50 protein-coding genes, 1 tRNA gene and 2 pseudogenes (1 of these 53 running past the window's edge) are annotated in these 56136 nt (G+C 73.2%); 26 read left to right on the top strand and 27 right to left on the bottom strand.

Features of this window, described 5'->3' with window-relative positions:
- The first annotated feature begins 42 nt into the window (after positions 1-42).
- Both ACFC1T_RS16810 and ACFC1T_RS16805 read left to right on the top strand, forming a co-directional pair.
- Positions 43-360: a hypothetical protein gene (locus tag ACFC1T_RS16810; protein WP_375889086.1), complete on the top strand. Its 318-nt coding sequence runs from the start codon at positions 43-45 to the stop codon at positions 358-360.
- Positions 357-539 (top strand): hypothetical protein, encoded by a 183-nt coding sequence (locus ACFC1T_RS16805; RefSeq protein WP_375889085.1) that lies wholly within the window; start codon positions 357-359, stop codon positions 537-539. Before ACFC1T_RS16810 ends, ACFC1T_RS16805 begins: the two co-directional genes overlap by 4 nt.
- Before the next feature lie 374 nt (positions 540-913).
- Here ACFC1T_RS16805 and ACFC1T_RS16800 read toward each other — a convergent pair whose 3' ends face one another.
- Positions 914-1159 carry a helix-turn-helix domain-containing protein gene (locus tag ACFC1T_RS16800; RefSeq protein ID WP_375889082.1) on the bottom strand — a complete coding sequence of 82 codons (246 nt, stop codon included), beginning with the start codon at positions 1157-1159 and terminating at the stop codon, positions 914-916.
- A gap of 28 nt (positions 1160-1187) precedes the next feature.
- On the opposite strand from ACFC1T_RS16800, the gene ACFC1T_RS16795 reads away from it, so the two are divergent.
- On the top strand, positions 1188-1523 hold the full coding sequence (locus ACFC1T_RS16795) for a hypothetical protein (protein ID WP_375889080.1): 336 nt from the start codon (positions 1188-1190) through the stop codon (positions 1521-1523).
- On the opposite strand, the gene ACFC1T_RS16790 is transcribed toward ACFC1T_RS16795, so the two are convergent.
- The 3 genes from ACFC1T_RS16790 to ACFC1T_RS16780 all read right to left on the bottom strand — a co-directional run bounded on the left by ACFC1T_RS16790 (position 1504) and on the right by ACFC1T_RS16780 (position 5921).
- Entirely contained in the window at positions 1504-2508 is a 1005-nt protein-coding gene (locus ACFC1T_RS16790; protein ID WP_375889077.1) for a LuxR C-terminal-related transcriptional regulator, read from the bottom strand. The two genes, ACFC1T_RS16795 and ACFC1T_RS16790, sit on opposite strands and share 20 nt — an antisense overlap.
- Before the next feature lie 788 nt (positions 2509-3296).
- Positions 3297-3369: transfer RNA gene (locus tag ACFC1T_RS16785), tRNA-Arg, on the bottom strand.
- A 146-nt stretch (positions 3370-3515) separates the two neighbouring features.
- Complete coding sequence (locus ACFC1T_RS16780; protein ID WP_375889075.1) at positions 3516-5921, bottom strand: D-alanyl-D-alanine carboxypeptidase family protein; 2406 nt, start codon at positions 5919-5921, stop codon at positions 3516-3518.
- 297 nt (positions 5922-6218) lie between these two features.
- Between ACFC1T_RS16780 and ACFC1T_RS16775 the strand changes: the two genes are divergently transcribed.
- From ACFC1T_RS16775 to ACFC1T_RS16765, 3 genes are all read left to right on the top strand, one after another.
- Complete coding sequence (locus tag ACFC1T_RS16775) at positions 6219-6971, top strand: GPP34 family phosphoprotein (protein WP_375889073.1); 753 nt, start codon at positions 6219-6221, stop codon at positions 6969-6971.
- Between the two features lie 584 nt (positions 6972-7555).
- Positions 7556-8419 carry a helix-turn-helix domain-containing protein gene (locus ACFC1T_RS16770; protein WP_375889071.1) on the top strand — a complete coding sequence of 288 codons (864 nt, stop codon included), beginning with the start codon at positions 7556-7558 and terminating at the stop codon, positions 8417-8419.
- Positions 8416-8625, top strand: a complete 210-nt coding sequence (locus ACFC1T_RS16765; RefSeq protein ID WP_350505095.1) for a DUF397 domain-containing protein — start codon at positions 8416-8418, stop codon at positions 8623-8625. The genes ACFC1T_RS16770 and ACFC1T_RS16765 overlap by 4 nt, the downstream gene beginning before the upstream one ends.
- A 173-nt stretch (positions 8626-8798) precedes the next feature.
- Here ACFC1T_RS16765 and ACFC1T_RS16760 read toward each other — a convergent pair whose 3' ends face one another.
- Positions 8799-9914: an ADP-ribosylglycohydrolase family protein gene (locus tag ACFC1T_RS16760; RefSeq protein ID WP_375889069.1), complete on the bottom strand. Its 1116-nt coding sequence runs from the start codon at positions 9912-9914 to the stop codon at positions 8799-8801.
- A 271-nt stretch (positions 9915-10185) separates the two neighbouring features.
- The gene (locus ACFC1T_RS16755) at positions 10186-12792 is read right to left on the bottom strand and encodes a bifunctional FO biosynthesis protein CofGH (protein ID WP_375889066.1); all 2607 of its coding nucleotides are present in this window, start codon (positions 12790-12792) and stop codon (positions 10186-10188) included.
- 181 nt (positions 12793-12973) lie between these two features.
- Here ACFC1T_RS16755 and ACFC1T_RS16750 point away from each other — a divergent pair, with 181 nt between their 5' ends.
- From ACFC1T_RS16750 to ACFC1T_RS16740, 3 genes are read left to right on the top strand one after another with little or no spacing between them, the layout of a single operon-like run.
- A complete protein-coding gene (locus tag ACFC1T_RS16750; protein WP_375889064.1) occupies positions 12974-14299 on the top strand; it encodes an outer membrane lipoprotein carrier protein LolA in 1326 nt (441 codons plus the stop codon).
- Between the two features lie 3 nt (positions 14300-14302).
- The gene (locus tag ACFC1T_RS16745) at positions 14303-15346 is read left to right on the top strand and encodes an ABC transporter ATP-binding protein (protein ID WP_375889061.1); all 1044 of its coding nucleotides are present in this window, start codon (positions 14303-14305) and stop codon (positions 15344-15346) included.
- Entirely contained in the window at positions 15333-16283 is a 951-nt protein-coding gene (locus ACFC1T_RS16740) for an ABC transporter permease (RefSeq protein ID WP_375889058.1), read from the top strand. Before ACFC1T_RS16745 ends, ACFC1T_RS16740 begins: the two co-directional genes overlap by 14 nt.
- On the opposite strand, the pseudogene rarD reads toward ACFC1T_RS16740, so the two are convergent.
- Both rarD and ACFC1T_RS16730 read right to left on the bottom strand, forming a co-directional pair.
- Positions 16233-17219, bottom strand: a pseudogene (rarD, locus tag ACFC1T_RS16735) (EamA family transporter RarD); the annotation flags it as partial. The gene ACFC1T_RS16740 and the pseudogene rarD overlap by 51 nt on opposite strands.
- Positions 17220-17421: 202 nt before the next feature.
- The gene (locus ACFC1T_RS16730) at positions 17422-18309 is read right to left on the bottom strand and encodes an SDR family oxidoreductase (RefSeq protein WP_375889056.1); all 888 of its coding nucleotides are present in this window, start codon (positions 18307-18309) and stop codon (positions 17422-17424) included.
- A 110-nt stretch (positions 18310-18419) separates the two neighbouring features.
- Here ACFC1T_RS16730 and ACFC1T_RS16725 point away from each other — a divergent pair, with 110 nt between their 5' ends.
- Positions 18420-18839, top strand: coding sequence for a winged helix-turn-helix transcriptional regulator (locus ACFC1T_RS16725; RefSeq protein ID WP_375889053.1), 420 nt, complete (start codon positions 18420-18422; stop codon positions 18837-18839).
- Here the strand turns inward: ACFC1T_RS16725 and ACFC1T_RS16720 are convergent.
- A complete protein-coding gene (locus ACFC1T_RS16720; protein ID WP_375889051.1) occupies positions 18826-19623 on the bottom strand; it encodes a TetR/AcrR family transcriptional regulator C-terminal domain-containing protein in 798 nt (265 codons plus the stop codon). The two genes, ACFC1T_RS16725 and ACFC1T_RS16720, sit on opposite strands and share 14 nt — an antisense overlap.
- 42 nt (positions 19624-19665) lie before the next feature.
- On the opposite strand from ACFC1T_RS16720, the gene ACFC1T_RS16715 reads away from it, so the two are divergent.
- Positions 19666-19857: a DUF6011 domain-containing protein gene (locus ACFC1T_RS16715; RefSeq protein WP_375889049.1), complete on the top strand. Its 192-nt coding sequence runs from the start codon at positions 19666-19668 to the stop codon at positions 19855-19857.
- Between the two features lie 21 nt (positions 19858-19878).
- On the opposite strand, the gene ACFC1T_RS16710 is transcribed toward ACFC1T_RS16715, so the two are convergent.
- Positions 19879-21900, bottom strand: a complete 2022-nt coding sequence (locus tag ACFC1T_RS16710; protein WP_375889047.1) for a hypothetical protein — start codon at positions 21898-21900, stop codon at positions 19879-19881.
- A 276-nt stretch (positions 21901-22176) separates the two neighbouring features.
- Between ACFC1T_RS16710 and ACFC1T_RS16705 the strand changes: the two genes are divergently transcribed.
- Both ACFC1T_RS16705 and ACFC1T_RS16700 read left to right on the top strand, forming a co-directional pair.
- Positions 22177-22893: a chitinase gene (locus ACFC1T_RS16705; protein ID WP_375889044.1), complete on the top strand. Its 717-nt coding sequence runs from the start codon at positions 22177-22179 to the stop codon at positions 22891-22893.
- A 158-nt stretch (positions 22894-23051) separates the two neighbouring features.
- Entirely contained in the window at positions 23052-23540 is a 489-nt protein-coding gene (locus tag ACFC1T_RS16700) for a hypothetical protein (protein WP_375889041.1), read from the top strand.
- A gap of 125 nt (positions 23541-23665) precedes the next feature.
- On the opposite strand, the gene ACFC1T_RS16695 is transcribed toward ACFC1T_RS16700, so the two are convergent.
- Positions 23666-24646 carry an oxidoreductase gene (locus ACFC1T_RS16695; RefSeq protein ID WP_375889039.1) on the bottom strand — a complete coding sequence of 327 codons (981 nt, stop codon included), beginning with the start codon at positions 24644-24646 and terminating at the stop codon, positions 23666-23668.
- A gap of 155 nt (positions 24647-24801) precedes the next feature.
- Between ACFC1T_RS16695 and ACFC1T_RS16690 the strand changes: the two are divergent.
- From ACFC1T_RS16690 to ACFC1T_RS16680, 3 genes and pseudogenes are all read left to right on the top strand, one after another.
- A pseudogene (locus ACFC1T_RS16690) lies at positions 24802-25173 on the top strand (MerR family transcriptional regulator); the annotation flags it as partial.
- A gap of 99 nt (positions 25174-25272) precedes the next feature.
- Positions 25273-25902, top strand: a complete 630-nt coding sequence (locus ACFC1T_RS16685) for a GNAT family N-acetyltransferase (RefSeq protein ID WP_375889207.1) — start codon at positions 25273-25275, stop codon at positions 25900-25902.
- A gap of 92 nt (positions 25903-25994) precedes the next feature.
- Complete coding sequence (locus ACFC1T_RS16680; RefSeq protein ID WP_375889037.1) at positions 25995-26711, top strand: DsbA family oxidoreductase; 717 nt, start codon at positions 25995-25997, stop codon at positions 26709-26711.
- Positions 26712-26770: 59 nt separating this feature from the next.
- Here ACFC1T_RS16680 and ACFC1T_RS16675 read toward each other — a convergent pair whose 3' ends face one another.
- Both ACFC1T_RS16675 and ACFC1T_RS16670 read right to left on the bottom strand, forming a co-directional pair.
- Positions 26771-27886, bottom strand: coding sequence for an alpha/beta hydrolase (locus tag ACFC1T_RS16675; protein WP_375889034.1), 1116 nt, complete (start codon positions 27884-27886; stop codon positions 26771-26773).
- 113 nt (positions 27887-27999) lie between these two features.
- On the bottom strand, positions 28000-28449 hold the full coding sequence (locus ACFC1T_RS16670) for a hypothetical protein (protein WP_375889031.1): 450 nt from the start codon (positions 28447-28449) through the stop codon (positions 28000-28002).
- 224 nt (positions 28450-28673) lie between these two features.
- On the opposite strand from ACFC1T_RS16670, the gene ACFC1T_RS16665 reads away from it, so the two are divergent.
- Together ACFC1T_RS16665 and ACFC1T_RS16660 are read left to right on the top strand one after the other, a co-directional pair.
- The gene (locus tag ACFC1T_RS16665) at positions 28674-28814 is read left to right on the top strand and encodes a hypothetical protein (protein WP_375889028.1); all 141 of its coding nucleotides are present in this window, start codon (positions 28674-28676) and stop codon (positions 28812-28814) included.
- 150 nt (positions 28815-28964) lie between these two features.
- Positions 28965-29456 (top strand): hypothetical protein, encoded by a 492-nt coding sequence (locus tag ACFC1T_RS16660; RefSeq protein ID WP_375889026.1) that lies wholly within the window; start codon positions 28965-28967, stop codon positions 29454-29456.
- Positions 29457-29477: 21 nt separating this feature from the next.
- Here the strand turns inward: ACFC1T_RS16660 and ACFC1T_RS16655 are convergent, their stop codons facing one another.
- A complete protein-coding gene (locus ACFC1T_RS16655; RefSeq protein ID WP_375889024.1) occupies positions 29478-30902 on the bottom strand; it encodes a BTAD domain-containing putative transcriptional regulator in 1425 nt (474 codons plus the stop codon).
- Between the two features lie 135 nt (positions 30903-31037).
- Between ACFC1T_RS16655 and ACFC1T_RS16650 the strand changes: the two genes are divergently transcribed.
- The 5 genes from ACFC1T_RS16650 (at position 31038) to ACFC1T_RS16630 (ending at position 37020) form a co-directional block, all read left to right on the top strand.
- Entirely contained in the window at positions 31038-33953 is a 2916-nt protein-coding gene (locus tag ACFC1T_RS16650) for a BTAD domain-containing putative transcriptional regulator (protein ID WP_375889022.1), read from the top strand.
- A 117-nt stretch (positions 33954-34070) separates the two neighbouring features.
- Positions 34071-34520 carry a CAP domain-containing protein gene (locus tag ACFC1T_RS16645; RefSeq protein WP_375889021.1) on the top strand — a complete coding sequence of 150 codons (450 nt, stop codon included), beginning with the start codon at positions 34071-34073 and terminating at the stop codon, positions 34518-34520.
- Positions 34521-34584: 64 nt separating this feature from the next.
- Positions 34585-35145, top strand: a complete 561-nt coding sequence (locus tag ACFC1T_RS16640) for an RICIN domain-containing protein (RefSeq protein WP_375889020.1) — start codon at positions 34585-34587, stop codon at positions 35143-35145.
- 64 nt (positions 35146-35209) lie between these two features.
- Positions 35210-35992, top strand: a complete 783-nt coding sequence (locus ACFC1T_RS16635) for a GNAT family N-acetyltransferase (RefSeq protein WP_375889017.1) — start codon at positions 35210-35212, stop codon at positions 35990-35992.
- Positions 35993-36312: 320 nt separating this feature from the next.
- Positions 36313-37020, top strand: a complete 708-nt coding sequence (locus ACFC1T_RS16630; protein ID WP_375889014.1) for a hypothetical protein — start codon at positions 36313-36315, stop codon at positions 37018-37020.
- Positions 37021-37150: 130 nt separating this feature from the next.
- On the opposite strand, the gene ACFC1T_RS16625 is transcribed toward ACFC1T_RS16630, so the two are convergent.
- A complete protein-coding gene (locus ACFC1T_RS16625; protein WP_375889011.1) occupies positions 37151-37792 on the bottom strand; it encodes a TetR/AcrR family transcriptional regulator in 642 nt (213 codons plus the stop codon).
- 417 nt (positions 37793-38209) lie between these two features.
- Here ACFC1T_RS16625 and ACFC1T_RS16620 point away from each other — a divergent pair, with 417 nt between their 5' ends.
- From ACFC1T_RS16620 to ACFC1T_RS16610, 3 genes are all read left to right on the top strand, one after another.
- The gene (locus ACFC1T_RS16620) at positions 38210-38560 is read left to right on the top strand and encodes a DUF6542 domain-containing protein (RefSeq protein ID WP_375889009.1); all 351 of its coding nucleotides are present in this window, start codon (positions 38210-38212) and stop codon (positions 38558-38560) included.
- Positions 38553-40226: an LCP family protein gene (locus ACFC1T_RS16615; protein WP_375889007.1), complete on the top strand. Its 1674-nt coding sequence runs from the start codon at positions 38553-38555 to the stop codon at positions 40224-40226. Before ACFC1T_RS16620 ends, ACFC1T_RS16615 begins: the two co-directional genes overlap by 8 nt.
- 165 nt (positions 40227-40391) lie before the next feature.
- Positions 40392-40772, top strand: a complete 381-nt coding sequence (locus ACFC1T_RS16610; RefSeq protein WP_375889004.1) for a VOC family protein — start codon at positions 40392-40394, stop codon at positions 40770-40772.
- Positions 40773-40858: 86 nt separating this feature from the next.
- Here ACFC1T_RS16610 and ACFC1T_RS16605 read toward each other — a convergent pair whose 3' ends face one another.
- From ACFC1T_RS16605 to ACFC1T_RS16550, 12 genes are all read right to left on the bottom strand, one after another.
- Positions 40859-41914, bottom strand: coding sequence for a 2-oxoacid:ferredoxin oxidoreductase subunit beta (locus tag ACFC1T_RS16605; RefSeq protein ID WP_375889002.1), 1056 nt, complete (start codon positions 41912-41914; stop codon positions 40859-40861).
- Positions 41911-43908, bottom strand: coding sequence for a 2-oxoacid:acceptor oxidoreductase subunit alpha (locus ACFC1T_RS16600; protein WP_375889000.1), 1998 nt, complete (start codon positions 43906-43908; stop codon positions 41911-41913). Before ACFC1T_RS16600 ends, ACFC1T_RS16605 begins: the two co-directional genes overlap by 4 nt.
- A gap of 287 nt (positions 43909-44195) precedes the next feature.
- Entirely contained in the window at positions 44196-44858 is a 663-nt protein-coding gene (locus ACFC1T_RS16595; RefSeq protein ID WP_360244863.1) for a response regulator transcription factor, read from the bottom strand.
- 94 nt (positions 44859-44952) lie between these two features.
- On the bottom strand, positions 44953-45963 hold the full coding sequence (locus tag ACFC1T_RS16590; protein WP_375888997.1) for a polyprenyl synthetase family protein: 1011 nt from the start codon (positions 45961-45963) through the stop codon (positions 44953-44955).
- Positions 45964-46216: 253 nt separating this feature from the next.
- Entirely contained in the window at positions 46217-47854 is a 1638-nt protein-coding gene (gene nuoN / locus ACFC1T_RS16585) for an NADH-quinone oxidoreductase subunit NuoN (protein ID WP_375888995.1), read from the bottom strand.
- On the bottom strand, positions 47851-49470 hold the full coding sequence (locus ACFC1T_RS16580) for an NADH-quinone oxidoreductase subunit M (protein WP_375888992.1): 1620 nt from the start codon (positions 49468-49470) through the stop codon (positions 47851-47853). The genes nuoN and ACFC1T_RS16580 overlap by 4 nt, the downstream gene beginning before the upstream one ends.
- Positions 49471-49627: 157 nt before the next feature.
- Positions 49628-51565: an NADH-quinone oxidoreductase subunit L gene (nuoL, locus tag ACFC1T_RS16575; RefSeq protein ID WP_375888989.1), complete on the bottom strand. Its 1938-nt coding sequence runs from the start codon at positions 51563-51565 to the stop codon at positions 49628-49630.
- A gap of 14 nt (positions 51566-51579) precedes the next feature.
- Positions 51580-51879: an NADH-quinone oxidoreductase subunit NuoK gene (gene nuoK / locus ACFC1T_RS16570; RefSeq protein WP_360244848.1), complete on the bottom strand. Its 300-nt coding sequence runs from the start codon at positions 51877-51879 to the stop codon at positions 51580-51582.
- Positions 51876-52772 carry an NADH-quinone oxidoreductase subunit J gene (locus ACFC1T_RS16565; RefSeq protein ID WP_375889204.1) on the bottom strand — a complete coding sequence of 299 codons (897 nt, stop codon included), beginning with the start codon at positions 52770-52772 and terminating at the stop codon, positions 51876-51878. Before ACFC1T_RS16565 ends, nuoK begins: the two co-directional genes overlap by 4 nt.
- A complete protein-coding gene (nuoI, locus tag ACFC1T_RS16560; protein ID WP_375888986.1) occupies positions 52772-53374 on the bottom strand; it encodes an NADH-quinone oxidoreductase subunit NuoI in 603 nt (200 codons plus the stop codon). The genes ACFC1T_RS16565 and nuoI overlap by 1 nt, the downstream gene beginning before the upstream one ends.
- A gap of 6 nt (positions 53375-53380) precedes the next feature.
- A complete protein-coding gene (nuoH, locus tag ACFC1T_RS16555; RefSeq protein ID WP_375888984.1) occupies positions 53381-54721 on the bottom strand; it encodes an NADH-quinone oxidoreductase subunit NuoH in 1341 nt (446 codons plus the stop codon).
- A protein-coding gene (locus tag ACFC1T_RS16550) for an NADH-quinone oxidoreductase subunit G (RefSeq protein ID WP_375888982.1) crosses the window boundary here: on the bottom strand, positions 54718-56136 show its 3' portion. 1125 nt of this gene lie beyond the right edge of the window; only the last 1419 of its 2544 coding nucleotides appear in the window; the start codon falls outside the window, past its right edge; its stop codon occupies positions 54718-54720. The genes nuoH and ACFC1T_RS16550 overlap by 4 nt, the downstream gene beginning before the upstream one ends.

Raw genomic sequence — 56136 nt, 5'->3', positions numbered from 1 at the left:
CCGGCTGCTCGTGCAACCGACACCTGACCTAGGAGGTACCTGATGCTGCCCCGCGCCGAGACTTCGCGGCCGTTCCCGCCCGGACCGATCCAGGTCGAGTTCCGGCCGACCCACGGTCCCTTTCTCACGATCACGGTGAGCCCCGAGCAGTGGTGGGGCGAGGCCTGCATCCTCGGCACGGACTGCGCCAGCGGCGGCCCGCTGGTGCACGTCGGCTTCCTCTACAACATGGCCGCCATCCCGGGCACCATCGAATACAGCCACGGCGCGGACGCGCACGCGGACTGCCTGCGGCCCGAGAATCGCCGGATGCCCGCGCACAGCCACTGCAACCCGGCCGGAGCGAGGTCGAGCAAGTGAGCGCCGTCGGCGGTCAGCCAGTCCAGCCGATCATCACCGTGGGCAACTGCCCGTGCTGCTACGCGTACACCCGCGGGCGGCTGATCAAGACGGTCGACGAGCGTCGTGAGCTGGTCGAGCACGACGACTGCCCGGGGAGGCCTCCGCGCGGGATCCGGGCCCGTACCTACAACGGGTGAACACCAGCGTCAGTGGTCAGTTGCGCGCGACGATGGTGAACCAACTTCCGACCACGGAGAGGACGCCATGAGCGGCGTTGTCCCCTATGACCGGCAGGGCCGTTGGCCCGGTCGCCGCCGGGACGTCACAGCCCCGACGGAGAAGCGTCACCCCCAGTTCCCGCCGCCGGCCGAGATGCTGGCGGCTCTTGAGGAGGAGGACGAGATGCACGACGACGGACAGAACCCGGCTTCGGGAGGGTCTGGAGGCATCGGGGGCCCGAAGGCACCGCCGGCCGGACCGAACACCCCGCCGCCGCCGAACCCGCCGCCGACGGAGTAGCGCACCACCCCCCTGGCCGGCCGTACGGCGGTGCGGTCGGCCAGGCCCATGGTCATCCGTAGAGCAGGCGCCAGGTCTCAACGCCGAGGGCGCGGGCTGTGGCAACGAGGTCGTCCAGGCTGGGTGGCGTTTTGCCGATCTCCCAGTTCGATACCGATTGCCGGTCCCGGCCGATTAGTTCGCCGAGGCGTTCCTGGCTGATGCCGTGCTGGCGGCGTAGGTAACGGATCCGGTCGCCGACCTCGCGACGTTCCCGCAGTTGGCGGGTGTCTGGTTGTCGTTGGGGTGGGGTCGGCACCTCATGACCGTCACCCGATCAAGATCGAATGTCTGCATACCAAAGTCCCCATCTGCTCGACCTTGCGTTCGCCTATGATTGGTACATGCAACCGGGGGGACCGAACCGGGAGCACACCCTGCCTAGCTACATCCTCATCATCGACGGACAGCAGACACGACACGGCGACCTACAGAAAGCGATCGCCAACCTGCGTGACCGGCTCGGTTCCGCTGGCCTTGACCCCGCCCAACACGACGCGTACCTCTGGTTTCTCGATGACCCCGGCAGGGTTCACGACTTCATCACCGCAGATGGCGAGTACCGGCTGAACTACGTAGCTGGCCGGTCCGGGCACTCGGCAGTCATCCGACCAGAGGGCTGACGTCCTGATAGTGGGCCTCGTGCCGGCCGTACCAGTACGTCAGCTGTGGAAGCGACTCGACGCCCACTGCCTCTCGCAGGGGGGCAAGGTGCGTTGAGACCGTTCGCGGGGTGACGCCCAATGTACGTCCGATGACCTCCAGGCCGTCGCCGCGCACGAGCCCTTCCAGGATCGTCTTCTGCATCGGGGTGACCTCGACGAACGTTCCTCCTGTCCACGGCATCGCGCTGCCCCAGAGAAGATCCATCATCGTTGCCAGACACCGCACCACGGCCTCATCGTGGATGATCAGCGCTCGTTCGTCTGGGGGCGCCCCTTGCCCCTCCCAGGGCGTGAGGACCGCGGTCACTGCCGTCTTGCGATCGATGATGACCGTTCTGGGGAATCGCTGCGCGACGGTTCGCACCTTGGCCCCGTGCACAGTGACTGTCGCCGCCCAGCGGGCGGTCGGTTCATCGCGGCGCGCTGTGTAGTGGTTGATCGTGTGCATCTTCACGCCGCGCTGCAGGACTGCGATGTCACGTTGGTAGCTGAGGGCGAGCTGAGCGGCTGGCCTCGGGCCGTTCGGCTGGGCCGTGAAGAGCTCAGACTCACAGGCGGCCAGGAGCGGGGTCAGTCGGTCCTGGATGACGTCGAGGCCAGCCAGGTACTCAATGGCGCCACCCGTGGACGGTTGGGCCATCTGGTACGCGCCGATCAGGTCGTTCATCTCGCTGGCTACGGAGGCAGCTTGGGAGAGGTAGCGGCTGCCGAGGTTCTGCAGGTGGCTCTGCCAGTGCAGGGCTGCCGCCGATGCATTGAGGGCCGTGTAGTGCCCAGGACGAGCTGCGTCTGGGGCAGCAAGCCTCAGCCCGAGGAGTTCGTCAAGTGGGTTGCCGGGCTGCGGTGCGGTGTCCGATCCACTCAGCAGTTGTCGGTAGAGCTGCTTTGCTTCCGGACTCAGAAGGTTTTGATCAGCAGTCGCGCCCGAAGTGTCCACTTTCACCCCCGCGTTGGACTTCTACTGTCGGAAGTCTAGCCGCCACGACACTGGAAGCGCTTGAACTAGCAACTACCCGCGCGAACACTAGTGCGTGCGCACATTGACGCGTCCTTCCCCGAGTACTGAAAGGGGTGTCCCATGTCCTCTCGCACGTGGATCGCCCGCCGAGCGGCTGCCGTTCTGGCTGGCGCCGCCCTCACTGTCGGCGCCGCACTCGCCGTCGGTACTACCGCATCACCGGACCCGCGGCCGACCGTCGCGGACTCCAGCTGGGGCGGCATCGTTGCCCCGGACCCGACTCCCACCACCGTGTCGGCGGCCCCCATGACTGTCAACGACTCGTCGTGGGGTGGCTGAGGTAGCACACAGGCCCGGCCGGCGGCTGCTCTCCGACCGGCCGGGCCCCTGAACTCCCCTGCGGAGTGCCCGACGGAAACGGGCGCTACGGAGGGGGACCGTGAGGTCGTTGGAATCCTACTGACCTCACCATCGCGCGGGACCCGCCGCATGGCGGGACCGGGCGATCTGCCGGGGCAGGCCTGACCCCCCTCTACCCCGGCACGAAAGCGCCCCCATGTCACTACGGCGACTGGGGGCGCTTTCACGTTCACGTGGCCCTGGCCTGCGGGTTCACCATGATCGTTTGGGGGAAATTTAGGAGGAGACGTCGTGTGGCCGGACTGTAGCGAGACTGTCCGAGACTGTGGTGAAACTGCTGATCACCTCGACGGTGGGAGCGGCGAACACCTTCCCACCAGGGAAGATGCCGCCATTCCACCAGGTCAGTGCTGTGCCCCAGGCAGGATTCGAACCTGCGACACCGGCTTTAGGAGAGCCGTGCTCTATCCCCTGAGCTACTGAGGCGTGGCCGGTCGGTGACCAGGCCGTTCACAGCGTACCGGATCAGGGGTCGGCCGGGGGTGGCGGACCGGGAGGCGGGGGTGCCGGGGTCTGACGGGGGGACAGCGCGGGGGGAGCCGGGCGGGCCGGCTCCCCCCGCGCCGGGACGGTCAGAGCAGGCGCAGCAGGCGGGACTCGATGGACGGCGGGTTCAGGTCGCTCTGGAGGGCCACCCGGACCTCCGTCCGGCTGTCGCCCGCGCCCACGCGCAGCGTGCCGACCTCCTTGCCCGCCTTCTCGTTGTGGCCCAGGGCGGACGGGTCCAGGGTCACGGTGCCGGTGACGCCCGGGAAGCCGGGCACCACGAGGTCGTTGGTGGCGACGACCGAGACCTTGCCGCCGAGGCCGTCGTCCACGCTGGCGACCACGTCGCCCTTCTTCACCACGGTCTGGCCGGTCAGCCCGTTCTGGGCGGCCTGAATCTGCTTGCCGCTGACCTTGAGCACGGTCGGCAGGATGCCGTCACCGGGGTTCGGGCTGGTGGCCTGCTGGCCCAGGGTGACGCCGAGGATCAGCCGCTTCACGCCGCCGATCTCCTTGTAGGCGGCCCACATCAGGCAGCCGCCGGCCGGGGTGCTGGAACCGGTCTTGACGCCGATGACGCCGGTCTTCGGGTTGATCAGGTTGTTGGTGTTGGAGATCTTCACGTTGTTGAACGTGGTGTCCGGGGTGGAGACGATCTGCCGGAAGATGTCGTCCTGCATGACCTGCTCGGCCAGCTTGAGCTGGTCCTTCGCGGTGGACTTGGTGTCCGCGTTGTAGCCCGCCGGGTCGGCGTAGGTGGTGTTGGTCATGCCGAACTTGGCCGCGGTGTCGTTCATCTGCTTGACGAACGCGTCCTCGGAGCCGGAGTGGAAGCGGGCGAGCAGCCGGGCCACGTTGTTGGCGGACGGCAGCATCAGCAGTTCCAGCGCCTGGTACTCGGTGAGCTCCTGGTTCTCGACGAGCGTCACGCGGGACTCGTCGGCGTTGCCGGACTCCTGAGCGGCCTGCTTGTCCACCTTGATCTTGGGGCCGCTCTCCCCCTTCTTGAGCGGGAACTTCTGCAGGATCAGATAGGCGTTCATCACCTTGGTGACGCTGGCGATCGAGGCCGGCGCCTCCTGGCCCGAGGTGCCCAGGCTTCCGACGCCGACCACCTCGGCGGCGGACTGGCCCTTGGCCGGCCAGGCGAGGTCCAACTGGTCGCCGGCGAAGCTGAAACTGCCCGCGGTCGTCATCCGCAGCTTCGGGTCCGGCAGCGGGCGCAGCAGCTGGCCCACCACGAGCACGCCGAGCACCACGGCCAGGAAGGCCGTCCAGATGGTGACCCGCTTGAGCGCGCGGCGCAGCGGCGAGACCGGGCGGGCGTTGAGGGTGGCGAGCACCTCCATCGCCTCGGCGGTGTTCTCCGGCGAGGGCTGGGGCTGGGGCTGGGGCTCCGGAGTCGGCCGGGGCTCCGGCCGCGGCGGCACCTGCTGGGAGGGCAGCGGCTCGGGCCGGGGCAGCGGCGGGACGGGCGGCACCGGCCGCCGGTCCGGCTCGGGCAGCGGTGTCGGCGCGGGGGCGGGGGTGGGGGCCGGCTTCGGGGCCGGCCGGGGCAGCGGTTCGGGGGCCGGGTCCGGCTCCGGCAGCGGAGCGGGCTCCGGGGGCTCGGGGACGCTGCCGGCGGCGGGCGGCGCCGCCGGGGCCGCGGGGGTGCGGAGCGGGGCGGGCTTCTCCAGCTTCTCGGACCGGCCCGACTGCCCCGCCCCGCCCGAGCGCTGACCGGGCTGCCCGTTCCCGGTCAGTGCGACGGGCGCGGTGGCGTCGGGAGTCTCGGAGGTCTCGGAGGTCTCGGAAGCTCCGGGGGTCTCGGGTGCGTCGGCCTTCTCCGGCTTCTCGGCCTCTGCCGGCTTCTCGGCCTTCGCCGCCTCATCGGGCCCGTCGGCTTCGTCGGCCTCGTCGGCTTCGTTCACCGTGCCGGCCTCGTCGGCCTTGCCGGCCTTGCCGACCGGCTCCGCCGCCGCGGTGGTCCGGATGGCGAGACGCGGGTCGGCGACGGGCGTCCGCTCGGCGCTCCCCTTCTCACCGTCGGTCTCCGGCGCGTCCTTCTCCTTCTGCGCGCCGCCGCCGGAAACGCCCTCGTCCGCGCGCTTGCGCAGCTCTTCCGGCAGGCGCAGCGCGGTGGTCCGGTTGTCCACCGGCAGCCGCAGGGCGGTGGTGCGGTCGTCCGTCGGCAGCCGCAGCATGGTCGTCCGACTGTCCACATCCCGGACACGGAGCTCCACCGTCGGGCCACCCTTGGTGCCCGCCTTCGGCCCGTCCACGGAGGAGTCGGCCGAGGTGCCGGCGGCGGTGTCGGCAGCGGTGTCGGCGACGGGCGAGGCGTCAGCGGACGCGTCGGCGGCGGCCTCGGTCGAGGCGTCGGCCGAGGACCGGACGGCCCCGGCTGACGCCCCGGCAGCCGCCGCACCCTCCCGTTCGCCCTTCCGTTCGCGCTCGCGGTCCCGCTCCCGCTCGCCGTCCCTCAGCACCCTGTCGGGGGACTCGCCCACGTATCCCAGCCTCCTCAACGCCCGGCGGGGCACCGGCAGACCCGATTTCGGGAAGCCGACGCCCCGCCCCGTGTACCTGTACAGTCTCCGCCACCAACGGCCGTCCGGCCGCGCACACCCCGCCCGACCGGGGCTTATTGCCGCCGCACGGCCGCAACGCGGTCTGTTCAAGGGTCAGACGCCGGGCCCGAGGCCGCCGGTTCCGCGCCTTCACCGCAAGGTCACGATTCGGAGGCGTACTCGACAAGCCCGTGTGAGAGGCGTCACCCTGTCTCTCATCCACGCGGGGAGGCTTGGATGGGCAAGAGCCGCAGAACTGTTCCCGAGGAACTCTTGCTGCTCGCTTTGGACCCGACCACGGGTACCACGGCGCAGCCGCAGACCCTCGACCTCGGACTCGCCGGGGCCCAGCTCGTCGAGCTGTCCCTGGCCGGACGGATCGTACCGGAGGGTGACCGGATCGCCGTCGTGCTCGCACGACCGACCGGTGACCCGACCCTCGACCACGCACTGGAACTGCTGCGCCGACGCGGCAGTCCGGTCCGCGCGGCGCACTGGATCGGCGGGCCCCGGCTGGGGCTGCGGCAGACGTACCTGGCGCACCTGGAGCGCTGCGGCATGGTCACGGCCGTGCCGGGGCAGGTGTGCGGGGTGCTGCCGACGACCCGGTACCAGGCGTCCGACGACTGCACCAACGCCGCGATCAAGCAGCGGCTGGACACCGCGATCCGCACCGGCGTGCCGCCGGACCCGCGGACGGCCGCGCTGGCGGCCCTCGCCCACTCGGTGGGGCTGGGCAAGCACCTGTACCCGGGCAACGAGGGCCGGTCCTCACGGTCGCGGCTGCGCGACCTGATCCGGTACGACCCGTTGGGCGGGATGGTCGCGCATGCCGTGATGGACGTGCAGAACGGTCTGCCGGCGCAGCAGAACCGTTCATCCCAGGGCCCTGGGGCCGGTTCCGGGGCCGCTTCCGGTCGCTCCGGTGCCCGTGCCACGGGCCGGTCCCCGGGCGGGCGGGTCCCCGCGCCGCGGGTCGGGGTGCGCTGACCCGGGCCGCCGGACCCGTACCGGGCGACGACCCGGGCGGCACGTCCGACGACCCTGACGACGCCCCGGACGACGGCACATCCGGCGGCACATCCGACGGCACGTCCGACGGAAGGTCCGAGGGAACGCCCGGCAGCGCGCGGCGCACCGTTCGCGCCCCTCGGCGGCGCTGAACGACCTTTCGCACTTCTCCGCACCACCAGGACGACCGGTTCCACCGGCACCACCGGCACCACCGGAGGCATCGGGAACACCGGAAGCACGAGAAGCACCAGGAGCACAGAGGGGCGGTCGCCCCGCGACGCAAGTCGCCCGGCGACCGCCCCTCTGCCGTTCCCGCAGGCCCGTGGGGGCCCACCGCAACTACCGGTTCGAGTCGCCGAGCCGCATTACCACCTGGGGGCTTCCGCTGTCTCACAGACGCGCTTTTCCGATGATCTGTTCTACCGCGCTGCTGTGATTCCCCGGCGCCGACCTGGCCCAAGGTGACATGCTGCTCCAAGTCAGGGGGGTTGGTCCCAATGTCCGAAGTGTTCCGAGGGCTGCCGTTCCAACGATCACCAGAGGTTCGGCCGGAGGTCGACGTGTCCGCGAACATCAATCCCACCGTGCGCCGCCGACGCCTCGGCTCCGAGCTGCGCAAACTCCGCGAGGGCCTGGGGATGACGGCGGAGGAGGTGGCCGGCCGCCTGATGGTCTCCCAGTCGAAGATCAGCCGCCTGGAGAACGGCCGCCGCAGCATCAGCCAGCGCGACGTGCGCGACCTCTGCGACGTGTACAACGTGGCCGACGAGCAGATGCGCGGCAGCCTGATGGAGATGGCCAAGGAGTCCCGCCAGCGCGGCTGGTGGCACGACTTCAACGACATGCCGACCCCGTACAGCGTCTACATCGGGCTGGAGGCCGAGGCCTCCTCGATCCGCGCCTACGAGTCCTCCTTCATCCCCGGCCTGTTGCAGACCGAGCAGTACGCGCAGGCGGTGGTCGAGGGCACCCAGCCGGACACCGACGCGATCGCGGTGCAGCGCCGGGTCCAGGTGCGGATGAAGCGCCAGGAGCGCGTCCACGGCGAGAACCAGCTCGGCAGCCTGTGGACCGTCATAGACGAGGCGGCGCTGCGCCGCGAGGTCGGCAGTCGCGAGATCATGGCCCGCCAGCTGCGGCAGATGCTGGAGCTGAGCCTGCGCCCGAACATCACCATCCAGGTGATCCCGTTCTCGCACGGCGCCCACCCCGGTATGACCGGGACATTCTCCCTGCTGGAGTTCCCGGAGTCAGCCGATTCCACGGTTGTCTACTTCGAAGGTGTGACGAGCGATCTCTACCTGGAGAAGGAGACCGATGTGCGCCGCTATACCGGTCTGTACGACTACCTGAGAGCGGCCGCACTCGGTGTCGCGGAGAGCCGGTCGCTGATAGCCGACATCGAAAAGGGATACCACGAATGAGCACCCCCGCCGAGCACGGAACCCGTTGGCGCAAGAGCAGTCACAGCGGAGGCCAGGGCGCCTGCGTGGAGATCGCCGGACCGGCCGCGGGAGCGGTCGCGGTCCGGGACTCCAAGGACCCGGCCGGTCCGCAGCTGCGCTTCTCCACCCAGGCCTGGAACGCCTTCGCGTCCGCTGCGGCGGCGGGGGCCTTCGGCGAGGTCTGAACGGGATCCGTGCTCGGCCCAGTTGCCCGTAGCGCTGTGCGTCGCCCCGAGCGGCGGCGGTCGGCGCTACGGGCAACTGCCGTTCCGGGGGCCGTGCTTCACGAAGGCGCCCTTCACGAAGGCGCCCTGCACCAACGCGCCCTTCACGAAGGCGTCGGCCGGAGCGCCGCCGTTCAGTGCGCCACCGGGTAGCGGACCGCCCAGTCGGCCCCCTCCGGGCTCTGCCGGTCGTGCAGTTCGGTGCCGTGCATCAGCTCCAGGGCGAAGTCGTCGGCGAGTTCGAGGATCGCGCCGCGCCCCTCCAGCCCGGCCACCAGGCCCGGCGGCAGCGCGGTGTCGCCGTGCAGCACCCCGAGCAGGTTGCCGCATATCGAACCGGTGGAGTCGCTGTCCCCGGAGTGGTTGACGGCCAGCAGCAGGCCCGAGCGGACGTCGTGGGCGACCAGCGCGCAGTAGACCCCGATGGCCAGCGCCTCCTCGGCGACCCAGCCCTCCCCCAGGGCCTCGACCCGCTCGGCGGACGGCTCGCCGGCCCGGACCGCGTCCAGTGCGGCGCGCAGCGCGGCGGTGGTCTCCTCGTGCGCGTGCCGCTCGGAGAGCAGGGCCAGTGCCAGGTGCACGCCCTCCTCCAGGGTGCCGCCGCGGGCGACGGCCTGGACGATCACCGCGAAGGCGCCCGCCGCGAGGTAGCCGGTGGGGTGGCCGTGGGTGAGCACCGAGCACTCCACCGCGAGTTGGAACACCAGGCCCGGCTCCCAGGTGGTGAGCAGCCCGAAGGGCGCCGCCCGCACCACCGTGCCGCAGCCCTTGGAGTGCGGGTTCTTGGGCCGGTCCAGGGTGCCGAGGCGCTCGCCGTCCGGGCCGGTGAGGCCGGTCAGGCAGCCCTGGCCGGGGGCGCGCTGGGCGTACAGCCACTCCTCGCGGCCGAGCCAGCCGAGGTCGGGGCGGCGCTCGTCCGGGCCCCAGTCGCGCTGGGTGGCGGCCCAGCGCAGGTAGGCCAGGTGCAGGTCGGTGGGCGGGTGCCAGCTGCCGGTGTCGCGCCGGATGTGGGCGCGGATCAGGCCGTCCACGGTGAACAGGCTGAGCTGGGTGTCGTCGGTGACGGCGCCGGTGCGCCCGTAGGCGGGGAGGTAGCCGGTGACGCCCTGCGGGCCGTGCTGGGCCCGGATCTTCTCCAGGTGCTCGAACTCGACGCCGGCGCCGAGCGCGTCACCGATGGCACCGCCGAGCAGGCAGCCGCGCACCCGGCTGCGGAAGTCCTGCTGCTGGGCTCGTGACCACAGTGGCATCACGACGGGGCGCCTTTCGTCGGGGTCGGGGGCCGCGTGCGACACCACGGCCGCCGACGCGCCCTGGCACTGTACTTCGAAGGTTCGAACGGAAGGACGGCGTCCCACGGAGTCCGCCGCCCCTGCCCGGCCCCCGCCCCGCCACTGCCCGGCCGCCGCCGGTACGGTCCCTACCCGCACGGCCCCTGCCCCGCCCGGTCCCCCGACCGTACGGTCCCGCCCGGCCGCCGCCCGTACGGCGGCCGGGGTTCGGGGTTCCCGGCGCCCGGCCTCAGTCCAGGACCGGCAGCAGCTCCGGCAGGTGCCCGTCCGAGGCGAGCGCCGCCGCCCGCCGCTCGGCGGGCACCTCGCCGTAGAGGGTGGTGCGCTGGCGGTGCGGGCGGCCGGCGGCCTCGGCGATCGCCTGGAGGTCGCGCACCGACTTGTAGCTGCCGTACGCCGAGCCGGCCATCCGCGAGATGGTCTCCTCCATCAGCGTGCCGCCGAGGTCGTTGGCACCGGAGCGGAGCATCTCGGCCGCGCCCTCGGCGCCCAGCTTGACCCAGCTGGTCTGGATGTTGGGGATGTGCGGGTGCAGCAGCAGCCGGGCCATCGCGACCACGGCGCGGTTGTCCCGGGCGGTCGGGCCGGGGCGGGCGATGCCGGCCAGGTAGACCGGGGCGTTGGTGTGGATGAACGGGAGGGTGACGAACTCGGTGAAGCCGCCACCGCTGTTGGATTCGAGCGAGCGTTGCTGGATCTCGGCGAGCAGCCGCAGGTGCCCGAGCCAGTGCGCGGGGGTGTCCACGTGCCCGTACATCATGGTGGACGAGGAGCGGATGCCCAGCTCGTGCGCGGTGCTGACCACCTCGACCCAGGTCGCGGCCGGCAGCTTGCCCTTGGTGAGCACCCAGCGGACCTCGTCGTCGAGGATCTCGGCGGCGGTGCCGGGGATGGTGTCCAGGCCGGACTCCTTGGCCCGCTGCAGCCAGTCGCGGATCGACAGGCCCGTCCTGGTGGCCCCGTTGACCACCTCCATCGGGGAGAAGGCGTGCACGTGGATGCCGGGGACCCGCTCCTTCACCGCGCGGGCGATGTCGAAGTAGGCGGTGCCGGGCAGGTCCGGGTGGATGCCGCCCTGCATGCACACCTCGGTGGCGCCCACCTCCCAGGCCTGGGCGGCCCGTTCGGCGACCTGTTCCAGGGAGAGGGTGTAGGCGTCGGCGTCGGTGCGGCGCTGGGCGAAGGCGCAGAAGCGGCAGCCGGTGTAGCAGACGTTGGTGAAGTTGATGTTCCGGGTGACGCAGTAGGTGACCTCCTCGCCGACCGCCGCCTTGCGGACGTCGTCGGCGATCCGGCACAGGGCGTCCAGGGCCGGGCCGTCGGCGTGGAAGAGCGCCAGCGCGTGGTCGTCGGTGAGCTTCGTCGGGTCGTCGGCGGCCACCGCCAGCGCCTCGCGCAGGTCCCCGGCGAGGCGCTCGGGCGCGCCCTTGGCCAGCACCTGCTCGCGCAGCACCTCCCAGTCGCCGTACACGTCCTCGAAGTCGGCCCGGCGGTCGCCGGTGCGGCCCTCGGTGTCGACGGCGGTGTGCAGGTCGGTCCGGCCGTACGACTCCGGCAGGTCCTCGGGCTCCTGCCAGGGGCGACCCAGGACGGCCGCGTCCGGGTTGGCCAGGCCGGTGGCCGGGTCGGCCAGGGCACGGACGTGCGGCAGCACCCGCGGGTCCAGCCAGGGTTCGCCGCGCAGCACGTACTCGGGGTAGACGGCGAGGCGCTCGCGCAGTTCGAAGCCGGCCGCGGCGGAGCGCTCGGCGAGGCGGTCGATCTGCGGCCAGGGGCGCTCGGGGTTGACGTGGTCCGGGGTGAGCGGGGAGACGCCGCCCCAGTCGTCGATGCCCGCGGCGATCAGCCGCTCGTACTCGCCGTCGACCAGGTTCGGCGGCGCCTGGAGGCAGGCGGTCGGGCCGAGCAGGTGCCGGGCGACGGCCACCGTGGCGACCAGTTCGTCCAGTTCGGCGTCGGGCATGCCGCGCATCGCGGTGTCCGGCTTGGCCCGGAAGTTCTGCAGGATCAGTTCCTGGACGCCGTGGTAGGCCCGGGAGACCTTGCGCAGCGCGAACAGCCCCTCGGCGCGCTCCTGGTGGGTCTCGCCGATGCCGATCAGCAGGCCGCTGGTGAAGGGGACGGAGCTGCGGCCCGCGTCCTCCAGCACCCGCAGCCGGACGGCGGGTTCCTTGTCCGGGGAGCCGAAGTGCGGGCCGCCGGGCTCGCTCCACAGCCGGGTGGCGGTGGTCTCCAGCATCATGCCCATCGAGGCGGAGACGGGCTTGAGGCGCTGGAAGTCCGTCCAGCTCAGCACCCCGGGGTTGAGGTGCGGCAGCAGGCCGGTCTCCTCCAGGATCCGGATGGACATGGCCCGGACGTAGGCGATGGTGTCGTCGTAGCCGTGCGCGTCCAGCCACTCGCGGGCCTCGGGCCAGCGGTCCTCGGGCTTGTCGCCGAGGGTGATCAGGGCTTCCTTGCACCCGAGTTCGGCTCCGCGCCGGGCCACCTCCAGCACCTCGTCCGGGGACATGAACATCCCGTGCCCGGCCCGGCGCAGCTTGCCGGGGACGGTGGCGAAGGTGCAGTAGTGGCACTTGTCGCGGCAGAGCCGGGTGAGCGGGATGAACACGCTCTTGGAGTAGGTGATGACGCCGGGACGGCCGGCCGCCTCCAGGCCGGCGTCGCGCACCCGGGCGGCGCTCGCGCACAGGTCGCGCAGGTCCTCGCCTCTGGCCTGGAGCAGGACGGCGGCCTCGGTCGGGTCGAGGGCCACGCCGTCCCGGGCGCGGCGCAGGGCGCGCCGCATGGCGTTCGCGGTCGGAGGGTTGCTTGCGTCCGTTGCGGTTCCGTCCATGGCGCGACCCTACGCCAGGGTGGTACGACGGGATGACCCAACCCTGAGGCCGTCTCAGGGTCGGCGTACCCGCCAGGTTCACCTCGAAGTGCCCCTGCAGGGCGATGACGTGGCGGCGGTACCGGCCTCTAATGGAGGTGCAGGGCCAATCGCACGGGTTCGTAGAGGAGTTGAGGACGCCATGACCAATGGAACGGCGGGGGAAGACCGTTCGGACGGCGGGGTGCCGTACCGCTCACGGCGGCGCACCCTGGTGCGGGTCGGGGTGCCGGTGGCGGTGGTCGCGGCGATCGCCGCCGGGGTCGGGCTGGTGCCGGCGCTGGCCGCCGACTCGCCACCGGACCTGCCGCAGCTGTCCGCCGAGCAGGTGGTGGCCAAGGTGCTCGGCTCGGACGCCCAGACCCTGTCCGGGACGGTCTCCGTCTCCACCGACCTCGGGGTGCCCAGCCAGCTGCTGGGCGCGGCCGCGGGCGGCCTCGGCGCGGCGGCCGGACACGGCGGCGGGAGCGACGGGGGCGGCGCGGGCGCGGACCCGCAGGCCAAGCTGCTCGGCCTGCTCGGCGGTGACCGGACGCTGCGGGTCGCGGTGGACGGCCCGGACCGTCAGCGGGTCGACCTGATGGAGAACATGGCCGGCTACACCCTGGTCCGCAACGGCGACCAGAGCTGGGCCTGGGACAGCTCGACCAACACCGCCCTGCACCTGACCGGGCGTCCGGGCGGGCACGCCGGTCCCGCCGATCACGCCGATCCCGCCGGGAAGCCGAAGGGCCCGCTCACCGGGGTGCCGACCACCCCGCAGGAGGCCGCGAAGCAGTTCCTGACCGGGAGCGCCGGCACCACTTCCGTCACCGTCGACGGAACGGCCGACGTGGCCGGGCAGAAGGCCTACCGGCTGAGCGTCAAGCCGACCCAGGCCGGCTCGACGATCTCCGAGGTCCGGATCTCGGTGGCGGCCGACAACGGGGTGCCGCTCGCGGTGGTGGTGAAGTCCACCGACGGCTCCACCGTGCTGGACGTGCACTTCACCGACGTGTCCTTCGCCAAGCCCGCCGCCAAGACCTTCGACTTCACCGTGCCCAAGGGCGCCAAGGTGACGGAGCAGAAGGCGGACGCGGCGGCCGAGGGCGCGCACGGCTCCCGCGACCAGGGTGCCCAGGGCGCCGCCGGCGGGCAGGGCGCGGCGGGCGAGCGGGCCAAGGGCCACGACGGCGTGAACGTGATCGGCGAGGGCTGGACGGCCGTGGTCTCCACCCAGCTGCCCAGCAGCACCGGGGCGCCCTTCGGCGGCCCGCAGAGCGACGGCAAGCAGGGCGACGGCAAGCAGGGCAAGCACCAGAGCCGGTCGATGAACCCCCAGGCGCTGGTGAAGTCGCTCGGCAAGCCGGTCGGCGGCGGCACCCTGATCAGCACCAAGGTCGTCAACGTCCTGCTCGCCGACGACGGCCGGGTCTTCGCCGGTGCGGTGACCCTGCCGGTCCTCCAGCACGCTGCCGGGGTGAACTGACGGATGACCGAGGCTCCCGTAACGGGGGACGTTACGGAGTCGGCCGGGGGTCCGGGCGCCGCGTCGCGTCCGGCCCCCGTTCCTTCCGCTCCCGAGGCCCCCCGTACCGACGACGTGATCAGGACCCGCGGCCTGACCAAGCGCTTCCGCGGCGGCCAACTCGCCGTCGACGGCTTGGACCTGGCCGTGCCGCGCGGCTCCGTGTTCGGCTTCCTCGGCCCCAACGGCTCCGGCAAGACCACCACCATCCGGATGCTGATGGGCCTGATCGCCCCCACCTCCGGCACGGCCACCGTGCTCGGCGAGTCGATGCCGCAGTCCGTCGCCACCGTGCTGCCCCGGGTGGGCGCGCTGATCGAGGGCCCGGCGCTGTACGGCTTCCTCTCCGGCCGGGACAACCTGGTCCGCTTCGACGCCGCCGACCCGACCGCCGACCCGCGCACCCGCCGGCAGCGGGTCGGGACGGCGCTGGAGCGGGTCGGCCTGAGCGCCGCCGCCGGGAAGAAGGCCCGCGCCTACTCGCTCGGCATGAAGCAGCGGCTGGGCCTGGCCGCTGCGCTGCTGCAGCCGCGCGAGCTGCTGGTGCTGGACGAGCCGACCAACGGGCTGGACCCGCAGGGCATGCGGGAGATCCGGGCGCTGGTGCGGGAGGTCGCGGCGGAGGGCACCACGGTGTTCCTCTCCTCGCACCTGCTGGACGAGATCGAGCAGGTCTGCACCCACGCGGCCGTGATGTCCCGGGGCCGGCTGGTCGTCCAGGGCACCGTGGCCGAGCTGGCCGCCCGGGCCCAGGGCCGGCTGGTGGTCCGCACCCCCGACGTGGCGCAGGCCGCCGAGGTGCTGGCCGCCCACCAGGTGGGCGCGCTGGTGCCCGGCGAGGGTCGGGTCGACGGCGAGCTGGGCGCGAGCGGCGACGAGGCGCTGCCCAAGCTGTGCGCGGCGCTGGTGGAGGCCGGGGTCCGGGTGCACGGGTTCGGGCTGGAGCGGGGCACGTTGGAGGACGCCTTCGTGGCGCTGACCGGGGAGGGCTTCGATGTCGCGGGCTGAGGCTTCGGCGGGCGGGACGGCGACGGCCGGAGCCGCCACGGGCGGAGCGGCCGCGGGCGGGACGACGGCGGACGGGACGGTGCTGGTGGCCGGGCGGCGGCCGCAGACCGCGTCCGGGTTCCTGGCGCTGTTCCGCAACGAACTGCACCTGACCTTCCGCCGGATGCGCACCAAGGTGCTGCTGGGCATCCTGGCGGCGCTGCCGGTCCTGATCGGGGTGATCGTCAAGCTCAACACCGACAGTCCGCACGGCGGTGGCGGCGGCGCGCCGAGCTTCATCGCGCAGACCACCCAGAACGGCCTGTTCCTGGTGTTCACCGCGCTGGCGGTGGCCCTGCCGGTCTTCCTGCCGATGACGGTCGGCGTGGTCGCCGGGGACTCGGTGGCGGGCGAGGCGGCCACCGGGACGCTGCGCTACCTGCTGGTCGCCCCCGCCGGGCGGACCAGGCTGCTGGCCGCCAAGTTCACCGCCGGGCTGGTGTTCTGCCTGGCCGCCACCGCGGCGGTCGCGGTGACGGCGCTGGCCGCCGGCGCCGCCCTGTTCCCGCTCGGCGAGGTCACCCTGATCTCCGGGGACACCATCGGCTTCGGCGACGCCCTGCTGCGGGCGGTGCTGGTGGCCGGGGTGGTCGCCGCCTCGCTGGCCGGGCTGGTGGCGATCGGGCTGTTCGTCTCCACCCTCACCGGCAGCGGCATCGCGGCGATGGCCGCGACCGTCGGGCTGGTGATCACGGTGCAGATCCTGGACGCCTTCCCGCAGCTGGACGCGGTCCGGCCGTTCCTGTTCACCCACTACTGGACGAGCTTCTCGGACCTGCTGCGCGAGCCGATGTACTGGGACGGCGTGTGGAAGGACCTCGGCCTCCAGGCCGCCTACGTCGCCGTGTTCGGCTCGGCGGCCTGGGCCCGGTTCACCAGCCGCGACATCAGCGCCTGACGGGTTCCTTCGCCGCCCCCGCCCCGCGCGGTCCGCCCGCACCTGGCGCAGCGCGTCCCAGGTGAGCAGCGCGAGGGCGGCCCACACCAGGGCGAAGCCGGCCCAGCGCGCGGGCGGCATCGACTCGTGGAAGACCGCGACGCCGATCAGGAACTGGAACACCGGCGCCAGGTACTGCAGCAGGCCGAGCACCGTCAGCGGCACCCGGACGGCGGCCGCGCCGAAGAACAGCAGCGGGATCGCGGTGATCACCCCGCTGACCACCAGCAGCGCGGAGTGCCCCCAGCCGTACGAGCCGGCCACCGTGTGCCCGAAGGTGCCGCGCCCGCTGACCTCCAGGTAGACGAGGTAGCCGAGGGCGAAGGGGAACATGAAGGCGCTCTCCGCGGCCAGGCTCTCCAGCCCGCTCAGCCCGACCTGCTTCTTCACCAGGCCGTAGGTGGCGAAGGAGAGCGCCAGGGTGAGCGCGACCCAGGGCAGCTGCCCGTAGGCGGCGGTGAGCACCGCGACGGCGGCGGCGCCGATGCCGACGGCCGTCCACTGCACCGTGCGCAGCCGTTCCTTGAGCACCAGGACGCCGAAGCCGATGGTGACCAGGGGGTTGATGAAGTAGCCGAGGCTGGTCTCCACCACGTGGCCGTTGTTGACGGCCCAGATGTAGACGCCCCAGTTGACGGAGATCACGGTGGCCGCGCCGGCCAGCATGGCGAGCCGGCGGGGCTGGCGCAGCAGCGGGCGTATCCAGCTCCAGTGCCGCTGGGCGACCAGCATCAGCACCACCGCGACCAGCGACCAGACCATCCGGTTGGCGAGGATGTCGTCGGCGGCGCCGGGCTCCAGCAGCGGCCAGAACAGGGGGAAGATCCCCCAGATCCCGTAGGCCGCCGTGCCGTACCAGAGGCCTCGGCCGCTGTCCTGCTGGGTCGTCTGTGGCATGGCCGAGTGCCCTCCCGCGCGCGCGAATATCGATGCGACGGTAGCGGGCGGGAGGGCGGACTGTCATCTCCGTTTCCGGATTTTGGTCATGACATTGCTTGCATGCTGGACGGCTCCGGCGTCCGCGCCGGTCGGACTCCGGCGTCCGCGCCGTGTCCTCGCCGGTCAGGGGCCCTTCGGGCGCCCGTGTCAGGCGCCCGTGTCAGGCGCCGGTCGACCGGGCGGCCAGCGCCTCGCGGACGGACTGCGCCAGCGGGGCGGTCGGGCGGCCGATCAGCCGGGCCAGGTCGCCCGGGGTGCCGGCCAGCTCGCCGCGCGCGATGCCCGCGTCCACGTCGACCAGCGCCTCGGCGAAGCCCTGCGGCAGGCCCGCGCCGACCAGGACCTCCAGGTGCTCGGCCGGGGTGACGTCGCGGTGCGCGACCGGCTTGCCGGAGGCCTGCGCCAGCTCGGCGGCCAGCTCGGGCAGGCTCCAGGCGGTGTCGCCGCTCAGCTCGTACACCCGGCCCCGGTCGCCCTCGCCGTCGCCGCCACCCGCGCCGTCGCCCAGCAGCACCGCGACCGCCGCGTCGGCGTAGTCCCGGCGCGGGGCGGTGGCCACCCGGCCGTCCCCGGCACTGCCGAGCACCACGCCGCGCTCGACCGTGCCGGCCGCGTCGCCCAGGTAGTTCTCGGTGTACCAGCCGTTGCGCAGGAAGGCGTACGGCAGGCCGGAGGCGAGGACCAGCTCCTCGGTGGCCCGGTGCTCGTCGGCCAGCCGGAAGGTGGCCGCGGCCGGGATGCTGGTGTAGGCGAGCAGGGCGACCCCGGCCGCCCGCGCGGCCTCGACCACGGCCCGGTGCTGCGGGATCCGGCGGCCGACCTCGCTGCCCGAGATCAGCAGCACCCGGTCCCCGGCGGCGAAGGCGCCGGCCAGGCTCTCCGGCCGGTCGTAGTCGACCACCCGGACGTCGACGCCGCGCGCGGCCAGGTCGGCCGCCTTCCCGGCGGAGCGGACGGCGACCGCCACCTCGCCCGCGGGGACCCGGGCCAGCAGGCCCTCGACGACGAGGCGGCCGAGCTGGCCGGTGGCTCCGGTGACGACGTACATGGGGTGCTCCTCTGGATGGTGTCCGACCTCGAATGGCCGCTGGCCTCGACACTCACCCTAGAGCTGGCACTAACCTTTCGAAAGTACGCACTTCGAAGTAGGGTACTGACATGAAGGTAAGCACCCTGCGCATGGTGGGCGGAGCACCGGTCGACGCGGTGCCGCCCCCGGCGAACGTCTTCGACCGGATGTGCCCGTCCCGGGGCGTGCTGGAGCACGTCACCAGCCGCTGGGGCGTGCTCGTCCTCGGCGCGCTGCGCGAGCGCGGCTACCGGTTCAGCGAACTGCGGCGGCAGGTCTCGGGGGTCAGCGAGAAGATGCTCGCCCAGACCCTCCAGACGCTGGAGCGGGACGGCTTCGTGCTGCGCGAGGCGCACGCGGTGATCCCGCCCAGGGTCGACTACAGCCTCACCCCGCTCGGCCGGGAGGCGGCGGAGCTGGTCGCGGCGCTCGCCCACTGGTCGGAGCAGCGGGTGGGCGCCGTGGTCGCGGCGCGCGAGGAGTACGACGGGCGGGCTACCGCTCCCTGATCAGGGCCTCCAGCCCGTCCAGCACCCGGGCCAGGCCGAAGGCGTACGCGTGGTCCGGGTCGTACGCGCCGCCGTGCGCCTCGCCCGCCGCGGCGCCGACCCGGGCGGCCACCGGGTGGCGCTCGGGGTCGAAGACCCGGGCCAGCAGCTCGGCGTTGGCCTGCCACCACTGGGCGTCGGTCATCGCGCTGTCCTGCTGGGCGGCCCGCTCGTCGGCGGCCATCCGGGCGCAGGTCTGGACGAAGCCGAGCAGGTGGGTCAGCGCGGCGTCCAGCTCGACGTCGGGCAGGCCGGTGCCCTCCAGGGCGCGCAGCTCGTACTCGTACTTGGCCATCAGGCCGGGGCCCAGCGGCGGGCGGCTGGTGGAGACGGCGGCGACCCACGGGTGGGCGCGGAACAGCGCCCGGTTGTCGTCCGCGACGGCGGTGGCCCGGGCCCGCCAGCCCGCGTCCGCCGGGGCGCTGCGGGGCACGGCGGCGTAGACGGTGTCGAGCATCAGGTCGAGCAGCTCGGCCTTGCCCGGCACGTAGGTGTAGAGGGCCATCGGGGACAGCCCCAGCTCCTGGGCGACCCGGCGCATGGTGACGGCCTCCACGCCCTCGGCGTCGGCCAGGGCGACGGCGGCGGCGGCGATCTCGCCGGTCGACCGGGCCTGCCGGGGGCCGCGGCGGCCCGGCTTCTCCTCGGCGGTGAGCCCCCAGAGCAGGGCGAGGGTGCGCGCCGGGTCTCCGGCGCCGCTGCGGTCGGCACCGCTGCGGTCGGCGCTGCTGCGGTCGGTGGCCATGCGGAGGATCCTCCCACGGGAGGCGGCGGCTACCGTCTCCCCATGACCAGCACTGAGCCGCTTCCCGGCACGGACACCGCCCAGGTCCTCCGCCCCCGGGTCACCTGTCGGCGCTGCCACCGGCCGCTGCACGACCCGGAGTCGCGGATGCTCCGGCTGGGGCCGGAGTGCCGGGACCCGGCGGAGCGGGTCGCCCGGTTCGAGGTGGACCAGGAGACCCTGCCGGGCGTGTAGGGCGGGGTTCGAGGACGGGCCCTACGGTCGGCCGAAGAGGCGGCGGAGCAGGCCGGGGCGGGACCGGCCCGGCTCGGCCGGCCGCTGTCGCCGCCGCTGCGGGGGTTCGGGCACCGCCGGGCCGGGCGCGTCGGCGCCCCCGGGTTCCTCGGCCCCCTTCGCGTCCTCGGCGGCCGCGCTGTCGCCGCCGTCCCGGCCGTCGTCGCCGTTCCGGGCGTCCTCGCCGTCCCGGGCGTCCTGGGCCTCGGCCGCCGCCAGCAGTCGCCGGGCGAGCTCGCGGTCGGACCGCTCCACCCACGGCGCGGCCAGCACCAGGGCGCAGTACGAGCGCAGGATCGTCACCACCCGGCTGCGGCTCGCCCGGGCGCTGTAGTGCAGCCGCTGCCGCAGCAGTGCGGCGACGTCGGCGCGGGCGGCGGGGTGGGTCCAGCCGATCGCGACCAGGGCGAACCCGGCCGCCTCGACCACCCAGTCCTCCGGGCCGAGCAGCAGGTCGCGCAGCACCCGGCGGCGTTCGGAGCCCTCCCAGGGCTGGTCGGTGCGGTGGTGGGCGATGCCGAGGCAGGCGAAGGCCTGGACGGCGCGCACCCACAGCTCGGGCTGGTGGGCGAGCAGCGCGCGGCCGAGGTCGTCCTCGCGCGGCAGCGGCGGGTGGACCAGGACGCCGAGCAGCTCGTCCAGCGGGAGCCCGGCCAGCCGGACGGCGTGGTCGTAGGCGGCGGGGACGGTCGGCCAGACGATCTCGGCGGTGGCGCGCACGAGGTCGGCGCTCGCCGGGGCGGGCGCGGCGACGGCCGGGCGCGGGTCGGTGCCGTCCCAGGCCCAGATCCGGGTGGTGGGCTCGGTCAGCGGCAGCCGGGGGTCGGGCTCGCCGACGGAGCGGTAGGACACCGTGGAGCGCGGCAGGGCGAGGTGCACGGCCAGCACCGAGCTGGGCGGCTCGACGGCGGAGGCGGTGCAGTCGACCTCGGTGTCGCGTCCGGCGCCGGACGAACCGAGCACCTGGTGCAGTACGTTGACGGTCGCCTCGGTGGTGCCGGTGACCATCCCGAGCCAGGACTCCCGGTGGCTGAGCCGCTCCAGCAGGTCCTGGGCGTACGCGTGGTCGGGGTGGTCCCGGTGGTGGTCGGCGAGGGCGAGCAGGTGGACCGCCTCGCCGTCGACGGCGTGCCGCAGGCCGTACAGGGCGGGGCCGGCCTTGGGGTGCCCGGGTTCGGCGGCGAGGACGCGCTCCAGCCAGGGCATGCCCTCGGCGGGCCGGCCGAGGGCGCCGTACAGCTCGGCGACGTCCACGGCGAGGTAGCCGCTGGAGTTGCCCTCGGCCGGTGCGACCCGGGCCAGTTCGGCCTCCCAGACGGCGAGCGCGTGCTCGGGGCGGCCGTCGGCGCGCAGGGCGTTGCCGAGCATCACGGCGGGCAGGTAGTCGGGGGCCAGCCGGTGGGCCCGCTCGGCGAGTTCGACGGCGCGGGTGGTGGCGCCGAAGCGGCGGGTCAGGCCGGAGGCCATCGCGAGCAGCAGCGGGTGGTCGGGGTGGCGGTCCACCACGGCCCGCAGGAAGCGCTCGAAGGGCCTGACCGCGTCGGCGAGTTCGGTGGGCAGCGGGTCCGGCAGCGCTCCGGCGGCGCGGGCCACTGCCTGGGCGACGGCGTCCGGGTCGACCAGGGTGGGCAGGTCCTCGCGGGCGAGCCACGCGGTGTGGGCCCAGGGGCGGGCCGGCTCGTACTGGATCGCCGAGGCGAGCAGGCCGACGGCGGTGTCCCAGTCCCCGGCGGCGGCCTCCACGTGGGCGCGGCAGACGACCGTGCCCAGGTAGACCTCGCCGTCCAGCGGGAACAGCTCGCGGGCCGCGGCCGGGCCGCCGGTGGCAGCGCACAACTCGGCCAGGGCCTCGTGCAGTTCGGGCAGCTGGGGGTCGGCGAGGATGGCGTCGGCGAGGTGGTCGGCGGCGTGGTCGAGGTCGCCGGAGTCGATCGCCAGCCGGGCGACGGCCACCTCGCCCTCGGCCGCCAGCCGTTCGTCGCCGTCGTCGTCGGTGTGCGCCATGCCCTGTCCCCCGGTCGCGGTCGCGCGGTGTTCGCTGGTTCCTCGGTCCTCGTGCGCGGACGAGGTTATCCGGTGCGTATGACTGGCCGATGATCACCCCGCGACGGGCACGGCGGACAACTGCCCCGCCCGTGACGACCCTTCTGATACGACCCTTACGAGTGGTTTAGACCTGAGAAGGGCTCAGGTAGGGGTTGGCGGCCAGCACGATGGCTCCGGTGCTTCGAGAGCGAAGCACCTTGCGCACCCCATCCCTGACGAGCCTGACGAGGAACGATGAAGCTCTCCCGCACCCTCTCCGCACTCGCCGCAGCCGCCGTGCTGAGCACCCTCGCCCTGACCGGACCGGTCGCCACACCGGCCTCCGCGGCGTCCTTCGTGGTCAGCGAGGCCCAGTTCAACAAGATGTTCCCGAACCGGAACTCCTTCTACACGTACAAGGGCCTCACCGACGCCCTGGGCGCCTACCCGAAGTTCGCCACCAGCGGCGACGACGCCACCCGCAAGCGCGAGGCCGCCGCCTTCCTGGCCAACGTCAGCCACGAGACCGGCGGGCTGCGCTACGTCGTCGAGCAGAACACCGCCAACTACAGCCACTACTGCGACACCAGCCAGCCCTACGGCTGTCCGGCCGGGAAGTCCGCCTACTACGGGCGCGGGCCGCTGCAGATCAGCTGGAACTTCAACTACAAGGCCGCGGGCGACGCCCTGGGCATCGACCTGCTGCACGACCCGTACAAGGTCGAGAAGGACCCGGCCGTCGCCTGGAAGACCGGCCTCTGGTTCTGGGACACCCAGAAGGGCGCCGGGACCGTGACCCCGCACAACGCGATCGTCAACAACCGCGGCTTCGGCGAGACCATCCGCAGCATCAACGGCGACCTGGAGTGCAACGGCAAGAACCCGGACGAGCGCAACGACCGGATCAACCTGTTCAAGCAGTTCGTCGGCGTGCTCGGCACCAGCGTCGGCGGCGGCAACATCTCCTGCTGACCCGCGCCGCCCGACGGCCCGACGGCCCGACGGGCCCGTCCGTGGAACGGGAAGTCGACCTGGCCGACTTCCCGTTCCGGGCGTCAGCCGATCGAGTGAACGGTGTCAGTGGCGTCTGCTGGACTGCCCCCAGACAACGAGACGAGGGGGCGGCCTGGATGGGCGTGCTGACGGACTACTTCCGCGCACCTGACGCGGAGACGGTGGTGCGGGCGTTGGCGGCGGCCGACGGCTCGTTGGCCGCCGTCCGACCGGACTTCGACGTGGTCGAGGCCAAGCGGATCGACCCGGGCGTCGTGCTGGGGCAGCTCGTCGCGGCGATCCTGGCGCAGCCGTGGCGGGTCGACCTGGTGGAGGACACGCCGATCTGGCCGACCGCTCCGCAACCCGGCCCGGACGGGCCCTGGGACGAGGACGACCCGTGGGCGACCGGCCCGTGGGCGTTCGAGCTCGGTGACGCCGCCCGGGACGCGCTCGCCGAGGTCCGCGACGACCGGATACCGGAGGCCGTCCGGCAGTGGGCCGAGGCGGAGGAGTGGGGCGGGGCGGATCCGACGGATCTGCTCCCGCCGGCCGGGGAGCTGATCGCCCTCGCCCGCCGGGCGCGGGCGGCGGGCGAACGGCTGTACTGCTGGGTCTGCCTGTAGCAGGCGCCTCGGCGTGTCCGGCCGGGCTCGGCGGGCTCAACAGCTCAGCAGGCTCGACGGGCTCAGCGAGCTCAGCAGGCTCGACGGGCTCAGCGAGCTCAGCGGGCTCGACGGGCTCAGCGAGCTCAGCGGGCTCGACCACGGGTGATCGGGGCGGCTCCGGTCGCGGCGAGGGAGACGTCCCAGAGGCGGGCCGCCGAACCGGGGTCGAGGGCGTACGCGCGGACGCCGCCGTCGTCCATCGCATCACCGGGGGCGGCGACGCGGGCGACCTCGCAGTCCTCCAGGTAGAGCCCGCCCCGGCCGTCGAGGAGGGGGGAGGTCGCCGCCCACAGGCCGGTGGCGGCGCCCTGGGAGGGGGACTTGAAGTCCGCCCCGACGACCGCGCCCCGCTCGTCCACCCAGCCGCGCTCGACCTGCTCCCGGAGCGTCAGCTCCCGCTGGAGGCCGGTGATGATCTTGCCGGGGTGCAGCGCGAAGGCCCGGACGCCGTCCGCCCGCCCGAGCACGTCGAGGTGCGCGGCGAACAGCACGTTGGCGGTCTTGGACTGGCCGTACGCGAGCCACTTGTCGTACCCGTCGTGGAAGTGCGGGTCGTGCCAGCGGATGTCGGTCAGGGCGTGCCCGGCCGAGCTGTTGACGACCACCCGGGCCCCGCGCGCCGCGAGCAACGGGTGGAGCGCGCGGGCGAGCGCGAAGTGCCCGAGGTGGTTGGCGGCCAACTGCCCCTCCCAGCCCGGCCCGACGCGCCGCTCCGGGGTGGCCATCACCCCGGCGACGGCGAACAGCAGGTCGACGTGCCGGGCGGCCCCGGCGATCAGCTCGGCGGCGGCGCGCACGCTGTCGAGGTCGGTGAGGTCCGCCGGCAGGACCTCGCAGCCGTCGAGGTGGCGCAGCGCGTCACGGGCGGGCTCCGGCCGGCGGGCCGGGACGATCACCCGGGCGCCGGCCGCGCTCAGGGCCCGTACGGTCTCCAGGCCGAGGCCGGAGGCGCCGCCGGTCACGACGGCGGTCCGGCCGGAGAGGTCGAGGCCGGCCGTGACGGCCTCGGCGGTGCTGGTGGCGGAGAAGGGCGAGCCGAGCGGCTGCTGGTCATCGGTGGTCATGGCGAGGACGGTAGGAGCTGGAGTGCGGTCCAGTTCAAGTCCGTCGCCTCCGAACTAGGCTGGGCGGCATGGCGGATGACGGGGGCAGGAGCGGCGACGGCGGCGGCGACGGGGACGGGGACGGGGACGGCGGGGCGGTGCTGGGCATCGGCGAGGTGGCGGAGCGGACCGGGCTCAGCGTGGACGCCCTGCGCTTCTACGAGCGCGAGCGCCTGCTGGTCGAGCCGGTCCGGCGCAGCGCGGGCGGCCGCCGGCGCTACAGCGCCTTCGACGTGGAGTGGCTGCGGATCTGCGTCAAGCTGCGCGAGTCCGGCATGCCGCTCGCCGAGCTGCGGCACTTCGCCGAGCTGGTGCGCCGGGGCCCGGGCAACGAGGCCGAGCGGCTGCGCCTGCTCGACGCCCACCAGCGGCGCGTCGACGAGCGGATCCGGGTGTTGGAGGAGTGCCGCTCGGTGATCGCCTGGAAGACCGCCGTCTACGCCGAGCACCTGGCGCGCGGCGAGGCCACCGGCCTCTGGGACCCGACCGTCCGCCCGGGCCGCCCGCCCGCACCCGGAGCCCCGGGGCCGCTGGGAGCCCCAGAGGCACCGGGGACCCCGGGGCCGCCGGAGGCGCCGGAAGAACCGGTGGAGCCGGAACGCTGGACGGCGGGGGATCCCGCATCGGCCTCCGCACCCGAACGGCAGGACGGTAGGACTGTGGCAACGACGAACGCTCCGATCGAGTGGGCCGGCGACCGGGTGTCGTTCCGGCCCGCCACCCCGGCCGACACCGGCGAGGTGCTGGAGGTGCTGGACGAGGCGGCCGGCTGGCTGGGCGGTCGCGGCATCCGCCAGTGGCCGGACCGCTTCCCGCCCACCTGGGTGGCCGCGGCGATCGAACGCGGCGAGACCTGGCTGGTGGACGTCGGCGACAAGACCGCCGGAACGGTCACCCTGGACTGGGCCGACGACCTGTGGGCGGACGTCGGCGGCACGGCCGGCTACGTGCACCGGCTCGCCGTCCGCCGGTCGGCCCGCGGCCTGGGCGGGGTGATCCTCGCCTGGGCCGAGGACCGCGCCCGCGAACGCGGCGCGGCCGCGCTGCGCCTGGACTGCGTCTCCCACAACCGCTCACTGCGCGACTACTACGAGCGCCGCGGTTTCACCCACCGCGGCGACGCCCGGTGGCTCGGCCTGCCGGGGCAGCGGCGGGAGGACGTCCCGGTCCTGTGGATGAGCCGCTACGAGCGGGCGGTCGCCGACCCCCGGACCTGAATATTTCAGAACGAGAAATATTCAGGTCCAGGAGCACGTTCCCCCGGGTATCGACGCGGGACAGGCCTGCGCGACGAAAGGAGTGCGGCGCCGTGCGCGTGGAGATCTGGAGCGACATCAACTGCCCGTGGTGCTACATCGGCAAGGCCCGGTTCGAACGGGCCCTGGCGGCGTTCCCGCACCGCGAGGAGGTGGAGGTCGTCCACCGCTCCTTCGAGCTGGACCCCGACGCGCCGAGCGCGGCCCGCCCGCTCATCCCGCTGCTCGCCGCCAAGTACGGGCTGAGCCTGGAGCAGGCCGAGGCCGCCGAGGCCCGGATCGCCGAGAACGCGCGCGGCGAGGGCCTGCCGTACCTGGACGAGGGCCGGGACGCCGCGAACTCCTTCGACATGCACCGGCTGCTGCACTTCGCCGCCGAGCACGGCCGGCAGGCCGAACTGCTGGACGCGCTGTACCGGGCCAACTTCGCCGAGGAGCGCTCCGCCTTCGACCCCGGGCGGCTGGTCGAGCTGGCCGTCGGGGCCGGGCTGGACGGCGAGGCCGCGGCCGCCGTGCTGGCCGACCCGGAGGCCTACGCCGACGCCGTGCGCGAGGACGAGGCGACGGCGAGCGCGATGGGGGCGACGGGCGTGCCGTTCTTCGTCCTCGACCGGCGGCTCGGGGTGTCCGGCGCCCAGCCCGCCGAGACCTTCACCATGGCGCTGGAGCAGGCCTGGGAGAGCCGGGTGCCGGCTCCGCTGGTCCAGGTCGGCGCGTCCGGCGACGCCGAGGCCTGCGGGCCGGACGGCTGCGAGCTGCCCCCGCGTTGATCCTCGGCCCTTGGTCCTCAGCTGCTGCTCCTCGGCCCTTGATCCTCAGCCGTTGATCCTCAGCCCTTCCCGATGGTCTGGGTGAACCAGGTGAACACCGACGGCACCAGCGGCTGCCAGGTGGAGGTCAGGTGCGGGCCGTTGACCTCCACCGGGGTGACGGTGGTCGGCGCCTTGGCGTTCTTCTGGAGCGCCAGGGCGTCCTCGAAGCCGTCGCCCTTCTTGCCCGTCACGTAGAGGGCGACGTCGGGCGGCGTCTGCGCGTGCTGGAGCATGTAGACCGGGTTGGAGACCTCGCGCAGGTGCCCGTCCTTGGCGGTCAGCGAGGCGGGCTCCCCCATCGGGTCGTTGTAGCCGGACATGCTGACGGCCGCGTGGAAGCGGTTCGGGTGCCCCAGGGCGAGCCGGACGGCGCAGTGCGCGCCCGCCGAGTAGCCGGCCACCCCCCAGTGCTCGGGGCCGGGCTCGGCGCGGAAGTTGTCCAGCACCATCTGCGGCACGTCACGCGCGAACCAGGTCTCGGCGTTGACCTTGCCCGGCACGTCCGCGCAGCCGGTGTCGACGTGGCTGCCGAGCAGCACGACGCGCGGCGAGACCAGGATGAACGGCGCGACCTGCCCGGACTTCATCAGCGGCGCCAGCTGCTTGGAGGCGGTCATGGTGCCGAACCAGGCGCTGGACGAGCCGGGGAAGCCCGCGAGCAGCTCGACCACCGGGAACTTCTTGTCCTTGTAGGCCGGGTCGTCGTACTGCGGCGGCGTCCAGACCAGCACCTCGCCGTCCACCCCGGACACCCGGCCCTTGAGCTGGGTCGTCTTCACGTCCTTCGGCACGGCGTTGTCGTCCACCGGCCCGAACTGCTGCACCACCTTGGGCTGGTCGGGCGCGTTCGCGGCCGCCGTGGCGTCCGCCGGGGGCGGCACGGGCACGGCGCGCACGTGGTTGCCGGTGCCGAGCAGGTCGTCCCAGCTGCCGTACAGCTGGTTGTCGTTGTTCACCAGCACGAACACCAGCGTCACCGCCGTGATCTGGGCGAAGGCCACCATCAGCAGCCGCGACCCGAACCGCAGGGCCTGCGGGCCGCGCACCCGGTTCCACAGGTACATCAGCAGGCCCACGGAGAGCGGGAGGAGGAGCAGCGCGAGGACGAAGAACGGAGTGCCGGTGAGCTTCACACCTGCTGAAACGGGTGGAAACGGGTGTTCGGTTGCAGCTGGGGCGGCAGGGAATTCACGCACCGGACGTCGGCGGGGCCGACTTCCCGTTCCGGGAGCTTCCGGGGAATCGATCAGTCGTAGAAGAACTGGCGGAGGTCCTCGGCCGAGCCCGGCCCGAAGAGGAAGGCCTCCGCCCGCGCCGCGAGGACCGCCGGCGGCGGGCCGTCCTCCTTGAGGCGGATCAGCCAGAGCTCGCCCAGCTCCCCCACGGCGTAGAGGGCGGAGAGCAGTTCGGCCATGCCCGCGGGCCGGGGCGGGTCCACCCCGACGACGGACGTCAGCTCCCAGCCCCCGGCCTTCGCGGCGAGCCGGACGGCCGAGCCCCACACGGCCATGCGGGCCAGCCGGCCGCGCCAGGGCAGTTCGCCGGACGGCACCGGGCCGCCGACGGTCACGGCGGCGATGTCGTCCACGACCTCCCGTTCGAAGTCGGTGCGGATCCAGTGCCCTTCTTGGGAGTCCTCGATGGCGGCGTGCCACCACTCCCAGGCGCCGCGCAGGCGGCTCGCGACCTCGTCCATGCGACTCAGGGTTCCACACCGGCGGATCTGACCCGCTTCGGGCTGACCATCACGGCCCGCGGTGATCAGCACGTGTCTGGACGACCCCGGCAACACCCTGCGCTGACCCCGGGCCGCAGCCCGAGTGGACGCCTCGACGGGCGCCCCCTTCCCGCCCGTTGACAGGTCACCGACACTGCCGCTTGACTCTGCCCCTCACCACACGACCCACGGGGGACCTCACCATGCGCAAGACGCTCATCGCCGCCGTCGGCGGCCTCGCCCTGACCGCGACGCTCCTCTTCGCCGCCACCACGGGCAGCGCCACCACGGCGCCCACCTCGCCGACCCGCATCACCGCCAACGAGCCGGTGAAGTGCTGCTGACGGGCGGCTGACCGACCTCCCGAGCCCCGCCCGCCGACCCCGGCGGGCGGGCGTTCATCGCTTGTCTACCGCCCCGCGCCATGATCTTCTCGACACGGCGCCCCCGGGGGATCACGGGGCGCGGAGGACCGAGAAGGGGCACGCGGGGACATGCAGAAGACCGAGAAGAACCTGAGGCACGTGGCCATGGTCGTGGCGGCCGGCGCGCTGGCGGTGGCCGGGACGATGACGGCGACGGGGACGGCGGCGGCGGACACCGTCGTCAACCCCGACTTGGCGCCCAGGATCACCGTGGACGCGCCCGTGACGCTCCTCCAGGGCCAGTACTTCGACACCGGCTACACCCGGCTGATCCTCCAGACGGACGGCAACCTCGTCGTCTACAAGACCAGCAACAGGTACGAGGCCAAGTGGTCCGCGCCGGGCAGCTTGGGCTGCGGCGCCCGGGCGACCCTGCAGACCGACGGCAACTTCGTCGTCTACGGCGGCGACAACCGCATCTGCTGGGCCAGCAACTCCTTCACGCCGCCCGGCGGCCGGGCCACCCTGGAGGTCTGGGGCTTCGGCGGCGTCAAGGTCGACTACACCTCGAACGCGCGCAGTCTCTCCTACGCGGTCATCAGCAGCACCGACCCGTACTAGGAACACCCCGCCGCCCGGCCCTCACCCCCGTTCGGTGAACCACCTGACCAGGTCCGCCACCGACCACCAGGGCCGGGCCGCGAGCCGCGTCGCCGCCGTCCGCAGCAGGACGGGCAGGTGGCCGCAGATCTCGGCCAGCTCGGCGACCGCGGCCGGCTCCCGGCCGATCCGCTCCACGCCCACGATCCGCGCCAGCAGCTCGTGGGCGTCGTGCGGTTCCAGCGCCCCCACCGTCAGCCGGACCGCATCGCCGGACAGCACCCCCGGTTCCGCCCCCGTCACCACCGCCGCGCACCCACTGGTCGCGGGCAGCAGCGGCGCGGGGTCCGGCACCCCGTCGAGCACCACCAGGACGCGCCGTCCGGCCAGTGCCGCGCGGTAGCGCCCCACCAGCTCCGCGACAGGGGCACAGCCTGCGGGCCGCTCCCCCAGGGCCCGCAGGAAGGCCGCCATGACCGTGCCCGGCTCTCCTCCGCTCGCGTACAACTGCCCGTCCGGGAAGGCGTCCTGGACGGCGTGGGCGACGTGCACCGCCAGCGCCGACTTGCCGCTGCCGGCCGGACCGGACAGCCCGACCACCGGCGACCCGCCGTCCGCCCGCAGGGCCTGCTCCGCCCGCCGGGCCAGGCCGGCCCGCCCCACCAGGTCGGGGATGTCGGACGGCAGCTGGCTCGGCCGCGGCAGGCGCCGCAGCGACACCGAGGCCTCCCCGCGCCGGATCCGGTCCACCAACTCCACCACGGCGGCGGCCGGTTCCAGCCCCAGCTCGCGGTCCAGCCGCTCCCGCAGCGCCTCGTACACCGCCAGCGCCTCCTCCGTGCGGCCGCAGCGGTGCAGCGCCAGCAGGTGCAGCCGGTGCACCTCCTCGTCCTGCGGGTGCCCGGCCGCCAGCGCGGCCAGCGGCTCCACCGCGTCGGCGTACCGGCCGAGGGCCACGTCCAGGTCCAGCAGCGCCTTGACCGCCGCGAAGCGCCCGGCCGCCAGCCGCTCCCGCGCCCGCTCGGCGAACGCCCCCGGCACGCCGTCCAGCGCCCGGTCACCCGCCCAGGCGTCCAGCGCCCGCCCCAGCAACTCCCTCGCCCGCGCGGGCTCCTGGTGACGCAGCGCGACGGCCTCCGCCACCGCAGCCTCGTGGCGGAAGAGGTCCACCGCCTCCCGCGGCACCGCCAGCCGGTAGCCGCCCGCCGCCGCCACCACCAGCTCGGGGGCGCCGAGCGCCCTGCGCAGCCGGTGCACATGGGTGCCGATCTGCCCCACCGGATCCTTCGGCCAGCGGGTGTCGTCCTCCCCCCACACCCCCTCGACCAGCCGCTCCGTCGGCACCAACTGCCCGGGCGCCAGCAGCAGGGCCGCCAGCACGGCCTGCTGCTGCGGTCTGCCGAGGTCGACCTCGCGACCCTCGCGCCGGGCTCGCAAGGACCCCAGCACGCGGAATTCGAGCTCCACTCCCCACCTCTCGGAATCCCGACGTCCGGTGCACAATCTGTGAACAGAGCATACGAGGCCGGGAGACGGGGGCGCCGCACTCCGGACGGAAGTGGCGTGATCCCGGCATGGGACGACTCATCGGGACGGGACGACATGGTGGACAAGGGGGGAACCGGGCTGCGCTGCGCGCTGCTCGGCCCGCTGCGGGCCTGGTACGGGGCCCAGGAGGTGGAGCTCGGCCGCCCGCAGCAGCGCGCCCTGCTCGCCGTACTGCTGGGCGCCGGCGGGCGGACGGTGGCAACCTCGGTGCTGATCGAGGGCGTCTGGGGCGGCACCCCGCCCGCCGACCCGCGCAAGGCCGTCCAACTCGCCGTCTCCCGACTGCGCGCCGCGCTCAAGCCGCACACCGGCGACGCCCCCGAGCGCCTGCCGCTGCTACGCGTCGGGGACGGCTACGCCCTCAGGCCGACGCCCACCGACGCCGACGAGTGGCAGGCCCTGCTGGCCGAGGCCGAACGGCTGCGCCGGGCGGACGCACCCCCGCAGGACGTCCGGGACGTCCTGCACCGCGCCCAACGGCTGTGGACCGGCGAGGCCCTCGCCGGACTCCCCGGACCGCACGCCGAAGCCGTCCGCACCCGCCTCGCCGAACAGCGCATCTCGGCCAAGGAGACCCAGCTCGAACTGGACGCCGACCTCGGCGACCGCACCGACCTGACCGCCGAGGCCACCGGGCTCGCCCTGGAGCACCCCGGCCGGCCCCGGCTCACCGCCGTCCTGATGCGCGCCCTCTACCAGGCGGGCCGCAAGGCCGAGGCACTCGCCGTCTACGAGGACGCCCGCCCGTCCCTGCCCCCCGACGACCACGGACCCGCCGAACTCCAGCTGCGCATCCTGCGCGAGGACGCCGGCCTGCTGCCGCCGAAGACCGAATCCGAGCCCGCCGCCGACACCTGGCAGGCCCCCGGCCAGCTCCCCTCCGGCCTGCCCGACTTCACCGGCCGCACCGAGGAGGTGGAGGCCCTCACCGACCAGCTCGCCGGCGCCGGCGGACGGGCCGTCGTGGTCTCCGCCCTGGACGGCATGGGCGGCGTCGGCAAGACCACCCTCGCCGTGCACACCGCCCGGCAGGTCCGCGCCCGCTTCCCCGACGGGCAGCTCTTCGCCGACCTGCGCGGCGCCGACCGCACCCCGCCCGACCCGGGCACCGTCCTGGCCGCCTTCCTGCGCGCCCTCGGGATCGCCCCCGACCAGATCCCGCCCGACACCGGCGAACGCAGCGCCCTCTACCGTTCGGCCCTGGCCGGGCGGCGCGTCCTCGTCGTCCTCGACAACGCCGCCACCCTCGACCACGTCGAACCCCTCCTGCCCGGCGCGGCCGGCTGCGCCGTCCTCATCACCAGCCGACGGCGGCTCACCGGACTCGCCGGAGCCCACCACCTGCGCCTGGACACCATGCCGCCCGCCGAGGCGCTGGCCCTGCTCACCCGGATCGTCGGCACCGAACGCGTCACCGCCGAACCGGAAGCCGCCGAAGAGGTCGTCCTGGCCTGCGGGCTGCTGCCGCTGGCCGTCCGCATCGCCGCCTCCCGGCTCGCCACCGACCCCGCGCTCACCCTCGCCGGCCTCGCCGAAGGACTGCGCCACGAACACCGGCTGGCCGAACTCAGCGACGGCGAACGGACCGTGGAAGCCACCTTCGCCCTCTCCTACCACCGCCTCGACCCGGAACTCGCCCGCGCCTTCCGCCTGCTCTCCCTGCCCGAAGCCCCGGACCTGCCGCTGCCCTGCGCCGCCGCCCTGCTCGGCCGCACCGAGGACGAGGCCGACCAACTCCTCGAAACCCTCGTCGACCTCAACCTGCTGCACTCACCCCGCTTCGGCCGCTACGGCTTCCACGACCTCGTCCGCGACTACGCCCGCGGCCGGCTCGCCGCCGAGGAGCACCCCGCCGAACACACCGCCGCCGTCGGCCGGCTCACCGACTTCTGCCTGGCCACCGCCCGCAACGCCGACCTGGCCGCCCGCAAGGCCGAGCCCGCCGAACTCAGCCTGCTCGGCGCCTCCGTGTCCGCGACCGGCCGCCCGATCACCGACGGCGCCGAGGCGGTGCGCTGGATGCGCGACCAGGCCGAAGTGCACGCCGCCGCCATCGTGCTCAACTGCGCCGACCCGGCCCTGCCGCTCGACCGCGCCGCCGAACTCGCCGACCGGATGGGCGCCGTACTCGCCGAACGCACCCAGACCGGCATCCTCGGCGACCTCGCCGCACTCATCGCCCGGGAGGCCGGGGCCCGCGGCGAATCCGGCCCGCTCGCCCTCGCCCGCTACCTGCGCGGCACCATGCTCTGGCACATCAACCGCTACGCCGAGTCCGAGGCCGAGATCCGACGGGCCGTCGCCCTCGCCGAACAGGACGTCCAAACCGAACCGGTGCTCGCCAAAGCCCTGATCAACCTCGGCAGCAACGCCCGGATCCAGGGCCGCTACGCCGAAGCCGCCGAACACGCCGGCCGCGCCGCCGAACTGTTCCACCGCCTCGGCGCCCGACGGGCCGAAGGCAGCGCGCTCGGCGAGTTCGCGTTCAGCGCCGCCCACACCGGGCGCCTCGCCGAGGCGCGGGACGCCGCCGAACGCAGCGCCCGCCTGATGAGCGACTCCGGGCCGGTGTCCGCCGCCATCGGCCGCTACTACCTCGCCCGGGTGCTGCGGCTGTGCGGAGACCCGGAGGCCGCCCTCACCCACGCGCTCGGCGCCCGGGACGAGTTCGCCACCCTCCAGGTCACCGTGTTCGAGGCCGCCGCCGGGGACCTCGCCGCCCGCATCCACCTGGAAGCCGGACGCCGGCTGCTCGCCGCCGACCTCGCCGAAGCCGTCCTGCCGCAGGCCCGCCGCACCAGCGCCGCCCTGGAGGCCGCCCTGCTGCGCACCCTCGGCACCGCGCTCACCGGCCTCGGCCGCCCGCGCCAGGCCCGGGCCTGCCTCGCCGACGCCCTGGACGGCTACCGGCGGATCGGCCTCGACGAGGACGCGGCCCAGGTCGGCGCGATGCTCGCCGAGTTGGAATGATCATCCGCTACGCGCGTTGACCGCCTGTCTACCGCGGTCCGGGACCGTACTCCTCATCCGGCCCCGGACCGCGGCACCCGCCGCCCCGGGGCGACACCCCGAGGAGAGGCGCGACCCATGACCACGCTCGTGCACGGCGGCCGGGTCCTGACCCCCGCGGCAGCCGACCCGACCGGACCGGGCGTCGACTTCCGCACCGAGCTGCTGACCTCCGTCAACTTCCGGCGGGTCCACGCCGGCGCCCGGCCGCTCACCCCGGACGGACGGCTGGACGCCGCCGCCCAGCGCCACGCCGCCGACCTCGCCGCGCACGACCTCCTCCAGCAGGACGGCACCGACGGCAGCACGCCCTGGCGCCGGATCCGGGCGGCCGGCTTCGCGTTCCGCTTCGCCGCCGAGCTCATCGCCCCGGCCGACAGCGTGCCCCGGGCCGTCCAGCTGTGGATGAACAGCCCCCGGCACCGCGACGCCGTGCTCGACCCGCGCTTCGACCACCTCGGCACCGGCTTCGCCCCCGGCCGCTCCGGCGCCCCGGGCCGCCACGTGCTGACCCTCGGCCAGGTCTGACGGCCGACCGCACACCGCAGTGACGCAGTAACACCCACCGCACCCCACCCGAAGGAGAACCGCCATGACCACCCCCACCCGCCGCCTGCTCGCCGGCCTCGGCGCCGCCGCGGCCCTGGCCACCACCGTCCTGGTCGCCGCCCCCGCCGCCCAGGCGGCCACGCCCGGGCCCTGCGACCTCGGGCCGTCCGTCAGCGCCACCGTCAACGTCTTCAACGGCTCCGCCGGCGCCCTCGACCTGCCGTCCGACAACGAGACCAACGGCACGCGGGTCGGCACCTACACCGCCAACCAGTCCCCCGCCCAGACCTGGACGTTCTGGGACTACTGCGACGGCACCACCGCCATCTCGCACGGCGGCAGCGGCAAGGTGCTCGACCTCGACTCGCACGGCACCGGCGCCGTCCAGCTCTGGGACACCCCCGGCGGCTGGGACGGCCTCAACCAGCAGAACGGCCCCGGGATGGGCGCCAACCAGAAGTGGCGGCTGACCGACGAGGACCGCGGCTGGTACCTGATCCGCAACGTCGCCACCGGGCAGTGCCTCAAGGGCAACGGCATCGCCCAGTACACCTCGGTGACCTCCTGCAACGCCGCCGACCCGGCCCAGCGCTGGCACAAGTAGGCACCCCACGGGGCCCGTTCCGCCGGCCGGAGGCGGCCGGCGGAACGGGCCTATCCTCGGTCACGTGCCCCTCATCAGCCTGCACGACCGCACCGCCCTCGCCGAACGGTTCCGCACCGACCCCGCGCTGCACCTGTTCGAACTCGGCGACCTCGACGACACCCTCTGGCCCAACACCGCCTGGTACACCGCCGATCCCGACCACGGGCCGGTCGCCCTGCTCTACAGCGGCGGCGACACCCCGGTGCTGCTCGCCTTCGCCCGGCCCGCCGCCGTCCCCGCCCTGGAGGACCTGCTCGGCGCGCTGCGCCCCTTCCTGCCGCGCCGCTTCACGGCCGGGCTCCCGGACGGCGCCGAGCGGGCCCTCGCCCCCGACTACACCACCGAGCGGCGCACCCCGCTGCTGCGGATGATCCTCCCGGACCACGGGCTGCTCCCCGCCGAACCCGGCCACCGCGCCCGGCCGTTGACCCCGTCCGACCAGGGCGACCTGCGCGCCCTGCTGGCCGCGGGCTACCCCGAGTCCTGGTTCGACCCGCGGCTGCTCGCCGGCGGCGGCTACGTCGGCGTCCGCGAGCGGGGGCGGCTGCTGGCCGCCGCCGGGGTGCACGTGCACTCCCCCGCCCACCGGGTCGCCGTGCTCGGCAACGTCGTCACCCACCCCGACGCGCGCGGCCGCGGCCTCGCCCGCGCCTGCGTCACCGCACTGACCCGCCGGCTCGCCCCGACCACCGACCACCTGGGCCTCAACGTCCGCACCGACAACGCCCCGGCGATCCACCTCTACCGGCAGCTCGGCTTCACCGCCGTCACCACCTACAACGAACTGGTGCTGACGGCGCGTTGAGCGCCGCCGGCCCGCCGGTGGCCGTCCAGCGGCGCCGCCCCCGACTCCGGGCCGGCCGCCGGCCGGCGGGCCTGGCCGATCATCGTCACGGCATCCGTACGCATGGCGAACAGAATCGCACGGCACCGGATCGACCGAGGTGGCAGGCGGTTCGGGTACCACTGATCACGACTCGGCATCCCTTGTCACGAACCCGCGTGGGACTCGTCACGGCGGCGTCAAGACGGCGGCGAGGAATGGCGTTCTGCTTCCCCACTGCGCTATGAACGTCCCTCAGGAGAACCGCCGACACGGCGGTCCGCATGCACGGGGGACCTCACATGAAGACCATCCGCAACAGTCGCACCATGGCCCTGGCCGGCCTGGCCGTGGTCGGCGCGCTCACCATGACCGCCTGCAACGACGACGCCGCGTCGTCCGACAGCGCCACCACCCCGCCGGCCACCCAGGCCCCGGCCACGCCGTCCGCCGCGCCGACCACCCCGGCGGCCTCCGCCTCGGCGGCCGCGCCGACCGGCGGCACCGGCGGTGCGGCTACCGGCGGGACCACCGGCGGCGCCCCGGCCCAGGCCGGTGCGACGGCGGCGCCCGGCACCACGGTGAAGCTCGGCGACGCGGCGACCATCCCGTTCAGCTCGGGCAGCACCAAGGGCACCGTCGCGCTCGCGGTCACCTCGATCGACAAGGGCGACCCGGCCGACCTCACCTCGCTCAAGCTCGGCGACAAGGCCGCGGGCATGGTGCCGTACTACATCCGCTTCAAGGTCACCAACACCGGCAGCACCGACCTGTCCTTCTCCAGCCTGACCCAGGTGAAGGGCACCCTGCCGGACGGCTCGGAGGCCGCCGAGGTGATGCTGATCGGCAGCTTCGACAAGTGCCCGCACCCGTCCTTCCCGAAGGGCTTCACCAACGGGCAGTCGATCACCTCCTGCGTGCTGGCGCTGGCCCCGACGGCCACCAAGGTGTCGGGCGCCGAGTACTGGGGCGAGCCGTACACCCTGGGCAAGGGCGTCAACTGGAAGTGACCCGTCGACGGTGACCGGCGGCGACCGCCGGTGCACCTCCGACGACCCGGTGGGCGGGGCGGCTCCGGGCCGCCCCGCCCACCGGCACGCCCACCGGCACGCCCACCGGTCGGCCGTGGCCGGCCCGCGCTCAGCCCGCGGCCGGCCCGCCGTGGATCCGCAGGAAGGCGTCCACCCCGGACTCCGCCGTCCGCCGGACCTCCTCCTCGGCCACCGGCAGGGCGCCCCAGAAGGAGCGCTCGGCCACGCCGTGGAAGGTCAGCAACGTGAACCGCTCGGCCGCGAGCACCGGGTCCGGGACCGCCAGCAGCCCGCGCCCGCCGAGCTCCGCCAGGCACTGCGCGAGGGCGCGCTGGGCCGCCGCCGGGCCGGTCTCCAGCCAGGCCTCCAGGACGTCCGCCGGGATGTTGGCCACCTCGGCCCGGATCGCCCGGCCGAGCGCCCCGAGCTCACCCGCGGCCGGCGCCGCGTTCGCCCGTTCCACCGCGAAGGCGGTGAGGGCGCGCCGCACGTCCACCGCCCCGTCCAGGTGCTCCGCCAGCAACTCCCGCATCCGCTCGGCCAGTTCCGCCGAGTTCTGCAGTGCCACCGACAGGAAGAGGGTCTCCTTGTCGGCGAAGTGGTTGTAGACCGTGCGCTTGGACACCCCGGCCTCGGCCGCGATCGCGTCCATGCTGGCCCGGACGTACCCCTCCCGCCCGAACACCGTGGTCGCGGCCCCGGTGATCGCCCTGCGCTTCTCCGGCCGTCCCGCTGCGCCCGTGGTCGCCACGACCTTCTCCTTCTCCGTCGGCGCCCCGCCGACCGTCTCAGAAACTGCCCGGTGTAGTGTCTGCTGGCCCGTTCACGAGCGGACTTGCCACCGAACAGGCGTGCTCTATGCTGCGTACGATCTCTACACCTCTGTAGAGCAAATCCGAAAACGGGCCTGCCCCCGAGCAGCAGCGGGAAACCGAGAACGGGAACCGGCCGGCCGAACACCAGCGTCCCGTACTGGCAGCGCCGCAACCGCTCTACCACGGCAGACCCGGCGCAGCGCCGACGTGGCGCGCGAAGCACGGGAACACCCGGGGGTGAGTGAGTGGCGGGGCAGCGAGGACGTTCGTCCGACCAGGGTTCGCGACGGCGGACGACGAGCCGGCCCGCGGGCCCCACCCGTCCCTTCTCCGGCGGGCCCGCACTGCCCGCGGTGGCGGCCCTCGGGCTGCCGCTGGTCGGCGCGGTGGTCGACGAGCTCTCCGGTCCGGGCATGGGCCTGGCCTTCGCGGTGTGCGCGGTGCTCGGCACCGGCGTCGCGGCCGGGCTCAGCACCCGCCGCGGCTGGTGGTGGGTGGTCGCCGCCTCCCCGCTGGTGGTGCTCGGCGTGACGGCCGCGGCCGAACTGGCGGCGAACGGCGACACGTACCGGGGCAAGGCCCTGGCCACCGGCGCCGCGAAGTGGGTGGTGCACGGTTTCCCGGTGATGGCGCAGGCCGCCGTGGCGGCCCTGCTGGTGATCGTGGCCCGGGTGGTCCTGGACCGGAGGAGGCAGCATGGCTGACGAGCGTGAGCACGAGCGGGAACGGGAACGGCCGGGGGGCGGCCGGGCCGCCGACCGCAGGGCCGCGGCGGCCCCGGCGGCGGGGCGCCGCAACTCCCCGCTGCTGATCGCCGGCCGGGTGGTCGCCACCACGGTGGGCTTCGCGGTGTTCGCGGCCAGCGGGGTGGTCTGGTACGAGTACACGTCGCTGACCGACGGGATGACCACGTCCAACGCGATCGCGGAGACCAAGAAGGACGCCCCCAAGCACCTGGACAACTCGGTCAACCTGCTGCTGATCGGCCTGGACAGCCGCAAGGCCATGGACGGCTCCGACCTGCCCCCGCAGTTCGTCCAGGACGAACTGCACGCCGGGCACAGCTCGGACATCGGCGGCTACAACACCAACTCCCTGATCCTGCTGCACATACCGGCCGGCGGCGGCAAGGTGCAGGCGGTCTCCATCCCGCGCGACGACTACGTCATGACCTACAACGGCGACGGCTCCCAGCAGGGCATGCACAAGATCAAGGAGGCGTACGGCAACGCCAAGGACGCCTTCGACCGGAGCCCGAAGGCCAAGGGCCTCAAGGGCGCCGACCTGGAGAAGGCCGGCCGCGACGCCGGCCGCGCGGCCACCATCCGCACCGTCCAGACCTTCGTGAACCAGCCGGTGGACCACATCGCCGAGGTCAACCTGATGGGCTTCTACGACATCGCCAAGGCCGTGGAGCCGATCCAGGTCTGCCTGACCCACGACACCAAGGACCCGGCGATGGAGGGCCAGGGCTCCGGCGCCGACTTCAAGAAGGGCATCAACACCCTCAACGCCTCCCAGGCGCTGGCCTTCGTCCGCCAGCGCCACAACCTGGACGACGGCAAGGGCAACACCGGCGACTTCGCCCGCACCCACCGCCAGCAGGCCTTCATCTCCTCCGTCGTGCACAAGCTCAAGCAGGACGGCATCATCAGCGACCTCGGCAAGCTCAAGGACCTGTTCGGCGTCGTCCAGAAGGACCTGGTGATCGACAACGAGTGGAACGTCCTGGACTTCGCCCAGCAGGCCCCGGCGCTGACCGGCGGCAACGTCGAGTTCAACACCCTGACCTTCGACGGCTTCGGCACCAGGAACGGCCAGGACGTCAACCTGGTCACCCCCTCGAAGATCCAGAAGGTGGTCAAGCAGCTGTTCGGCTACGCCGACGCGGCCGCCCCGGCGGGCGGCGCCACCGACGCCCCCACCACCGAGGCCCCGGCCAGCCCCTCGCCGAGCGCGACCGCCCCGGCCAAGGCGGCCTCCCCGGCCACCGTCGACGTGTACAACGCCTCCACCGCCGCCGGGGTCTCCTCCTCCGCCGAGGCCAAGGCCCTGGTCGCGATGGGCTTCAAGGAGGGCACCACCGGCCCGGCCCGCAGCAAGCCGAAGACCACCACGGTGACCTACGGCAAGGGCGCCAAGGAGGCCGCCGACCAGGTCGCCGCCCGCTACGGCGTGACCGCCACCGAGTCCGCCACCGCCGCCGCCGACCACGTGGTGGTCACCCTCGGCACCGCCTTCACCGGCGCCGACGACAAGTCCGCCGCCCCCGGCGGCCCCGCCCCCACCGGCGACCCGGCCGCCAACCTGCCGATGCAGGGCCCCGGCGTCGACGCCACGTCCGACGGCGGCATCCCCTGCGTCTTCTGACGCGAACCGCGGCACCGCACGAGGGAGGTCCCCGCCGGGGCCTCCCTCGGCGCTTTCCCTGGCCGACCCTTGGCCGACTCCTGGCCGACTCCTGGCGTGATTCTCCGTACTGTGTATAGTGTACTGCGTACGGGATAACCGTGCGCAGTGACGAGAGGGCTCCGCATGCAGATCACCAGCACCGTCGTCTCCCTGACCGTCGAGGACACCACCCCCTCCGCCGCCTTCCTCCAGCGGCACTTCGGCTACACCGAGCTGATGTCCGCCGACGGCTTCGTCTCGCTCGGCCACCCCGGCGGCGGGGTCGGCGTCGTCTACCTGCGGCGCGGGCTGGAGGTGCTGCCCGAGGAGCAGCGGCACCGGACCGCGGACGGGGTGATCCTGGCGTTCACCGTCGAGGACGTCGCGGCGGAGGAGGCGCGGCTGCGCGGCGAGGGGGTCGAGATCACCCTGCCGCTGCGCGAGGAGCCGTGGGGCGAGAAGCTCTTCCAGGTCACCGACCCGAACGGGGTCCCGATCGAGCTGGTGGAGTGGGCCCGGCCGTAGCCGTGAACGCGTGGGCGCCCCCGTCCCGGAAGGGGACGGGGGCGCCCACGCGTCGCGTCGCGGCGGGACGGGACCGGGCGGGGTGGTCAGTCCACCGTCCAGGCGTCGCCGCCCGCCAGCAGGGCCGCCAGGTCGCCCGGCCCGCGGTGGGCGACGGCGGTGGCCAGCTGGCTGTCCATCAGCTCGTCGTAGACCGGGCGCCGGACGTCGCGCAGCACGCCGATCGGCGTGTGGTGCAGGGTGTCCGCGTCGGCGATCCGGGAGAGCGCGAAGGCGCCGGTCGGGCCGGCCGCGTGGGCGTCGTGCACCAGCACCCGCGCCTCGTTCTCCGGCGTCACCGGGGCGGTGGACAACTCGCCGTCCGCGCCCCGGAAGACGCCGTTGGCCCCGTCCGCGCCGAAGCGGATCGGCTGCCCGTGCTCCAGCCGGATCAGCGCCTCGTCCCGGGTGCCGGCGTCCTTGAGCACCTCGAAGGCGCCGTCGTTGAAGATGTTGCAGTTCTGGTAGATCTCCACCAGCGCCGTGCCCTCGTGCTCGGCCGCCGCCCGCAGCACCGACTGCAGGTGCTGGCGGTCCGAGTCGATGGTGCGGGCGACGAAGGAGGCCTCGGCGCCGATCGCCAGCGACAGCGGGTTGAACGGCGCGTCCAGCGAGCCCATCGGGGTCGACTTGGTGATCTTGCCGAGCTCGCTGGTCGGCGAGTACTGGCCCTTGGTGAGGCCGTAGATCCGGTTGTTGAACAGCAGGATCTTGAGGTTGACGTTGCGCCGCAGGGCGTGGATCAGGTGGTTGCCGCCGATCGACAGCGCGTCGCCGTCCCCGGTCACCACCCACACGCTGAGGTCCCGCCGGGAGGAGGCCAGCCCGGTCGCGATCGCCGGCGCCCGGCCGTGGATCGAGTGCACCCCGTAGGTGTTCATGTAGTACGGGAAGCGCGAGGAGCAGCCGATGCCGGAGACGAAGACCGTGTTCTCCCGCCTGATGCCGAGCTCCGGCATGAAGGACTGCACCGCGGCCAGGACCGCGTAGTCCCCGCAGCCCGGGCACCAGCGCACCTCCTGGTCGGTCTTGAAGTCCCGGGCGCTCTGCGGCCCGTCGGCCTTGGGCACCAGCTTCAAGGACGGGAACGCGTGCTCGCTCATCGGTGGTCCTCCTCGTCCAGGGTGCCGATCGCCGCCCACAGCACGTCCGCCAACTGCGCCGCCTTGAACGGCAGTCCGCGCACCTGGTTGTAGGACTCGGCGTCCACCAGGTACTTCGCCCGCAGCAGCAGCGCGAGCTGGCCCAGGTTCATCTCGGGCACGATGACCTTCTCGTAACTGCGCAGCACCGAGCCCAGGTTGGCCGGGAACGGGTTGAGGTTGCGCAGGTGCGCCTGGGCGACCTCGCCGCCGTCCGCGCGCACCCGGCGCACCGCCGCGGTGATCGGGCCGTAGGTCGAACCCCAGCCGAGCACCAGCACCCGGGCGTCGCCGGTCGGGTCGTCGACCTCCACCGGCTTGACGGTGATCCCGTCGACCTTGGCCTGCCGGGTGCGGACCATCAGGTCGTGGTTGGCCGGGTCGTAGGAGATGTTCCCGGTGCCGTCCTGCTTCTCGATGCCGCCGATCCGGTGCTCCAGGCCGGCCGTGCCGGGCACCGCCCAGGGGCGGGCCAGGGTGTGCTGGTCCCGCAGGTACGGCCAGAAGGCGCCGTCCTCGCGGTTCGGGCCGGTCGCGAACTTCGGGTCGATCTCCGGCAGTTCGTCGACCTCCGGGATCCGCCAGGGCTCCGAGCCGTTCGCCAGGTAGCCGTCCGAGAGCAGGAACACCGGGGTGCGGTAGGTCACCGCGATCCGGGCCGCCTCCAGCGCCGCGTCGAAGCACTCGGCGGGCGTGGCCGGGGCGACGATCGGCACCGGCGCCTCGCCGTTGCGGCCGAACATCGCCTGCAGCAGGTCCGCCTGCTCGGTCTTGGTCGGCAGGCCGGTGGACGGGCCGCCGCGCTGGATGTCCACCACCAGCAGCGGCAGTTCCAGCGAGACCGCCAGGCCGATCGTCTCCGACTTGAGCGCCACGCCCGGCCCGGAGGTGGTGGTCACGCCGAGCGCCCCGCCGAAGGCCGCGCCGAGCGCGGCGCCGATGCCGGCGATCTCGTCCTCGGCCTGGAAGGTGCGCACCCCGAAGTTCTTGTGCCGGCTCAGCTCGTGCAGGATGTCCGAGGCCGGGGTGATCGGGTACGAGCCCAGGTAGAGCGGCAGCCCGGAGCGCTGCCCGGCGGCGATCAGCCCGTAGGACAGCGCCAGGTTGCCGGAGATGTTGCGGTAGCGCCCGGCCGGGAGCTTGGCCGGCGGCACCTCGTAGGAGACCGCGAAGGACTCGGTGGTCTCGCCGAAGTTCCAGCCCGCCCGGAACGCGCTGATGTTGGCCTCGGCGATCTGCGGCTTCTTGGCGAACTTGGCGCGCAGGAAGGACTCGGTGCCGTGGGTGGGCCGGTGGTACATCCAGGACAGCAGGCCCAGGGCGAACATGTTCTTCGCCCGCTCGGCGTCCTTGCGGGCCAGCCCGCTGTCCTTGAGCGCCTCCAGGGTCAGCGTGGTGAGCGGGACCCGGTGCAGGTGGAAGGCGTCCAGCGAGTCGTCGCCGAGCGGGTCCGCGGCGTAACCGACCTTGGCCAGCGCGCGCTTGGTGAACTCGTCGGTGTTGACGATGATCTCCGCGCCGCGCGGCAGGTCCGGCAGGTTCGCCTTCAGGGCCGCCGGGTTCATCGCCACCAGCACGTTCGGGGCGTCGCCCGGGGTGAGGATGTCGTGGTCGGCGAAGTGCAGTTGGAAGGACGAGACGCCCGGCAGGGTGCCGGCGGGGGCCCGGATCTCGGCCGGGAAGTTCGGCAGCGTGGAGAGGTCGTTGCCGAACGCGGCCGTCTCCGAGGTGAACCGGTCCCCGGTGAGCTGCATGCCGTCGCCGGAGTCCCCCGCAAAGCGGATGATCACCCGGTCGAGTCTGCGAACGGGCTTGGGGCGCCTCTCCGGTGGACCGCCCGGGGCGTGCGGGCCGGCTGGTCCGGCCGCTCCGGGGCGTCCGTCACCACTGCCGGTACGACCCTCGTCGCCGCCCGATCCGTCCACTGCCTCCGACTGATCGACCTGACTGGTCACTGCCGCGGACCTCCTCGTGGACGCACCACCGCGAGCGCGGCCCCGTGCCCCGTCCGCTTGGTGCACCGCTCGCATCCTATGCGCGCGACCTCGGGCCCGGTTGGAACTCCCGCAGGAATTTCCCCCGCCCACGCCGGTACCGCACCCAAGGACAACGCCCGGCCGCCGGAGATCATTCCGGGTACGGAGCAGCCGCCCCGCGGCGGGCGCCCCGAACAGCCCCCGAACAAACCCCGGACGGCCCGAACAGCCCCTGGCAGCCCCGAACGGCCCCGGGCGGCTCCCGGCTAGGAGTTGAGGTAGGTCAGCACCGCGAGCACCCGGCGGTGGTCCTCCGCGCTCTGCGCCAGCCCCAGCTTGAGGAAGATGTTGCTGACGTGCTTCTCCACCGCCCCGTCGGACACCACCAGCTGCTTGGCCACGGCGGCGTTGGTGCGCCCCTCGGCCATCAGACCGAGCACCTCGCGCTCGCGCGGCGTGAGATTGGCCAGGACGTCGCCCTTGCGGCTGCGGCTGAGCAGCTGCTGCACCACCTCCGGGTCCAGCGCGGTGCCGCCCTCGGCGACCCGCACCACCGCGTCCGCGAACTCGCGCACCTCGGCGACCCGGTCCTTCAACAGGTAGCCGACGCCCCGGGTCGACCCGGCCAGCAGCTCGGAGGCGTAGCGCTCCTCCACGAACTGCGACAGCACCAGCACGCCCAGCTGCGGGTAGCGCCCGCGCAGCTCCACGCAGGCGCGCAGGCCCTCGTCGGTGTGGGTCGGGGGCATCCGCACGTCCGAGACCACCACGTCCGGCAGGGCGTCGGCCGCCGCCAGGTCGTGGATCGTCTTCACCAGGGCCGCACCGTCCCCGACCCCCGCCACGACCTCCAGGCCGCGGTCGGTGAGCAGCCTGGTCAGGCCTTCCCGGAGCAGTACGGAGTCCTCGGCGATGACGACGCGGCGCATGGCGACCTTCCGGGCAGGCGTGAGCTGACGGGTGTCAGTCTCCCCCATCCGCCCGCGCCCGCACGGGCTCGGGGTCGGATCCGCCCGGGGACGCTCACATGGTGCGGATGGCCACCGCGTCGCACAGCCCGTCCAGGGCGGCCTTCGCCGCGCAGTCCGGCAGCGGGGCCAGCAGCGCCCGGGCCTCCTCGGAGTGCCGCAGGGTCTCCCGGCGGGCGCGCTCCAGGGCGGGGTGGGCGCGCAGCAGGCGCAGCGCCTCGGCGTGCAGGTCGTCGTCCGAGAGGTCCCCGTCGAGCAGTTCGCGCAGCCGGGTGTCGGCCGGGTCGTCCGGGTCGGCCGGCATCTGCTCCAGCAGCAGGGTCGGCAGGGTCGGCACGCCCTCGCGCAGGTCGGTGCCGGGGGTCTTGCCGGACTCGTGGCCGTCGCTGGCGACGTCCAGGACGTCGTCGGCGAGCTGGAAGGCGATGCCGATCCGCTCGCCGAACTCGCCGAGGGTGTCCACCAGTGCGGGCGGGGCGCCGGCCATCAGCGCTCCTATCCGGCAGGAGACGGCGATCAGCGATCCGGTCTTGCCGGCCAGCACGTCCAGGTAGTGCAGCAGCCGGTCGGCCTCCGGGCCGGGGCCGCGGGTCTCCAGGATCTGGCCGGTCACCAGCCGCTCGAAGGCCTCGGCCTGCATCCGGACCGCCTCCGGGCCGAGGTCGGCCAGCACCTGGGAGGCGCGGGAGAACAGGAAGTCGCCGGTGAGGATGGCCACCGAGTTGTCCCAGCGGGAGTTGGCGCTCTCCGCGCCGCGGCGCACCGGGGCCTCGTCCATCACGTCGTCGTGGTACAGCGTGGCCAGGTGGGTCAGCTCGACGACCACCGCAGCCGGCACCACCCCGGGCGCCCCCGGGTCGCCGAACTGGGCGGCCAGCAGCAGGAGCAGCGGGCGGAAGCGCTTGCCGCCGGCCTCGATCAGGTGGGAGGCGGTGACGGTGATGAAGGGGACGTCGCTCTTGACGGCCTCGGAGAGCGCCGCCTCCACCGCGTCCAGTCCGGCCTGGACGTCCCGGGTCAGGTCGCGGTCCTGCACGCTGAGCCCGAAGGGTCCCACGACGGTCACGAAGACCACTCCTCTGTCCCTGGTCGATCTAGCGGCCTGGTCCCTGAGTGCCGCCGCTGGCCATACAGGCAGGGTATCCGGTCGCGAGTGGATCACTGCACGGGCGTGCGGATCCCGTCATGACCGCGCCGGAAGCCCTGGTCAGGAGGCCTGTGCGGACGCAGCGGCGGTGGGGGCGAATTCATCGGGAAACAAAGACCGGAGATCGGCCCGCGGATCCGGGCCGATCTCCGAACAAACCGACCGGCTACGGTCAGTACGCGAACAGCGAGGCCTTGGACGCGAGGTCCAGGAAGTACTGCGGCAGCAGGCCCAGACCCAGCGTGACCAGCACCCCCACCCCGATCGCGGTCGCCGTGAAGGCGCTCGGGATCGCCACCGTCGGACCGCCCGGCTGCGGGTCGGAGAAGAACATCAGCACGATCACCCGGATGTAGAAGAACGCGGCCACCGCCGAACTCAGCACACCCACGATCACCAGCGGCGTCGCCCCGCCGGCCGCCGCCGCCTGGAACACCGCGAACTTCCCGGTGAAACCGGAGGTCAGCGGGATCCCGGCGAAGGCCAGCAGGAACAGCGCGAAGACCGCCGCCACCAGCGGCGAGCGCCGCCCCAGCCCCGCCCAGCTGGACAGGTGGGTCGCCTCCCCCTTGGAGTCGCGCACCAGGGTGACCACGGCGAAGGCCCCCAGCGTCACGAAGGAGTACGCCGCCAGGTAGAACAGCACCGAGGACAGGCCCTGCTTGTTGACCGCGATCACCCCGGTCAGGATGAACCCGGCGTGCGCGATCGAGGAGTACGCCAGCAGCCGCTTGACGTCCTGCTGGGTCACCGCCAGCACCGCGCCGACCACCATGGTCAGGATCGCCACGCCCCACAGCACCGGCCGCCAGTCCAGCCGCAGGCCCGGGAAGGCCACGTAGAACAGCCGCAGGAACGCCCCGAACGCGGCGACCTTGGTGGCCGCGGCCATGAAGCCGGTCACCGGGGTCGGCGCGCCCTGGTAGACGTCCGGGGTCCAGGAGTGGAACGGCACCGCGCCCACCTTGAACAGCAGGCCCACCGCCAGCAGCGCCAGGCCGGTCAGCAGCAGCGCGTCGCTCTGGGTGCTGCTCAGCTGCGCCGGGGTGGTCATCGCCTTGCCGGAGATGACGTCCGCGATGTCGCCGAGCTTGACGCTGCCCGCGTAGCCGTACAGCAGCGCGGTGCCGAACAGGAAGAACGCCGAGGCGAACGCGCCCAGCAGGAAGTACTTGACCGCCGCCTCCTGGGACAGCAGCCGGCGGCGCCGGGCCAGCGCGCACAGCAGGTACAGCGGGAGGGAGAAGACCTCCAGCGCCACGAACATGGTCAGCAGGTCGTTGGCGGCCGGGAAGAGCAGCATGCCGCCGACCGCGAACAGGGTCAGCGGGAAGACCTCGGTGGTCGCGAAGCCGGCCCGGACCGCGTCCCGCTCCTGCTCCCCGCCCGGGGTGGCGGACGCCTGGGCGGCGAAGGCGTCGGCGGGCAGGCCGCCGGCCTTGGGCTCCAGCCTGCGCTCCGCGTAGGTGAGCACCGCGACGACGGCGACCAGCAGGATCACGCCCTGGAGGAACAGCGCCGGGCCGTCCAGGGCGACCGACTCCATGGCCAGCAGGTCGACCCGCGGCGCGCCGTGGCCCTGCGTCGCCAGCACCACCACGGCGGCGAACGCGCCGGCCAGCGCGACCAGCGCCAGCGACACCTGGGTCCAGTGCCGCAGCCGGCGCGGGACGAAGGCCTCGACCAGGACGCCCGCCACGGCGGCCCCGAAGACCACCAGCATCGGGGAGAGTTGGCCGTACTCGATGTGCGGCGCCGGGATGCCGGGGGTGTTGCCGCCGACGGCGGCGAGCACTGCGGTGGCACTCACTTCTGCCCACCTCCTGAGGTGGCGGCGACCGGGTGGGCCGGCGCCGGGTCGGTCCGGTGGACCTGCGAGAGCGTCGCGTCCACCGAGGGGTTCACCAGGTCGGTGAGCGGCTTCGGGTACACCCCGAGCAGGATCGTCAGCGCCACCAGCGGTGCCACCACGGCCAGTTCCCGGACCTTGAGGTCGGGCATCGCGCGCACGCCCTCCTTCACCGGGCCGGTCATGGTGCGCTGGTACAGCAGCAGCGCGTACAGCGCGGCCAGCACGATGCCGAGGGTGGCGACGACGCCGATCGCCGGGTAGCGGGTGAAGGTGCCCACCAGCACCAGGAACTCGCTGACGAACGGGGCCAGCCCCGGCAGCGACAGGGTCGCCAGGCTGCCGATCAGGAAGGTTCCGGCGAGCACCGGGGCGACCTTCTGCACGCCGCCGTAGTCGGCGATCAGCCGCGAGCCGCGGCGCGAGATCAGGAAGCCGGCCACCAGCATCCACGCGGCGGTGGAGAGGCCGTGGTTGACCATGTAGAGGGTCGCGCCGCTCTGCCCCTGGCTGGTCATCGCGAAGACGCCCATGATGATGAAGCCGAAGTGCGAGATCGAGGCGTAGGCGACCAGCCGCTTGATGTCCTTCTGGCCGACCGCCAGCAGCGCGCCGTAGACGATCCCGACCAGCGACAGCACCAGGATCGCCGGAGCGAAGGTCTTCGAGGCGTCCGGGAACAGCCCGAGGCAGAAGCGCAGCATCGCGAAGGTGCCGACCTTGTCCACCACCGCGGTGATCAGCACCGCGGTGCCGGCCGTCGCCTCGCCCATCGCGTTCGGCAGCCAGGTGTGCAGCGGCCACAGCGGGGCCTTCACCGCGAAGGCGAAGAAGAAGCCGAGGAACAGCGCGTTCTGCGCCGTCCCGGACAGCTTGAGGCTGCCGTCGGCGATCGCCCCGGTGAGGGTCGGCAGGTCGAAGGTGCCGAAGCCCTGCTCCTGGGCGATCACGTACAGCCCGATCACCGCGGCCAGCATCACCAGGCCGCCGAGCAGGTTGTACAGCAGGAACTTGACGGCCGCGTAGGAGCGCTGGCGCGCCGAGTCCGGGCCGGCGGCCCGGTCGCCGAAGCCGCCGATCAGGAAGTACATCGGGATCAGCATGGCTTCGAAGAACACGTAGAACAGGAAGACGTCGGTGGCGTAGAAGGACACCACCACCATCGCCTCCACCGCCAGGATCAGGGCGAAGAAGGCCTGGGTGCGCCGTTTGTTCTCGAAGCTGCCGTCGGGGCCCGGGGCGGCCGGGTCCGCGTCGTGCCAGGAGGCCAGCATCACCATCGGCACCAGGACGGCCGTCAGCAGGGCCAGCACCGCGCCGATGCCGTCCACGCCGAGCGAGAAGGTGATGCCGAAGGAGCGGATCCAGCTGTACGACTCGGTCAGCTGGAACCGGGCGCCGTGCGGGTCGAAGCGCAGCGCCACCAGGGCGGCCAGCACCAGGGTCACCCCCGACACGGCCAGCGCGACGGTCTTGATGGTGCGCCGCCGGGCCGCGTTCGACCCGGCGGGCAGGGCGGCGGTCAGCACCGCGCCGGCCGCCGGGACGGCACAGGTGGTGGTCAGTAGCACGCTCACGGCCTGGCCTCCCGACGCGTTTCCCCGCCCCGAGCCGAAGGGCGCGCCGGTGCCGAGAGCGATGAGCGACCAGCGACCGACGAAGGAGGGAGTGCCGGAGCGAAGAGGGTCGGCGCCGGGTCCGAGCGCCCGGAGGCGAGCGGGCGAATCACAGTCATCACACGGACCTCATCAGGAGAGTCGAGGCGACCAGCACCAGCGTGCCGCCGAACATGGAGAGCGCGTACGAGCGGACGAAGCCGTTCTGGACCCGCCGCAGCCGGCCGGACAGGCCCCCGATGAGGGCGGCCAGGCCGTTGACGAAGCCGTCCAGGCCGCGGCTGTCGAAGTAGACCAGGGTCGCCGCCAGCGCCGAGCCCGGCCGCACCAGCACCGCGTGGTTGAAGTCGTCCTGCAGCAGGTCGCGGCGGGCCGCCCGGGTGAGCGGGGAGCCGACCGGCGGCACCACCGGGACGGGCGAGCGCCCGTACATCAGGTACGCCAGCCCGACGCCGGCCAGCATGCAGGCCGTGGTCAGCCCGGTGACCGTCCAGGAGCCGAGCGGCGGGTTGCCCTCGCTGTGGCCGGTGACCGGCTCCAGCCACTTCAGGAAGGAGCCGTGGTAGACGAACAGCCCGCCGGCGAAGACCGAGCCGAAGGCCAGCAGGACCATCGGCACGACCATGGTCCGCGGCGACTCGTGCGGGTGCGGGAGGTCGCCCTCGCCCGCGGCGGAGCCGCTGGTGTCCGCCTTCGGCTGCCAGCGCTTCTCCCCGAAGAAGGTCAGCAGCATCACCCGGGTCATGTAGAACGCGGTGACGGCCGCGCCGACCAGCGCGCACAGGCCGAGGATCCAGCCCTCGGTGCCGCCCTTGGCGAAGGCCGCCTCGATGATCTTGTCCTTGGAGAAGAAGCCGGACAGCCCGGGGAAGCCGATGATGGCCAGGTAGCCCAGGCCGAACGTGGCGAAGGTCCACGGCATGTGCCGCCACAGGCCGCCGTAGCGGCGCATGTTCACCTCGTCGTCCATGCCGTGCATGACCGACCCGGCGCCGAGGAACAGCCCGGCCTTGAAGAAGCCGTGGGTCACCAGGTGCATGATCGCGAAGACGTAGCCGATCGGGCCCAGCCCGGCCGCCAGGACCATGTAGCCGATCTGCGACATGGTCGAGCCGGCCAGCGCCTTCTTGATGTCGTCCTTGGCGCAACCGACGACCGCACCGAACAGCAGCGTCACCGCACCGACCACCACCACGGCGGTCTGGGCGTCCGGCGCCAGGTCGAAGATCGCCGAGGACCGGGTGATCAGGTAGACCCCGGCGGTCACCATGGTGGCCGCGTGGATCAGGGCCGAGACCGGGGTCGGGCCCTCCATCGCGTCCCCCAGCCAGGACTGCAGCGGCACCTGCGCCGACTTGCCGCACGCGGCCAGCAGCAGCATCAGGCCGATCGCCGTCAGCCTGCCCTCGCTCGCCCCGTGCACCGCCCCGACCGCGCCCTCCGAACCGAGGACCGGGGTGAAGGCGAAGGAGCCGAACTCGGCGAACATCAGCATGATCGCGATCGACAGGCCCATGTCGCCGACCCGGTTGACCAGGAACGCCTTCTTCGCGGCCGTCGCCGCACTCGGCTTGTGCTGCCAGAAGCCGATCAGCAGGTACGAGGCCAGGCCCACGCCCTCCCAACCGAAGTACAGCAGGAGGTAGTTGTCCGCCAGCACCAGCAGCAGCATGGCGGCCAGGAACAGGTTCAGGTACGCGAAGAAGCGGCGCCGGCGCTCGTCGTGCGCCATGTAGCCCACCGAGTACAGGTGGATCAGCGTGCCCACCCCGGTGATCAACAGCACGAAGGTCATCGACAACTGGTCGAGCCGGAACGAGACGTCGGCCTGGAAGGCGTTCACCGGCACCCAGCTGAACAGGTGCTTCGTCACCGCCCGGTGCTCGACGTCCCGGCCCAGCATGTCCGAGAACAGGGCCAGGCCGAAGCCGAACGAGAGCGCGGCGAGCGCGGTCGCCAGCCAGTGGCCGAAGCGGTCGAAGGCCCGACCGCCCAGGAGCAGCAGGGCGGCACCGGCCAGCGGAGCCGCCACCAGCAGCGGAATGAGAGAGTTCACCGAAGGTCCTCCGCCTACAGCTTCATCAGATTGCTGTCGTCGACCGAAGCGGAGTGCCTGGTCCGGAAGATGGAGACGATGATGGCGAGGCCGACCACGACCTCGGCCGCCGCCACCACCATCGTGAAGAACGCGATGATCTGACCGTCCAGGGTCCCGTGCAGCCGGGAGAACGTCACCAGTGCCAGGTTCGAGGCGTTCAGCATCAGCTCGACGCACATGAACAGCACCACCGCGTTGCGCCGGATCAACACCCCGGACGCGCCGATGGTGAACAACAGGGCGGACAGATAGAGGTAGTTGACCGGATTCACCGCTCCCCCTCCCCGGCCTCGCGCGGCTCGGACCCGTGGCCCGGGACCGGCTCCAGGGGCCCGCGCGGAGCCGCCACCACCGGCCGCTCCGAGGACGGCCGGCCCAGCCAGTCCGCCGTACTGTTCTCCAGCTCCGCCATCCGCCGCAGCATCTCCTGGCTGACGTCCCGGACCTGGCCGCGCTCGCGCAGCGTCGCCATCACCGAGTCCTCCGCGATCGTGCCGTCCGGCAGCAGCGCCGGCACGTCCACCGCGTTGTGCCGCGCGTACACGCCCGGCGCCGGCAGCGGCGGCAGCTGGATGTTGTCCCGCACCCGCTGCTCCGCCAGCTCCCGCTGGGTCTTCGGCGCCTTCACGTGCTCCCGGTGGGTCAGCACCATCGCGCCGACCGCCGCGGTGATCAGCAGCGCGCCGGTGACCTCGAAGGCCCACACGTAGCGGGTGAAGATCAGCCGGGCCAGGCCCGGCACATTGCCCTCGGCGTTCGCCTCGGCCAGCCCGGTGAAGTGGTCCAGCCGCGCGTTCGCGATGCCCGCGATCAGCAGCACCCCGAAGCCCAGCCCGCACAGCACCGCCGCGAACCGCTGGCCCTTCAACTGCTCCTTGAGGGAGTCCTCGCTGGTCACGCCGACCAGCATCACCACGAACAGGAACAGCATCATGATCGCGCCGGTGTACACCACGATCTGCACCACGCCCAGGAACACCGCGCCCTGGGCCATGTAACAGACCGCCAGCGCCAGCATGGTCGCCGCCAGGCACAGCGCGCTGTGCACCGCCTTGCGCATCAGCAGCATCCCCAGCGCGCCACCGACCGCGATCACCGCGAGCACCCAGAACTGGACGGCCTCACCCGTGGAGGTCGTCCCGCTCGCCGCCGCCAGCTGTGCGATCACTGCCGCACCTCCTTCTCCCGGTCGGTGCGCTCCTGCTGGACCGTCCCCGGCGCCGCCCCCGTGATCTCGCCCCGGTAGTACGCACCCTCGTCGGTGCCCGGGAAGATCGCGTGCGGGGTGTCGACCATGTCCTCCGACAGGCCCACCAGCAGCTGCTCCTTGGTGAAGATCAGGTCCTTGCGGGAGGAGTCCGCCAGCTCGTACTCGTTGGTCATCGTCAGCGCCCTTGTGGGACAGGCCTCGATGCACAGCCCGCACAGGATGCAGCGGGCGTAGTTGATCTGGTACACGGCGCCGTAGCGCTCACCCGGCGAGTAGCGCTCCTCGTCCCGGTTGTCCGCGCCCTCCACGTAGATCGCGTCGGCCGGGCAGGCCCACGCGCACAGCTCGCAGCCGACGCACTTCTCCAGCCCGTCCGGATGCCGGTTCAGCTGGTGGCGGCCGTGGAAGCGCGGAGCCGTGGGCTTCTTCTGCTCCGGGTACTGCTCGGTCAGCCGCTTCTTGAACATGGCCTTGAAGGTCACGCCGAAACCGGCGGCCGGACCGAGCACCGACGGCCGGTCGGCCCGCTCGGGCCGGCCCGTCTGGTCGGACGACATCGCGGATCAGCTCCCTTCGGAATGGTCGGCCCCGTTGAGGGCGTCCTGGAGTTGCTTCGGGGCCCGGCCCGGCCGGCGCGGCACCGGCGGCAGCACCTGCCCGGGCAGCGGCGGCACCGGGTACCCGCCCGCCATCGGATCGAACTCGCCCTTGCCCGGGGCCTCCTGCTCCGGCCCGGGCTCCTTCTCCTTGCGCAGGAAGTCCCGGACCAGCGCCAGCAGCAGGATCGCGCCGACCGGCGCGCCCACGTAGAGCACCACCTCGCCGAAGCCGTACCCCTCGTTGCGCAGCGCCCGCACGCTCGCGATCAGCACCAGCCACACCAGCGAGACCGGGATCAGCACCTTCCAGCCCAGCTTCATGAACTGGTCGTAGCGCAACCGCGGCAGCGTGCCGCGCAGCCAGATGAAGAAGAACACCAGCAGCTGGATCTTCAAGGTGATCCACAGCATCGGCCACCAGCCGTGGTTGGCGCCCTCCCAGAAGGCCGACACCGGCCACGGGGCCCGCCAGCCGCCCAGGAACAGGGTCGACGCCACCGCCGAGACCGTCACCATGTTGACGTACTCGGCCAGCATGAACATCGCGAACTTCAACGAGGAGTACTCGGTGTTGAAACCGCCCACCAGCTCGCCCTCGGCCTCCGGGAGGTCGAACGGCGCCCGGTTGGTCTCCCCGACCATCGCGATGACGTAGACGATGAACGACACCGGCAGCAGCACCGCGAACCACTTCGGCTGCTGGTGCGCCACGATCTCCGAGGTCGACATCGACCCCGAGTAGACGAACACCGCCGCGAAGGACAGGCCCATCGCGATCTCGTAGCTGATCATCTGCGCGGCCGACCGCAGGCCGCCCAGCAGCGGGTACGTCGAACCGGAGGACCAACCGGCCAGCACGATCCCGTAGATGCCGATCGAGGCGGTGGCCAGGATGTAGAGCAGCGCCACCGGGAAGTCGGTCAGCTGCAGCGGCGTCCGGGTGCCGAAGACCGATACCTCCTCGCCGGCCGGGCCGAACGGGATCACCGCGAAGGCCATGAACGCCGGGATCGCGCAGACGATCGGGGCCAGGACGTAGACCACCTTGTCCGCGCCCTTGACGACCAGGTCCTCCTTGAGCGCCAGCTTCACGCCGTCCGCCAGCGACTGCAGCAGGCCCCACGGCCCGTGCCGGTTCGGCCCGATGCGCAACTGCATCCAGGCCACCACCTTGCGCTCCCAGACGATCGTCACCAGCACCGTCAGCACCAGGAAGGCGAAGCAGAACACCGCCTTCAACAGCACCAGCCACCACGGGTCCTGGCCGAAGAAGTGGAGCGTCTCGTACGGCTGCGGAGTCGTCATCGGACCTCCCCTTCCCGGGACCCGCCCTCGACGGCGACCGGCGCGAGCTCGGCCGCGGCGATCGTCACCAGATGGCCGACGGTGGTGCCGAGCGCGCGGTGCGCGCCGCCCGGCGTGGAGTTGAGCGGGATCCAGACCGTACGGTCCGGGACCGAGTCGGTCACCTCCAGCGGCAGGACCAGCGAACCCGCCGGACCGGTCAGCCGCAGCGCACCGGCGGCCTCCGCGCCGACCTCGGCGCCGACCCCCGTGCCGACCTCCTTGGCGCCGATCTCCTTCGCGGTGGCCGACGACACCCGGGCCACCGCCCGGTGCCGCGTCCCCGCCAGGTGCGGATCGCCGTCCTGCAACGAGCCCTCGTCCAGCAGCAGCCGCCAACCCGCCAGCACCGCCTGGCCGGTGGCCGGACGCGGCAGCACACCCGGGTGCGCCGCCGGATCCGCCGCGCGGTCACCCCGCCACGGCCCGAAGCGGTCCAGCTCCAGCCGGGCCGCCCGTACGTCCGCCAGGCCCAGCCGGTGCCCCAGCGCGTCCGCCAGCATCGCCAGCACCCGCAGGTCCGACTGGAGATGACGGCCCATCTGCTGGTCCGGCTTGAGCGCGGCCTCGAACATCCGCACCCGGCCCTCCCAGTCCAGGAACGTCCCCGCCTTCTCCGCCACCGCCGCCACCGGCAGCACCACGTCGGCCCGGCCCGTCACCGCCGACGGCCGCAGCTCCAGCGACACCACGAACGGCACCGCCGCCAGCGCCTCCCCGGCCAGCGCCGGATCCGGCAGATCGTCCGGATCCACCCCGCCGACCAGCAGCGCGTCCAGATCGCCCCGCGCCGCCGCGGTCAGGATCTGGCCGGTGTCCCGGCCCGGACGCGACGGCAGCTCCGCCACCCCCCACACCGAGGCCGCCTGGGCCCGCGCCGCCGCGTCCGCCACCGGACGGCCGCCCGGCAGCAGACCCGGCAGCGCGCCGGCCTCCACCGCCCCGCGCTCCCCGGCCCGGCGCGGCACCCAGGCCAGCGCCGCCCCGGTCGCGTGCGCCAACCGCAGCACCGCCGTCAACGCGCCCGGCACCGACGCCAGCCGCTCACCCGCCAGGATCACCGCACCCGGCCGGCGCAACAGCTCCGCCGCCCGCCCGGCCTCGTCGTTCAACGGCTCGTCCGCCGCCAGCGCCGCGAACCACTCCGGCTCCGTCCCCGGCGCCGCCGGCAGCAGCGCACCGCGCAGCTTCGCCAGCCCCCGGGAGGCGAACGACGCCACCGAGAACACCTTGACGCCGTTGCCCCGGGACGCCTTGCGCAGCCGCAGGAAGACGATCGGCGACTCCTCCTCCGGCTCGAACCCCGCCAGCAGCACCGCCGGAGCCTGCTCCAGCCGCGCGTAGTCGACGCCCGAACCGTCCACGTCCACCCCGCG

The sequence above is a fragment of the Kitasatospora sp. NPDC056076 genome, assembly GCF_042266305.1.
Taxonomy (GTDB): Bacteria; Actinomycetota; Actinomycetes; order Streptomycetales; family Streptomycetaceae; genus Kitasatospora.
The sequence above is the reverse complement of the archived record's forward strand: the minus strand, read 5'-3'. Positions and strand labels throughout refer to the sequence as shown.

Bases quoted from the DNA above. Each gene is read 5' to 3' on its own strand.
- ACFC1T_RS16810 (WP_375889086.1), top strand. From the start codon at position 43: ATGCTGCCCCGCGCCGAGACTTCGCGGCCGTTCCCGCCCGGACCGATC.
- ACFC1T_RS16795 (WP_375889080.1), top strand. From the start codon at position 1,188: ATGTCTGCATACCAAAGTCCCCATCTGCTCGACCTTGCGTTCGCCTAT.
- ACFC1T_RS16775 (WP_375889073.1), top strand. From the start codon at position 6,219: ATGGGCAAGAGCCGCAGAACTGTTCCCGAGGAACTCTTGCTGCTCGCT.
- ACFC1T_RS16765 (WP_350505095.1), top strand. From the start codon at position 8,416: ATGAGCACCCCCGCCGAGCACGGAACCCGTTGGCGCAAGAGCAGTCAC.
- ACFC1T_RS16760 (WP_375889069.1), bottom strand. From the start codon at position 9,914: ATGCCACTGTGGTCACGAGCCCAGCAGCAGGACTTCCGCAGCCGGGTG.
- ACFC1T_RS16755 (WP_375889066.1), bottom strand. From the start codon at position 12,792: ATGGACGGAACCGCAACGGACGCAAGCAACCCTCCGACCGCGAACGCC.
- ACFC1T_RS16750 (WP_375889064.1), top strand. From the start codon at position 12,974: ATGACCAATGGAACGGCGGGGGAAGACCGTTCGGACGGCGGGGTGCCG.
- ACFC1T_RS16745 (WP_375889061.1), top strand. From the start codon at position 14,303: ATGACCGAGGCTCCCGTAACGGGGGACGTTACGGAGTCGGCCGGGGGT.
- ACFC1T_RS16740 (WP_375889058.1), top strand. From the start codon at position 15,333: ATGTCGCGGGCTGAGGCTTCGGCGGGCGGGACGGCGACGGCCGGAGCC.
- ACFC1T_RS16730 (WP_375889056.1), bottom strand. From the start codon at position 18,309: ATGTACGTCGTCACCGGAGCCACCGGCCAGCTCGGCCGCCTCGTCGTC.
- ACFC1T_RS16725 (WP_375889053.1), top strand. From the start codon at position 18,420: ATGAAGGTAAGCACCCTGCGCATGGTGGGCGGAGCACCGGTCGACGCG.
- ACFC1T_RS16720 (WP_375889051.1), bottom strand. From the start codon at position 19,623: ATGGCCACCGACCGCAGCAGCGCCGACCGCAGCGGTGCCGACCGCAGC.
- ACFC1T_RS16715 (WP_375889049.1), top strand. From the start codon at position 19,666: ATGACCAGCACTGAGCCGCTTCCCGGCACGGACACCGCCCAGGTCCTC.
- ACFC1T_RS16710 (WP_375889047.1), bottom strand. From the start codon at position 21,900: ATGGCGCACACCGACGACGACGGCGACGAACGGCTGGCGGCCGAGGGC.
- ACFC1T_RS16705 (WP_375889044.1), top strand. From the start codon at position 22,177: ATGAAGCTCTCCCGCACCCTCTCCGCACTCGCCGCAGCCGCCGTGCTG.
- ACFC1T_RS16700 (WP_375889041.1), top strand. From the start codon at position 23,052: ATGGGCGTGCTGACGGACTACTTCCGCGCACCTGACGCGGAGACGGTG.
- ACFC1T_RS16695 (WP_375889039.1), bottom strand. From the start codon at position 24,646: ATGACCACCGATGACCAGCAGCCGCTCGGCTCGCCCTTCTCCGCCACC.
- ACFC1T_RS16670 (WP_375889031.1), bottom strand. From the start codon at position 28,449: ATGGACGAGGTCGCGAGCCGCCTGCGCGGCGCCTGGGAGTGGTGGCAC.
- ACFC1T_RS16665 (WP_375889028.1), top strand. From the start codon at position 28,674: ATGCGCAAGACGCTCATCGCCGCCGTCGGCGGCCTCGCCCTGACCGCG.
- ACFC1T_RS16660 (WP_375889026.1), top strand. From the start codon at position 28,965: ATGCAGAAGACCGAGAAGAACCTGAGGCACGTGGCCATGGTCGTGGCG.
- ACFC1T_RS16650 (WP_375889022.1), top strand. From the start codon at position 31,038: ATGGTGGACAAGGGGGGAACCGGGCTGCGCTGCGCGCTGCTCGGCCCG.
- ACFC1T_RS16645 (WP_375889021.1), top strand. From the start codon at position 34,071: ATGACCACGCTCGTGCACGGCGGCCGGGTCCTGACCCCCGCGGCAGCC.
- ACFC1T_RS16640 (WP_375889020.1), top strand. From the start codon at position 34,585: ATGACCACCCCCACCCGCCGCCTGCTCGCCGGCCTCGGCGCCGCCGCG.
- ACFC1T_RS16630 (WP_375889014.1), top strand. From the start codon at position 36,313: ATGAAGACCATCCGCAACAGTCGCACCATGGCCCTGGCCGGCCTGGCC.
- ACFC1T_RS16615 (WP_375889007.1), top strand. From the start codon at position 38,553: ATGGCTGACGAGCGTGAGCACGAGCGGGAACGGGAACGGCCGGGGGGC.
- ACFC1T_RS16610 (WP_375889004.1), top strand. From the start codon at position 40,392: ATGCAGATCACCAGCACCGTCGTCTCCCTGACCGTCGAGGACACCACC.
- ACFC1T_RS16605 (WP_375889002.1), bottom strand. From the start codon at position 41,914: ATGAGCGAGCACGCGTTCCCGTCCTTGAAGCTGGTGCCCAAGGCCGAC.
- ACFC1T_RS16595 (WP_360244863.1), bottom strand. From the start codon at position 44,858: ATGCGCCGCGTCGTCATCGCCGAGGACTCCGTACTGCTCCGGGAAGGC.
- nuoI (WP_375888986.1), bottom strand. From the start codon at position 53,374: ATGTCGTCCGACCAGACGGGCCGGCCCGAGCGGGCCGACCGGCCGTCG.
- nuoH (WP_375888984.1), bottom strand. From the start codon at position 54,721: ATGACGACTCCGCAGCCGTACGAGACGCTCCACTTCTTCGGCCAGGAC.